General features: G+C 65.6%; 58 protein-coding genes and 7 pseudogenes (2 of these 65 running past the window's edge). 36 read left to right on the forward strand and 29 right to left on the reverse strand.

The genetic code is table 11. The features are described from left to right. The 3 genes from ON34_RS32130 to fabG all read right to left on the reverse strand — a co-directional run. A protein-coding gene (locus ON34_RS32130; RefSeq protein WP_040786987.1) for a carbohydrate ABC transporter permease crosses the window boundary here: on the reverse strand, positions 1-426 show its 5' portion. The gene continues 396 nt to the left of window position 1, outside the view; only the first 426 of its 822 coding nucleotides appear in the window; the start codon lies at positions 424-426; its stop codon lies off the left edge, out of view. Further along, positions 416-1,279: a carbohydrate ABC transporter permease gene (locus ON34_RS32135; protein ID WP_040786989.1), complete on the reverse strand. Its 864-nt coding sequence runs from the start codon at positions 1,277-1,279 to the stop codon at positions 416-418. The genes ON34_RS32130 and ON34_RS32135 overlap by 11 nt, the downstream gene beginning before the upstream one ends. Positions 1,280-1,343: 64 nt before the next feature. Further along, entirely contained in the window at positions 1,344-2,096 is a 753-nt protein-coding gene (fabG, locus tag ON34_RS32140; RefSeq protein WP_040786991.1) for a 3-oxoacyl-ACP reductase FabG, read from the reverse strand. A gap of 190 nt (positions 2,097-2,286) precedes the next feature. Here fabG and ON34_RS32145 point away from each other — a divergent pair, with 190 nt between their 5' ends. Further along, positions 2,287-2,763, forward strand: a complete 477-nt coding sequence (locus ON34_RS32145) for an SRPBCC family protein (RefSeq protein WP_040786993.1) — start codon at positions 2,287-2,289, stop codon at positions 2,761-2,763. A gap of 147 nt (positions 2,764-2,910) precedes the next feature. Here ON34_RS32145 and ON34_RS32150 read toward each other — a convergent pair whose 3' ends face one another. Next, positions 2,911-3,093, reverse strand: coding sequence for a hypothetical protein (locus ON34_RS32150; protein ID WP_040786994.1), 183 nt, complete (start codon positions 3,091-3,093; stop codon positions 2,911-2,913). Positions 3,094-3,346: 253 nt separating this feature from the next. Here ON34_RS32150 and ON34_RS32155 point away from each other — a divergent pair, with 253 nt between their 5' ends. From ON34_RS32155 to ON34_RS32165, 3 genes are all read left to right on the forward strand, one after another. Beyond that, positions 3,347-3,967: a TetR/AcrR family transcriptional regulator gene (locus ON34_RS32155; RefSeq protein WP_083889982.1), complete on the forward strand. Its 621-nt coding sequence runs from the start codon at positions 3,347-3,349 to the stop codon at positions 3,965-3,967. After that, a complete protein-coding gene (locus ON34_RS32160) occupies positions 3,964-4,767 on the forward strand; it encodes an SDR family oxidoreductase (protein ID WP_040786997.1) in 804 nt (267 codons plus the stop codon). The genes ON34_RS32155 and ON34_RS32160 overlap by 4 nt, the downstream gene beginning before the upstream one ends. A gap of 139 nt (positions 4,768-4,906) precedes the next feature. Next, entirely contained in the window at positions 4,907-5,134 is a 228-nt protein-coding gene (locus ON34_RS32165; RefSeq protein WP_040786999.1) for a hypothetical protein, read from the forward strand. Between the two features lie 15 nt (positions 5,135-5,149). Here ON34_RS32165 and ON34_RS32170 read toward each other — a convergent pair whose 3' ends face one another. After that, positions 5,150-5,686 carry a hypothetical protein gene (locus tag ON34_RS32170; protein WP_157172556.1) on the reverse strand — a complete coding sequence of 179 codons (537 nt, stop codon included), beginning with the start codon at positions 5,684-5,686 and terminating at the stop codon, positions 5,150-5,152. A gap of 337 nt (positions 5,687-6,023) precedes the next feature. On the opposite strand from ON34_RS32170, the gene ON34_RS32175 reads away from it, so the two are divergent. The 4 genes from ON34_RS32175 to ON34_RS32190 all read left to right on the forward strand — a co-directional run bounded on the left by ON34_RS32175 (position 6,024) and on the right by ON34_RS32190 (position 8,662). Continuing rightward, positions 6,024-6,857, forward strand: a complete 834-nt coding sequence (locus ON34_RS32175; protein WP_040787001.1) for an NAD(P)H-binding protein — start codon at positions 6,024-6,026, stop codon at positions 6,855-6,857. Further along, entirely contained in the window at positions 6,854-7,351 is a 498-nt protein-coding gene (locus tag ON34_RS32180) for a cupin domain-containing protein (protein WP_157172557.1), read from the forward strand. The genes ON34_RS32175 and ON34_RS32180 overlap by 4 nt, the downstream gene beginning before the upstream one ends. A gap of 59 nt (positions 7,352-7,410) precedes the next feature. Beyond that, entirely contained in the window at positions 7,411-8,106 is a 696-nt protein-coding gene (locus ON34_RS32185; protein WP_040787004.1) for an NAD(P)-dependent oxidoreductase, read from the forward strand. A 70-nt stretch (positions 8,107-8,176) separates the two neighbouring features. Then, positions 8,177-8,662: a MarR family winged helix-turn-helix transcriptional regulator gene (locus ON34_RS32190; protein ID WP_040787383.1), complete on the forward strand. Its 486-nt coding sequence runs from the start codon at positions 8,177-8,179 to the stop codon at positions 8,660-8,662. A 49-nt stretch (positions 8,663-8,711) separates the two neighbouring features. Here ON34_RS32190 and ON34_RS32195 read toward each other — a convergent pair whose 3' ends face one another. Beyond that, the gene (locus ON34_RS32195) at positions 8,712-9,179 is read right to left on the reverse strand and encodes a MarR family winged helix-turn-helix transcriptional regulator (protein WP_063821790.1); all 468 of its coding nucleotides are present in this window, start codon (positions 9,177-9,179) and stop codon (positions 8,712-8,714) included. Between the two features lie 133 nt (positions 9,180-9,312). Between ON34_RS32195 and ON34_RS32200 the strand changes: the two genes are divergently transcribed. Continuing rightward, positions 9,313-9,780, forward strand: a complete 468-nt coding sequence (locus tag ON34_RS32200; RefSeq protein ID WP_040787006.1) for an SPW repeat protein — start codon at positions 9,313-9,315, stop codon at positions 9,778-9,780. 586 nt (positions 9,781-10,366) lie between these two features. After that, positions 10,367-10,621, forward strand: a complete 255-nt coding sequence (locus ON34_RS32205; RefSeq protein ID WP_157172558.1) for a hypothetical protein — start codon at positions 10,367-10,369, stop codon at positions 10,619-10,621. 48 nt (positions 10,622-10,669) lie between these two features. Here the strand turns inward: ON34_RS32205 and ON34_RS37935 are convergent, their stop codons facing one another. Then, positions 10,670-10,924, reverse strand: coding sequence for a hypothetical protein (locus tag ON34_RS37935; protein WP_245548319.1), 255 nt, complete (start codon positions 10,922-10,924; stop codon positions 10,670-10,672). Between ON34_RS37935 and ON34_RS32210 the strand changes: the two genes are divergently transcribed. Then, positions 10,821-12,899: an acyltransferase family protein gene (locus ON34_RS32210; RefSeq protein ID WP_245548314.1), complete on the forward strand. Its 2,079-nt coding sequence runs from the start codon at positions 10,821-10,823 to the stop codon at positions 12,897-12,899. The genes ON34_RS37935 and ON34_RS32210 overlap by 104 nt on opposite strands. Positions 12,900-12,916: 17 nt before the next feature. On the opposite strand, the gene ON34_RS32215 is transcribed toward ON34_RS32210, so the two are convergent. Both ON34_RS32215 and ON34_RS32220 read right to left on the reverse strand, forming a co-directional pair. Next, a complete protein-coding gene (locus ON34_RS32215) occupies positions 12,917-13,462 on the reverse strand; it encodes a hypothetical protein (RefSeq protein ID WP_040787011.1) in 546 nt (181 codons plus the stop codon). Positions 13,463-13,702: 240 nt separating this feature from the next. Next, the gene (locus ON34_RS32220) at positions 13,703-14,686 is read right to left on the reverse strand and encodes an ADP-ribosylglycohydrolase family protein (protein ID WP_245548300.1); all 984 of its coding nucleotides are present in this window, start codon (positions 14,684-14,686) and stop codon (positions 13,703-13,705) included. A 1,313-nt stretch (positions 14,687-15,999) separates the two neighbouring features. On the opposite strand from ON34_RS32220, the gene ON34_RS32225 reads away from it, so the two are divergent. Beyond that, positions 16,000-16,716: a hypothetical protein gene (locus tag ON34_RS32225; protein WP_157172559.1), complete on the forward strand. Its 717-nt coding sequence runs from the start codon at positions 16,000-16,002 to the stop codon at positions 16,714-16,716. A gap of 590 nt (positions 16,717-17,306) precedes the next feature. Continuing rightward, positions 17,307-17,918, forward strand: a complete 612-nt coding sequence (locus ON34_RS32235) for a hypothetical protein (RefSeq protein WP_051023441.1) — start codon at positions 17,307-17,309, stop codon at positions 17,916-17,918. Between the two features lie 250 nt (positions 17,919-18,168). Here ON34_RS32235 and ON34_RS32245 read toward each other — a convergent pair whose 3' ends face one another. The 4 genes from ON34_RS32245 to ON34_RS32260 all read right to left on the reverse strand — a co-directional run bounded on the left by ON34_RS32245 (position 18,169) and on the right by ON34_RS32260 (position 21,444). Beyond that, the gene (locus ON34_RS32245) at positions 18,169-18,426 is read right to left on the reverse strand and encodes a MerR family transcriptional regulator (RefSeq protein ID WP_040787018.1); all 258 of its coding nucleotides are present in this window, start codon (positions 18,424-18,426) and stop codon (positions 18,169-18,171) included. A 121-nt stretch (positions 18,427-18,547) separates the two neighbouring features. Continuing rightward, positions 18,548-18,841: a hypothetical protein gene (locus ON34_RS32250; protein WP_040787020.1), complete on the reverse strand. Its 294-nt coding sequence runs from the start codon at positions 18,839-18,841 to the stop codon at positions 18,548-18,550. A 251-nt stretch (positions 18,842-19,092) separates the two neighbouring features. Continuing rightward, entirely contained in the window at positions 19,093-19,938 is an 846-nt protein-coding gene (locus tag ON34_RS32255; protein WP_051023442.1) for a serine/threonine-protein kinase, read from the reverse strand. A gap of 81 nt (positions 19,939-20,019) precedes the next feature. After that, entirely contained in the window at positions 20,020-21,444 is a 1,425-nt protein-coding gene (locus ON34_RS32260; protein ID WP_051023443.1) for a flavin monoamine oxidase family protein, read from the reverse strand. Positions 21,445-21,578: 134 nt separating this feature from the next. Between ON34_RS32260 and ON34_RS34055 the strand changes: the two genes are divergently transcribed. Beyond that, a complete protein-coding gene (locus tag ON34_RS34055) occupies positions 21,579-22,142 on the forward strand; it encodes a TetR/AcrR family transcriptional regulator (protein ID WP_157172560.1) in 564 nt (187 codons plus the stop codon). A gap of 213 nt (positions 22,143-22,355) precedes the next feature. On the opposite strand, the gene ON34_RS32270 is transcribed toward ON34_RS34055, so the two are convergent. Both ON34_RS32270 and ON34_RS38720 read right to left on the reverse strand, forming a co-directional pair. Then, positions 22,356-22,742: a Tn3 family transposase gene (locus ON34_RS32270; protein WP_051023445.1), complete on the reverse strand. Its 387-nt coding sequence runs from the start codon at positions 22,740-22,742 to the stop codon at positions 22,356-22,358. A 72-nt stretch (positions 22,743-22,814) separates the two neighbouring features. After that, positions 22,815-23,725, reverse strand: a pseudogene (locus ON34_RS38720) (FAD-dependent monooxygenase). A gap of 283 nt (positions 23,726-24,008) precedes the next feature. Here ON34_RS38720 and ON34_RS32280 point away from each other — a divergent pair. Both ON34_RS32280 and ON34_RS35380 read left to right on the forward strand, forming a co-directional pair. Then, positions 24,009-25,445: an amidohydrolase family protein gene (locus ON34_RS32280; RefSeq protein WP_051023448.1), complete on the forward strand. Its 1,437-nt coding sequence runs from the start codon at positions 24,009-24,011 to the stop codon at positions 25,443-25,445. A 280-nt stretch (positions 25,446-25,725) separates the two neighbouring features. Beyond that, a complete protein-coding gene (locus tag ON34_RS35380; RefSeq protein WP_083889958.1) occupies positions 25,726-26,397 on the forward strand; it encodes an MFS transporter in 672 nt (223 codons plus the stop codon). On the opposite strand, the gene ON34_RS32290 is transcribed toward ON34_RS35380, so the two are convergent. The 6 genes from ON34_RS32290 to ON34_RS32315 all read right to left on the reverse strand — a co-directional run bounded on the left by ON34_RS32290 (position 26,358) and on the right by ON34_RS32315 (position 32,382). Then, entirely contained in the window at positions 26,358-27,455 is a 1,098-nt protein-coding gene (locus ON34_RS32290; protein WP_040787023.1) for an MlaD family protein, read from the reverse strand. The two genes, ON34_RS35380 and ON34_RS32290, sit on opposite strands and share 40 nt — an antisense overlap. A gap of 455 nt (positions 27,456-27,910) precedes the next feature. After that, a complete protein-coding gene (locus tag ON34_RS32295) occupies positions 27,911-28,543 on the reverse strand; it encodes an MBL fold metallo-hydrolase (RefSeq protein ID WP_040787025.1) in 633 nt (210 codons plus the stop codon). Then, on the reverse strand, positions 28,540-29,625 hold the full coding sequence (locus ON34_RS32300) for an S-(hydroxymethyl)mycothiol dehydrogenase (RefSeq protein ID WP_040787026.1): 1,086 nt from the start codon (positions 29,623-29,625) through the stop codon (positions 28,540-28,542). Before ON34_RS32300 ends, ON34_RS32295 begins: the two co-directional genes overlap by 4 nt. A 234-nt stretch (positions 29,626-29,859) precedes the next feature. Then, complete coding sequence (locus ON34_RS32305) at positions 29,860-30,990, reverse strand: NAD(P)/FAD-dependent oxidoreductase (protein ID WP_040787028.1); 1,131 nt, start codon at positions 30,988-30,990, stop codon at positions 29,860-29,862. Then, positions 30,987-31,184, reverse strand: coding sequence for a ferredoxin (locus ON34_RS32310; RefSeq protein ID WP_040787029.1), 198 nt, complete (start codon positions 31,182-31,184; stop codon positions 30,987-30,989). Before ON34_RS32310 ends, ON34_RS32305 begins: the two co-directional genes overlap by 4 nt. Before the next feature lie 13 nt (positions 31,185-31,197). Next, positions 31,198-32,382: a cytochrome P450 gene (locus tag ON34_RS32315; protein WP_040787032.1), complete on the reverse strand. Its 1,185-nt coding sequence runs from the start codon at positions 32,380-32,382 to the stop codon at positions 31,198-31,200. A gap of 233 nt (positions 32,383-32,615) precedes the next feature. Here ON34_RS32315 and ON34_RS34070 point away from each other — a divergent pair, with 233 nt between their 5' ends. Beyond that, positions 32,616-33,281 carry a TetR/AcrR family transcriptional regulator gene (locus ON34_RS34070; RefSeq protein ID WP_083889959.1) on the forward strand — a complete coding sequence of 222 codons (666 nt, stop codon included), beginning with the start codon at positions 32,616-32,618 and terminating at the stop codon, positions 33,279-33,281. A 25-nt stretch (positions 33,282-33,306) separates the two neighbouring features. On the opposite strand, the pseudogene ON34_RS37945 reads toward ON34_RS34070, so the two are convergent. The 3 genes and pseudogenes from ON34_RS37945 to ON34_RS37080 form a co-directional block, all read right to left on the reverse strand. After that, a pseudogene (locus tag ON34_RS37945) lies at positions 33,307-33,438 on the reverse strand (fumarylacetoacetate hydrolase family protein); the annotation flags it as partial. An 89-nt stretch (positions 33,439-33,527) separates the two neighbouring features. Then, positions 33,528-33,898: pseudogene (locus ON34_RS32325) on the reverse strand (VOC family protein); the annotation flags it as partial. 51 nt (positions 33,899-33,949) lie between these two features. Beyond that, on the reverse strand, positions 33,950-34,174 hold the full coding sequence (locus ON34_RS37080) for a hypothetical protein (RefSeq protein WP_040787037.1): 225 nt from the start codon (positions 34,172-34,174) through the stop codon (positions 33,950-33,952). On the opposite strand from ON34_RS37080, the pseudogene ON34_RS37950 reads away from it, so the two are divergent. From ON34_RS37950 to ON34_RS38730, 3 genes and pseudogenes are all read left to right on the forward strand, one after another. Continuing rightward, positions 34,128-34,639: pseudogene (locus tag ON34_RS37950) on the forward strand (TetR/AcrR family transcriptional regulator); the annotation flags it as partial. The gene ON34_RS37080 and the pseudogene ON34_RS37950 sit on opposite strands and share 47 nt — an antisense overlap. Positions 34,640-35,002: 363 nt before the next feature. After that, positions 35,003-35,155 (forward strand): annotated as a pseudogene (locus ON34_RS38725) (cytochrome P450); the annotation flags it as partial. Between the two features lie 140 nt (positions 35,156-35,295). Further along, a complete protein-coding gene (locus tag ON34_RS38730) occupies positions 35,296-35,565 on the forward strand; it encodes a hypothetical protein (protein ID WP_040787042.1) in 270 nt (89 codons plus the stop codon). A gap of 39 nt (positions 35,566-35,604) precedes the next feature. On the opposite strand, the gene ON34_RS32345 is transcribed toward ON34_RS38730, so the two are convergent. Then, complete coding sequence (locus ON34_RS32345) at positions 35,605-36,828, reverse strand: PucR family transcriptional regulator (protein ID WP_218003969.1); 1,224 nt, start codon at positions 36,826-36,828, stop codon at positions 35,605-35,607. A gap of 172 nt (positions 36,829-37,000) precedes the next feature. Between ON34_RS32345 and ON34_RS38385 the strand changes: the two genes are divergently transcribed. Beyond that, positions 37,001-37,411, forward strand: a complete 411-nt coding sequence (locus ON34_RS38385; protein ID WP_218003970.1) for a hypothetical protein — start codon at positions 37,001-37,003, stop codon at positions 37,409-37,411. A gap of 56 nt (positions 37,412-37,467) precedes the next feature. Beyond that, positions 37,468-39,573 carry a bifunctional 3-(3-hydroxy-phenyl)propionate/3-hydroxycinnamic acid hydroxylase gene (locus tag ON34_RS36640; protein WP_169333922.1) on the forward strand — a complete coding sequence of 702 codons (2,106 nt, stop codon included), beginning with the start codon at positions 37,468-37,470 and terminating at the stop codon, positions 39,571-39,573. Positions 39,574-39,959: 386 nt separating this feature from the next. Here ON34_RS36640 and ON34_RS35410 read toward each other — a convergent pair. Next, positions 39,960-40,454, reverse strand: a pseudogene (locus tag ON34_RS35410) (acyl-CoA dehydrogenase family protein); the annotation flags it as partial. A 180-nt stretch (positions 40,455-40,634) separates the two neighbouring features. Here ON34_RS35410 and ON34_RS38735 point away from each other — a divergent pair. Further along, positions 40,635-40,733 (forward strand): annotated as a pseudogene (locus ON34_RS38735) (TetR family transcriptional regulator); the annotation flags it as partial. A gap of 160 nt (positions 40,734-40,893) precedes the next feature. Next, positions 40,894-41,133, forward strand: a complete 240-nt coding sequence (locus ON34_RS37960; RefSeq protein WP_040787051.1) for a hypothetical protein — start codon at positions 40,894-40,896, stop codon at positions 41,131-41,133. Between the two features lie 149 nt (positions 41,134-41,282). Here ON34_RS37960 and ON34_RS32370 read toward each other — a convergent pair whose 3' ends face one another. From ON34_RS32370 to ON34_RS32380, 3 genes are all read right to left on the reverse strand, one after another. Continuing rightward, complete coding sequence (locus ON34_RS32370; RefSeq protein ID WP_040787054.1) at positions 41,283-41,978, reverse strand: TetR/AcrR family transcriptional regulator; 696 nt, start codon at positions 41,976-41,978, stop codon at positions 41,283-41,285. 333 nt (positions 41,979-42,311) lie between these two features. Beyond that, positions 42,312-43,472, reverse strand: coding sequence for a DUF3500 domain-containing protein (locus tag ON34_RS32375; protein ID WP_051023452.1), 1,161 nt, complete (start codon positions 43,470-43,472; stop codon positions 42,312-42,314). Then, positions 43,459-44,604: a zinc-dependent alcohol dehydrogenase gene (locus tag ON34_RS32380; protein ID WP_157172562.1), complete on the reverse strand. Its 1,146-nt coding sequence runs from the start codon at positions 44,602-44,604 to the stop codon at positions 43,459-43,461. Before ON34_RS32380 ends, ON34_RS32375 begins: the two co-directional genes overlap by 14 nt. Positions 44,605-44,614: 10 nt before the next feature. On the opposite strand from ON34_RS32380, the gene ON34_RS32385 reads away from it, so the two are divergent. The 12 genes from ON34_RS32385 to ON34_RS32440 all read left to right on the forward strand — a co-directional run. Beyond that, positions 44,615-45,568, forward strand: a complete 954-nt coding sequence (locus ON34_RS32385) for an SDR family oxidoreductase (RefSeq protein ID WP_245548302.1) — start codon at positions 44,615-44,617, stop codon at positions 45,566-45,568. Between the two features lie 27 nt (positions 45,569-45,595). Continuing rightward, a complete protein-coding gene (locus ON34_RS32390) occupies positions 45,596-46,531 on the forward strand; it encodes a dihydrodipicolinate synthase family protein (RefSeq protein ID WP_040787066.1) in 936 nt (311 codons plus the stop codon). Positions 46,532-46,580: 49 nt separating this feature from the next. Further along, the gene (locus ON34_RS32395) at positions 46,581-47,486 is read left to right on the forward strand and encodes a LysR family transcriptional regulator (protein ID WP_040787069.1); all 906 of its coding nucleotides are present in this window, start codon (positions 46,581-46,583) and stop codon (positions 47,484-47,486) included. A 97-nt stretch (positions 47,487-47,583) separates the two neighbouring features. Beyond that, positions 47,584-47,775, forward strand: a complete 192-nt coding sequence (locus tag ON34_RS32400; RefSeq protein ID WP_157171159.1) for a hypothetical protein — start codon at positions 47,584-47,586, stop codon at positions 47,773-47,775. Between the two features lie 494 nt (positions 47,776-48,269). Further along, the gene (locus ON34_RS32405; protein ID WP_051023453.1) at positions 48,270-49,127 is read left to right on the forward strand and encodes an MlaE family ABC transporter permease; all 858 of its coding nucleotides are present in this window, start codon (positions 48,270-48,272) and stop codon (positions 49,125-49,127) included. Further along, positions 49,128-49,991 (forward strand): ABC transporter permease, encoded by an 864-nt coding sequence (locus ON34_RS32410; RefSeq protein ID WP_039804980.1) that lies wholly within the window; start codon positions 49,128-49,130, stop codon positions 49,989-49,991. Positions 49,992-49,995: 4 nt separating this feature from the next. Further along, entirely contained in the window at positions 49,996-51,087 is a 1,092-nt protein-coding gene (locus ON34_RS32415; protein WP_174372098.1) for an MlaD family protein, read from the forward strand. Next, positions 51,084-52,091: an MlaD family protein gene (locus tag ON34_RS32420; protein WP_040787077.1), complete on the forward strand. Its 1,008-nt coding sequence runs from the start codon at positions 51,084-51,086 to the stop codon at positions 52,089-52,091. Before ON34_RS32415 ends, ON34_RS32420 begins: the two co-directional genes overlap by 4 nt. Next, positions 52,079-53,119: an MlaD family protein gene (locus ON34_RS32425; RefSeq protein ID WP_040787079.1), complete on the forward strand. Its 1,041-nt coding sequence runs from the start codon at positions 52,079-52,081 to the stop codon at positions 53,117-53,119. Before ON34_RS32420 ends, ON34_RS32425 begins: the two co-directional genes overlap by 13 nt. Before the next feature lie 29 nt (positions 53,120-53,148). Next, entirely contained in the window at positions 53,149-54,222 is a 1,074-nt protein-coding gene (locus ON34_RS32430) for an MlaD family protein (RefSeq protein WP_245548303.1), read from the forward strand. Continuing rightward, positions 54,219-55,274, forward strand: a complete 1,056-nt coding sequence (locus ON34_RS32435) for an MlaD family protein (protein WP_040787081.1) — start codon at positions 54,219-54,221, stop codon at positions 55,272-55,274. The genes ON34_RS32430 and ON34_RS32435 overlap by 4 nt, the downstream gene beginning before the upstream one ends. Beyond that, positions 55,271-56,214, forward strand: the 5' portion of a protein-coding gene (locus ON34_RS32440) for an MlaD family protein (RefSeq protein ID WP_040787083.1). The gene runs 25 nt beyond the window's last position; only the first 944 of its 969 coding nucleotides appear in the window; the start codon lies at positions 55,271-55,273; its stop codon lies beyond the right edge, outside the window. The genes ON34_RS32435 and ON34_RS32440 overlap by 4 nt, the downstream gene beginning before the upstream one ends.

Here is a 56,214-nt window from a genome sequence, read left to right on the forward strand (position 1 = left end):
CAGCACCAGCGCCCAGAAGGTGTTGAGCCAACCCAGTTTCGCGAACATCAGATACAGCGGGATCAGCGTCACCATGGGCGGCACCATCATCGTGCCCAGATAGACCCAGAACAGCGCGTCCCGGCCGGGAAACTCGGTGCGCGCGAACGCGTAAGCCGCCAGCACCGAGGTGATCAGCTGGCCGCCGGTGATGCACACCGTCATCAGCGCGGTCACCAGCACCGCCCGCCCGAGCCCATGGTCCAGCGCGGTGCGGAAGTTGTCCGCGGTCACCGGATGTGGTAGGGCGAGTGGCGATCCGGTGGCGAACTGGCCGGGCGTCGTCACCGCGGTGAGCGCGCTGAGCACCAGCGGCGCCACGGTCAGCGCCGCTCCGGCCAGCAGTAGCGTGTACGCCGCGGCCGAACGCAGGCGATCAGAACTCATAGGTGGTCCGATTCCGGAAGTAGCGGTGCTGCGCGAAAGTGATCGCGACCATCACCGCGAACACGACGATCGCCATGACCGCGGCCCGGCCCGGCCGCGCGGCGTCGAATGCCTCGGCGAACATCCGCATCGCCACCACATCCGTGCGATCGCCGGGTCCGCCCTTGGTCAACGCGTACACGGTGTCGAAGGTCTGGAAGGCGGTCAGCACGCCGGTGACGAGGACGAAGAACATGGTCGGCCGCAGCAGCGGCAGGACCAGCCAGCGGATCCGACGCCAGCCGGTGGCTCCGTCCAGCGCGCCCGCGTCCAGGATGTCGCGGGGAATCGCCCGGATCCCGGCCACGAAGAACAGCGCCACGTACCCGAAGTTCGCCCACACGCTCACGGCGGCCACCGACGGCAGCGCCAGCGCCGGATCGGACAGCCACTCGACGCGGCGGCCGAGCAGGGCGTTCAACGCGCCGCCCGTCGGCGCGAACATCCACTGCCACACCACGCCCACCGCCACCGGCGCGCACATCCACGGCAGCGCGTACATCACCCGTAGACCGTGCGCACCGCGCCGGGCCAGCAGCGCGGCGACCGCGAATCCCAGCACGGTCTGCACCGGCACGACGATCGCCGTCAACGCCGACGTCACCAGCAAGGCATGGCCGAACGCCGGATCGCCGAGCACCGAGCGCCAGTTCCGCAGTCCCGTGAACTGCATGGGACCCAACAGGTTCCAGCTGTGCACACTGAGCCAGGCCACCACCAGGATCGGCAACACCAGGAACGCCGCGACTCCGATCAGGCTCGGCAGCAGCAGTACATAACTCGTCAGGGCACGACGAGCCCCACGCCGTCTCATGTCCTGCGACGCTACCGTCCCCGTCCGGCGCCGCTCTGGGGCGGGCGCCGAGGGGAGCGCGCGATCAGTTGGTGGGGCCGCCCGCCACGTAGATCACCTGTCCGGAAACGAAACCCGCGCCCTCGCTCACCAGGAACGACGCGGTGTGGGCGATGTCCTCGGGACGGCCGACGCGCTGCACCGGGATCTGCGCGGCGGCGGCCTTCTGGAAATCCTCGAAGGAGACGCCGACGCGCGCGGCGGTGGCCGCGGTCATGTCCGTGACGATGAATCCGGGCGCGATGGCATTGGCGGTGACGCCGAACTTGCCCAGCTCGAACGCCAAGGTCTTGGTGAAGCCCTGCAGCCCGGCCTTCGCCGCCGAGTAGTTGACCTGGCCGCGGTTGCCGAGCGCCGACGTGCTCGACATGTTCACGATGCGACCCCACTTCTGCTCGACCATGTATTTCTGCACCGCGCGGGTGAGCAGGAAGGCGCCGCGCAGGTGCACGTTCAGCACCGCGTCCCAGTCGTCGACGCTCATCTTGAACAGCAGGTTGTCGCGCAGGATACCGGCGTTGTTGACCACGACGGTCGGCGCGCCGAGTTCGCTCTCCAGCTGCTGCACGGCAGCGGCGACCGACTCCTCGTTCGACACGTCGGCGCCGAGGGCGACGGCCTGCCCGCCCGCCTCGGTGATCGCCGCGACGGTGTCGGCGCAGGCGGCCGCATCGAGATCGAGCACGCCGACCCGGAGTCCGTCCGCCGCCAATCGCTTGGCGATCGCCGCGCCGATTCCGCGCGCGGCGCCGGACACTACTGCAACTCGCTCGCCCATGAGCGCATCCCTTCGTCGTTCGGATGTCGGGTTCAGTCATACCGCACCGAGCAGGCAGCGGCGGTGACGAGGAACAGCCACGGCCGCGTCGGCTCCGCTACCTGACGACTCGGCCCCGAGTGATACCCGAATTCCGGCGACCTCGAGCGGAAGGCTTGCTCAGCGGTTGGCTCGATGTTTCGATCGGCACGTGACCGACCAGACCGAAGTTCCTCGCATTGTCAGCGCCAGCCGGGAGATCGCCGCGGGTGCGGAAGAAATCTTCGAGCTCATCGCGGATCCGGCCCAGCAGCCACGCTGGGACGGCAACGACAACCTCTCGGAGGCCGCGCCGGGCCAGCGCGTGCGGGCGGCGGGGGAGGTGTTCAGCACGACCCTGACCACCGGGGCCGTGCGCGACAATCACGTGGTGGAGTTCGCGGAGGGCCGCCGCATCGCGTGGCGTCCGTCCGAACCCGGCAAGGAGCCGCCCGGTCACCTGTGGCGCTGGGAACTGGTACCGGTGGACGACGCTCGCACCTTGGTCACCCACACCTATGACTGGACTTCGCTGACCGACGAGAAGCGTCAGGTCCGCGCCCGGGCGACCACCTCCGACAAACTGCTGGCATCCGTCGTCCGGCTCGCCGAATTGGCCGAGAGCCAGGGGATTTCACCGCGGCGGTAAGTGATCCCGTCGCGGGGTCGTGGCGGACAGGCTCCGCGCACAGCGTCAGCGCCGCTCAGCACACCGCTGAGCGGCCTCGATAATGCCGCCTATCGCGCGATGAGCGGAATGCCCGGCGGTGCGCCACTTTCCGCCGGATCGGCGATGTCAGACGCAGAAGCTGAGGCTGACCGATCCCAGCGGGACGTTGAGGCATACCACCACCGAACCCAACGCGTCGGTGGTCGGTGCGGGTGAGGCCGGAGCGGCCGATGCGGTCGGAGCGAAGAGGGCGCCGACGAACAGTGTGATGGCGGTTGCGGCAATCGCCTGAGCTGCTTTGGTAATCATGATGACGTTCCTTGGCTGAGCGATTTTCCCGACCCGAGCCAGTGGTGACTCTTCTCCGATCATCCGCCGATGCGGTGGCGTAAACAAGGCCGTCGGCGGCATGAATCGCCCCCTTCGCAATCTTATGGCGACAGCCGCCATAGCTGATAGAGGCATGTTGTCCACAAAGTAAGCAGATGTGGCGAATATATAGCAATCACCCGTTCGGATAAATTAATTACCCATTTGTAAAATTATGGGCTACTGTGTGCTGGTGCCCGCTCATCGCACTCCGGATCCCGACAATCGCGTCCGCGACGCCGAACGCACCAAACGCTGCCTGCTCGAGGCCGCCTTGGAGGAGTTCGCCGCACGCGGTTACGCGGGCGCTCGGGTCGGCGACATCGCCGAGCGCGCCGGCGTCAACAAGCAGCTGATCACCTACTACTTCGGCGGCAAAGAAGGCCTCTACCGAGCGATGCAACAGCGCTGGCGGGAGCGAGAGGCCACGATCAGCGACCCGGCGCTGCCGCTGGCGGAGGTGGTCACCAACTATCTGCGCGACGCGCTGCACGACCCGCGCGGTGTTCGATTGCTCATGTGGCGGGCACTATCCGACGCCGATCCATCCCTCGGCCAGCCGCTGACCGCCGACGATATCGACGACACCAGGCGCCGCCGCGAGCGCGGCGAGATCGCCGCCGATCTCGACCCGGCCGCCCTTCGGCTCGCACTGCTCGGAATGGTCGTCGTGCCGGTGCTGCTGTCGGCCCAGGTTCGCGAGTTGTTCGGCATGGACGCGCGGTCGGCGGAGTTCGAGCGGCACTACGGCGAACAGTTGCGCCGCATTCTCGCCCACCTCAGCGATTCCCGTTCCGAAGGAGAAATATCATGACCTACCTGGTCACCGGTGTCCGCGGCATTGTCGGTCGCACCGTCGTCGATCAGCTGCTCGCGGCCGGAAAGCCGGTACGGGCGGCCAGTTCTCGACCTGACCGCGCGAGCGCCCCCGACGGCGCCGACCTGGTCGGACTCGACCTGACCGATCCGCGCTCGGTCGCCGACGCGCTCGACGGGGTGGACAAGGTCTTCTACTACGCCGCGCACGACGGCCTGGACACCTTCATCGACGCCGCGAAGTCGGCCGGTGTCGCGCACGTCGTGCTGCTGTCCTCTATCGCGGCGGTCAGTGACCAGAACCCCATCGGCGCAAGGCATCTCGCCGTGGAGAATTCGCTGCGCGAGTCGGGTCTGCCGGTGACCATCCTGCGGCCGGGCGCCTTCGCGGCCAACGCCCGCACCTGGTTCTCCAGCATCAGGGCCGAGCGCGTCGTCCGTGTCCCGTTCCCGGGCCTGCAGCTGACGCCGATCCACGAAGCCGACATCGCCGCCGCGGCCATCACCGCACTCGACGTCCCCGGCCACGCGGGCCAGATCTATCCGCTCACCGGACCGGAGTCCCTCTCGCACCGGCAACAGGTGGACGCCATCGCCGCCGCCCTCGGCGAACCCGTGGACCTGGTCGAGCTGAGCTATGAGGAGGCGGCCGATCTCTACTACCGCCCGGTGCTCGATCTGTGGGCCGCGTCCGGAGACGAACCGAGCCCGGTCGGCCCCACGTCCGAATCGGTGACCGGCGTCCCCGCCCGCACCTTCGCGCAGTGGGCCATCGACCACTTGGACGACTACCGCTGACGGTGCCACGCCGAGGCGACCGACTGTCGCGCCGGGAGTCTGCCTGACGACGCCGAGGCCGTGCGTGCGATCCGCATCGGCGGGTATCCCTGGAAGCAGTGCCCCTGTGAGCGTGACGGCGGACCGAAGGAGGGCCATCATGTCGGCGCAACACCGCAGATACCTCATCGTTCTGGAGCCAGGATCCACCGGCGGCGACGCCACTCCGACGGCCATTCGGAGGAATTTCTTCGAATGGCTGGAAGCCACCGATGCCCAGGTCGACCAGGACGGCGGCGCCAATCGGCTGGTCGTGTCCGCCGCGCTGGACGTAGCCGAACGAATCAAAGACCTCGACTACGTCCAGCGCGTCGAGCCGTACGCGTAGCGGCGGGAGGCTCGACTACACCCGATCGAAGAATCGGCTCTCGTGCACGGTGACGACCACCGTGATGTCGCCGTAGGGCGCCGCACCCAGTGCCAGCTTGTGCGCCAGGTGGGCCAGGCCCAGTCGCGGTCCGTATTTGGTGCGGATCCCGGCCCGCACTTTGTCGAACAGTGGGCCGGTGCGCACCAATTCGGCCGTGCCGTGATGCTGCCGCGATCCCAGGGCGGGGCTGCCTCGCCAGTCCCCGGCCTGCACGATGACGCGCCGGTCGTGCGCCAGGCGTCGCGCTTCGGCCGACTGCGAGGAGATCTGGAATGCCAGCCGCCCGTTGTCGACGGGTATCACCAGATGCTTGACGGTTTCCCAGCGCCGAGGCGTGGCCGGGTAGGTCACCAGCACGGTGGTCGCATCCCACCACAGCATTCCGGGGTGCCATTCACTCGGTCGCTCCGCGGGCGCGGGGTGCGCGGCCCAGGCCGCGATATCACCGCGGGCGGCATTGCCCTGAACTCCGCTACCGACAAAGGGGCTGCTGTTCGCCGTGTATGTCAATGCACGAACCTCCGGGACAGGGGTGCTCCGAGGACGCATTCCCTGCCCGCGCCGGTGCGACCATCGCGGCGCCGTTCCCGGCTTCGGCGCGGACGTCGGAACGCCTCACTTCTCTGCACCTGGATCCAGAAAATCTGCCTATAAAGCCATAGATTTCGTATACCACTTGCAGGAGATAGAGGCAAGGATCGGTGCTCGATCGCCGCCGAACCGATGGACGGAGACGCCATCGGGGTGCGTTTCACCGCAGTACTCATATATTACGAAACTCGTATCGACAGACTCGGAACGCGGTGTACTATCTAGCTCATATAATATGAATTAGATAGGAGTTGTCATGTATCTGGTCACCGGCGCCACCGGCACTATCGGCCGCCCTCTCGTCGGCGCTTTGCTGTCCACCGGTGCGGCAGTCCGCGCGGTATCCCGACAGCCCGTCACCGACTTTCCCAAGAACGTCGAGGTCGTGCCGTTCGACGAGGTGAGCGGTGCCCTGCGGGGAGTCGAAAGCCTGTTCGTCCACCCGCGGGCGAGCAAGGATCACGTCGGCGAACTTCTCGCGCTCGCGGCGGCATCCGGTGTCGGCCGGGTGGTCGTGATGTCGGCGGTCAACGCCGACGACGAGCCCGCTCAGCAGCCGTCCCGGTACAACGGCGACCGGAACACGGAGGTGGAGCGGGCCGTCGTCGCAAGCGGACTGCCATGGGTGAGCGTGCGACCGAGTTCGTTCGCCATGAACTCATTGACGACGTGGCGCAAGCAGGTAGCCGGTGGTGACATCGTCTTCGGCCCGTATGCGTCGTTCGCCGAGGCGGTCATCCACGAACAGGACGTCGCGGACGTCATCGCACGGGCGATGTGGGACGACGGCCTGCTCGGCCGCCGCATAACGATCACCGGTCCCGAGGCGGTGAGCCTGGAGCGGATGGTCGCCGTCATCGGCAAGGTGATCGGCAGACCGCTTCGCTACCAGCAGATTCCGGCTGAAACAGCCGCGCGGGCGATGATCGAGCACGGTCTCGGCGAGCGGTTCGTGCGCGCGCTCATGGACCGCTACGCCCGTGAACTGGATCGAACGCCCACGGTCACCGGCGAGGTGGAGGCGATTCTCGGGCGTCCGGCGCGCCCGTTCGCGACATGGGTCGCCGATCACCGCGAGGAGTGGTCGTGACGCTGTCCCCGTTCCGATCCGGCGACGACACGCACCGCGCGGTCTGGCATCTCGGCGCGCTGGTCCAATTCGACGCCACCGCAAGCCAGACCGACGGGCGGCTCGCCATCACCAGGCACACCTGCCGATGCGGTACCGCGGCGCCTGTGCACCGGCACGAGCACGAGGACGAGATATTCATCGTCCTGGCGGGTGAGCTCACCGTGCACGTCGCCGAACAGCGGTTTCGGGTCACAGTCGGTTCCACGGTCTTCGCCCCGCGCGGACTGCCGCACGCCTACCGCGTCGATTCGGACGTGTGCCGGTTCCTGACCGTGATCACGCCGGGCGGGTTCGAGCAATGGTTCGCCGAAACCGGCCGTCCGGCCGAATCCCTGTCTCTGCCTCCTGCGCCGACCGGTGCACCCGACACCGTCCAGCTCGCCGCCGCAGCCGCTCGCCACGGCGTCCACATCCTGGGAGCCCTGCCCCCGAGCGCTACACCGGGCTTCTGACCTCGGTTGCCCGAACAGGCCCCGTCTACCGAAAACCGCACGAAACAGAAGGAACATCCATGCGTCTCATCGTCTTCGGAGCGAACGGCCCCACCGGCCGACTGCTGACCGCACAGGCCCTGGCGGCCGGTCATGACGTCGTCGCCGTCACCCGCAATCCGCGGAACTTCCCGCTCGAACACGACCGGCTCACGACGTTCGAGGGCGACGTTCATGTCGCGGAGTCGGTCGAGACCGCGATCGCGGGCGGCGACGCGGTGTTGTCGACACTCGGTGTGCCCTACAGCAAGCAACCGATCACCACGTATTCGGCCGGGATCGCCAATATCGTCGCCGCTATGCGCAGGAACGCGGTACGCCGCGTCGCGGTCGTCTCGTCCAGTGCCGTGGATCCGAAACCGTACGCGGACGCGGGCTTTCTGTTCAATCGCGTCCTGCAGCCCTACCTCACCCGGGTCATGGGCAAGACCCTCTACGACGATATGCGCGCCATGGAATCGCTGCTCACCGCGACCGAACTCGAGTGGACGGTCGTGCGCCCCAGCGGCCTGTACACCTCCTCACTCGTCACCGACTACACGGTCGTGGAAGGCCATGCCGAGGGCCGGTTCACCTCCCGAGCGGATCTGGCCGCCTGCCTGCTCCGGCTCGTCGACGACGACCGATATCTGCGCACGATCGTCAGCGTCGTCACCACCTCGAACAATCCCAGTTTGCTGCGGCTGATCCGGACCGAGGCGCTCGGCAAGCACTGAGCGTCACGACGAGTCCTTAGCGGTTGCGTATGATACGGAATCCATACGACGAGTCATGAAGGTGACGTGCATGGGTTCCGTACTCGATCCGGCCGCATCTCGGCGACACCGGCGGCTGGTCACGTCGGTCAAAGAGGCACTGCGCGATCTGAATACTCAGCTGTCGGTGCTGAACCGGCGCTTCGGAAGCAAGGTGGAACTGAAGGACGTCGACTGGACCTGCCTGGACCTGATCAACCGGCACGGGCCGCTGACCCCGACCGCGTTGGCGGCGCGCGCCGGTCTGCACCCGGCGACGTTGACCGGCATTCTGGACCGACTGCAGCGTGGCGGATGGGTGGTGCGGGAGCGCGATCCCGAGGGCGCCGATCGACGCGCGGTCACCGTGCGCGCGCTGCACGACCGAAACCGAGAGCTCTACCGGATCTTCGCGGGAATGAACGGCCGGATGGACGCCATCTGCGACGGCTACACCGATGCCGAACTCGAACTGATCGCGGAATTCCTCCGGCGTACCGCGGCCGCCGGCCACGAGTCCGCCGCCGAGCTTTCCTGACCGGATTTCGATCCACGGCGCTGGTCTGGCCAAGGAGAACCAGCTCAGCCTATGCCCGAACCGGACAACACTCACCGGCCTGCGGTAGGGCTGGGGGATCGATCAGCGCGCTGATGAGAGGCGCCAGTCGCTGCAGCTCTTGCAGGTGGGTGGCGCTGAGCCGGGCCAGGATCTCCTTGCCCGCCTCGGTCAGGGTGAGACGGACGACCCGACGGTCCTTGCCCTGCCCTCGGTTGCGGGTGACCAGGCCGAGTTGCTCGGTGCGATCGATCAGTTGCACCACGCTGTGGTGGCGGGTGTCCAGATACCCGGCGACCTCTCCGATGCTGGGCCCGTCCGGACCGGGATGCCCTCGGATCGCCAGCAGCAGTTGGTGCTGGGTGTCGGTGAGTCCCACCACGGCTGCCCGCCGCTCACTCCCGCGCAGGAATTGGCGCAGCCCGGCTCGGAACGCGAGCAGCCTCGAATACTCCTGGTTGGAGAGGTGTTCCGGCGATGACATGGACCCCTGTGTCATAGGGTGATAATATCACGGGGTGATATATGTTCGAGGTGGCGATAAGCATCGGCGTCGCGTTCCGCCGTGACCGATCGCAGGCCGCCCCGGCTCGAGAGTCTCGATTCGTGCACTTGTCCGAAGGGTGGAAACCATGACTAGTGAGACCATGAGCATCAGCCGGCATCCCGACATACTGGAGTTGCGAGAGAAGTACGAGCGCGCCTCGGAGGAGCCGGCTGCCCAGGCGGTCACCGGCTGCATGTTCCTGACCGGGCTCTACATCGCGATTTCTCCGTGGGTGGTCGGCTTCAACGGATTCCCGACCTTGACCGGGAACAATCTCATCGTCGGCATCGCCCTCGCGATGCTCGCGCTCGGGTTCGCCTCGGTGTATGGACGGACCCACGGCATCGTCTGGGCTGCCCCGCTGATCGGCGTGTGGACGATCGTCGCTCCCTGGATCGTCAGCGGCGATGTCGACACTGCGTCGACGATCTGGAACAACGTCGTGGCCGGCGCGGTCGCTGTGCTGCTCGGTCTCGGCTCGATGCTCCTCGGGATGAGGCGGACGGCAGGACTTCAGGGCCGATCACCTTCCGCAGGTACGCCTCGGACCTGACAACCGTGCAGCTTCCGCCTGAGGCTCCTGCGAGACATGAACCCCTCGGGAGCGGGAAGCCCTGCAACCAGATGAGGTAGTTCCGCGGTGGCGGCGAACGAGAGTTCGCCGCCACCGCCACCATGACATCCCGGGTTCGGAATCAAATGCCCGGGAGAGTACGACCCCGGGTGGGGCCTCCGGAATCAAATGGCAAACCGAAGTCGCAGGCGATAACGGCAAGTGATCCTGCGGCCGGAGAGCATTGCGGCAAAATCCGGCGAGAAGCAGCAGGCAAATCGCGCCGCCGACGTATTCGGCACTGCGGACTCCGCCCGAATCTTTCCGGGCCGTGCGAGTCCTCGCTGAGGCGTTGCCGGAACGCGCCCGCGGTGTCCGGCGGGCACCCAGTAGCCCAGCTCTCGGCCCAATCGGTCGGGCACATCGGACAGCACAGCCCGAGTATGTCGTCCTTGCCGTCGAAGTACTGGGCATGGGTGGGTAGATACGTAGATGCGTACCCATGTGGTCAGTTTTACCGATGTGTGCCGACTACTCGCGCTCCAAGCTGGAGTGTGCCGGTGTTCAGGCTCACCAGGAGGTACTGATGATCAGCACAGACCTGACCACAACCCAGGCGTGGAAGGGGCGCCTATACCAGGATTTCGCTCGCCTGCAGCAGCTCGTGTCCCAGCTGGCCGCGGCGGCTTCCGACCACGAGCTGTCTGCCGCCGAACTCCATGCCACGCTGGATCGCATCGACACCATCCGCGCCGAATGGGAACACGCACCCGCCGCGGCGCGCCAGGTGTGGACGCAATTGGAGGGAACGCACCGACGGCTGCACGAAGACGCCCGATAACAGGATCCGCCATTGTTTCGAATCTTCCTCTCGCCGGAAACATCGAGGTCAGGAAGCCCGTACGCGGTGAGTTGCCGTGACATAACCAGCGACATCGAGAAAAATGCCGCCCATGACGGTGGCGGCGAGCGGCGGATTGACAAATCGGCAGGCCGATCGGACATACAATGCGATACCGCGCGAGGGATTTCGGCCCGACATCGAGGGATTACGAGCAGTCGCCGTGCTGGCCGTCGTGTTCTTCCATGCGAACACACCCGGCATCCGAGGCGGATTTGTTGGCGTGGACGTCTTTTTCGTCATTTCCGGCTTCCTCGTCACCGGAATCCTCTTCCGCGATGCAGCTGCCACCGGCACTGTCGGGCTGGTCCGGTTCTACGGCGCGCGGGCCCGGCGTCTGCTGCCCGCGGCGGGGGTCGTGCTGGTCGCCACCGCGATCGGCGCGGCCGTACTGCTGCCGCCGCTGCAGGCTCGCCAGGTCCTCGGCGATGGGATCGCCAGCGCCTTGTATACCGGGAACTATCGGCTCGCGCTGCGCGGCATCGACTACCTAGCCGGCGACACGCTTCCGTCGCCATTTCAGCACTTCTGGTCACTCGGTGTGGAGGAGCAGTTCTATCTGTTGTGGCCCGCACTGATCGCCGCCACGGCCTGGTTCGCGCGGCGGCGGCGATCCGGATCGGCCGCTGCGTTCCCGTATCTGATCGTTCTCGCGGTTGTCGCCGCCTTGTCCTTCGCGATCTCGCTGATCTTGACCCGCACGCTGCCACCCTGGGCGTTCTTCTCGCTACCGACGCGGGCCTGGGAACTGGGCATCGGCGGCATGATCGCGCTGTCGACCGGCGCGTGGTCGCGGTTGCCGAAATCGGTCGCCGCCCTTGCCGGATGGATCGGCCTGGTCCTGATCGTCGTGGCGTGTACCCAGTTGAACGGGAAGACACCGTATCCGGGCACCGCGGCTCTGCAGCCCGTTCTCGGTACCGCTCTGGTGATCATATCCGGTTGCGTCACAACACGATTCGGGGTCGGTCGCGGACTGGCGCTGCGTGAACTGCGGGCGATCGGCCGCGTGTCGTACTCCTGGTATCTGTGGCACTGGCCGGTACTGCTGCTGGCGCCGCGCGTGCTCGGTCACCAGCTCGGATGGGGTGGCTCGATGGGCGCGGTCATGATGGCGGGCGGACTCGCCATGCTCACGTTGTGGCTGGTGGAGAATCCGGTCCGCTTCGCCGCCCCGCTGCGAAGGTCGGCCGCACGCAGCCTCGCCTGTGGCGGCGCGATCACCGCGGTCGCCGGTTGTATCGCGCTGATGCTGCTCATGCTCATTCCCGTCCCGGTCGGCCGTGGGGCGGCGGCCCCGGCCCTCACGCTCGCCACGCCCGCCGCACCGGCCACTCCCGGCGCCGACCCGCACGACACGGCGGTCCAGCAGCTGACCGCGCAGACACAGGCCGCAGTCGCCGCGTCTGCCGAAATCTCCGATGTCCCTTCGAATCTCACGCCCTCGCTCGCCGATGCGCCCGGCGACAAGGCAGGCGTGTTCGTCGACGGCTGCGTGCGCTCGTGGCGTGAAGTAGGCCAGCCCGAATGCGCCTCCGGCGATCCGGACTCGGCCACGACAGTGGCCCTGGTCGGCGATTCACATGCGGCGATGTGGCATCCGGCGTTCGAGTCGATCGCCGCGCAGCGGCATTGGCGGCTGGAAATCATGGCCAAGGTCACCTGCCCGTTGCTCGGCCTGCCCATCACCAGCCCATATCTGGGCCGGGAGTACACCGAATGCGAGCAGTGGCGCGGTCAGGTCCTGACCCGGCTGCGGGCCGAACGCCCTCGGCTGATCGTGCTGAGCATGTCCCGCCGCTACGGCGCCGACTTCGGCTTCGTCGCGTACGACCAGGCCTGGGTCGACAGCCTGAACCGCCTGGTCGGCCAGCTGCGAGCGACCGGAGCGGCGGTCCTGGTTCTCGGGTCGATCCCCGATCCGCACACCACCGTCCCGGCCTGCCTGTCCGAACATATCGACAATGCGGTGGCCTGCACGCCGGCGCGGCCGGTCGCCGTCGACGACGCGGGCATCGCGGCCGAGCAGGCCGCAGCCACCGCCGGTGGCGGCCAGTACGCCGATCTGACCTCGCTGTTCTGCACCGCCGCCCGCTGCCCCCTCATCATCGGTGACAACCTGGTGTACCGCGACGACAATCACCTCACCGTCAGTTACGCCAGAACACTCGGACCGGTCATCGCCGCACTCGCTGACCGCGCGCTCGCCAACGGCTGAGCCGGACGGGTCAGCTCTCACCGCGGCGGCCCCAACATCTCGTCCTCCAGATCATCGGTCACGCGGTCCCAGTCCTGCCACTCCCTGCGATGGAAAACGAAGTACTGGCCGAGCAGGACGATGCCGTACCCGATCCCGATCCACGCGAGCAGCATGAGCTTGGGGAGGGCGATCGCGGCTACGCCGAGAGCGACCAGCACGCCCGCGTTGATCGGTATATGCATCGCCCTGACATGCAGGTCGGAACGCAGCATCCAGCGTTGGACAAGGGCGATGAAACCAAGGAAACTCAGCGCCGCACCGAGTTGCCGCACATCGTGCGAGAACACTGCCCAAACTCCGAATCCGACGACACCGAGCCCACCGGTCAGATAGCAGGCGAACAGCAGCAGCCGGTACGGCGCCCTACTCTCGGTGATCTCGGCTATCCGCCGCTTGTACGCCTCCAGCAGCTGATCCCGCTCGGCCCGCCGCCGCTCCCGCGCAACGCCGAATTCGTGCAACACCTTGCGCGCTTCGGAAATCGCCTGCGCCAGCTCCTCATCCCGCTGCTTGTCGTCCATCACCTGTCCCGGGCCCCCTCTCAACGCCAAACACTGTGCGCCGCTTCGCTGTATTGTCACATTCGAATGTGTCTCGGCGCCATCGGAATCGGTGACTACGACATCGCCTCCACTACCTGCTGCACGGTTGCAGCGCACTGTAATGGCGCGTTCCGGGTGCCCGGGCCAGGCCATGATCAATGACCGGCCGGATGGCCGCAAACGTCCCTGACTGCCGATGGCCTGCGATCGACCGGTTGGTTATTGACGCGATGTGCCGGATAACCATCTGCGAACGCGGCCGGATGCAGAATTTTTACGCCGTCGTGTTCGGCGGATCGGGTTGGACCAGCCGGGCAACGGTTCTCGCGCGGCAAGCCAGGTCTGCGGCACGCCGACGATCGGACCGGGGCGGCTGCCGGTGCCGGTGTAGGCCGCGACGATCCCGCCGACGATGGCGCTCGTGGTGTCGATATCTCCGTCCGCCGCAATACATGTGGCGATCGCGGCGGGGTAGTCGCCGAGATGATTTGCCGCGACCCACATGGTGAACGGCACCGTGTTCTGCGCGGTGACCAGAGATCCATTGCCGAGTTCGTCCGCGGCCTCCTTCACGGAGGCTCCGAGCAGGCTGCGAGCACGGCGAATCAGTCGGCTCGTGTCACCGTCGTCTAGGCGGTCGAGGACGGCGGTGAGGAATTCCCCTGGCGTGGGCCGACTCCCGAGCAGACGGGCATGAGCGGCCTGACCGGCCGCGAGTGCCACCGCGACCGCGCCGACGACGCCTTCGGGATGCAGATGCGTTACCTGCGCCGACCGGACCGCTTCGGCGGCTATCCTTTCCGGATCGCCAGCGTAAAACGCACCCAGCGGGGCGACCCGCATGGCCGCACCGTTGCCACAGGAACCCTGGTGATCGAACGCGGCTCCGGCTGCCTCCCGCCAGTGCACGCCGTCCCGAATTCGACGCAATGTGTCGACCGCTAGGAAGCCGTAGTCGCGGCGCGGATCGAACCGTCGCGCGAAGGCGGCGGCAATCCGATCCTGGTCGATCCCACCGTGGCTGGAGAGTTCGGCGACTACGGTGCAGGCCATTTCGGTGTCGTCGGTCCACCCCCACTGTCGGGCCGGGAGATTGCCTGCCCGAAGATCGGAAATCGACCGGCCCATGATGGGGAATTCCGCGCCCAACGCATCCCCCACGGACAGCCCATCGAGTGAATCGAGCATCAAGTCGATATGCATCGCGTCCGATGGTAGCCATGGCGCCAATGATTGCGGCGGTTGGGCTGGACCTCCGCTGGACAGCGTCGACGGTGGCGAATGTCGCGTGACCGCCTTGCGGGTAGCGTCCGGTCAGGCACTACTGGCAAGCGATCGCAGGCTGGACGGTGAGCAGGGATGGACTTCCTGGGTGCCGCTGAGGTTCCGATTGGTGGAAGCCCTACGGACAGGGCCACGGTTGCGGTGTAGGCCGACGAGTTGGCTGCGGCGGTACGGGGCACGGGTCGATCGGCCGGGCCTGCACCGTCGATGGGGGCCTTGGACGATCAGCTCGCGGATGTTGGTGAGATGGATCGAATCGGCTGCTTGAAGTCGGAGCGATCCGGCCGCATCGGAAGCGGCCTGGCTCGTCAGCGTGTCGCCGACAAGACACGCCGACGAATCCTGCACGACAGCTACATTCTGGCAAACATAATTGCGGTCTCTCTACGTTTCGGGATTCGGCGGTCGCGTGTACGGGTTGGGTCGGGCGGACTCCAGGTTTCGATGCCGCGGCTGCGGGACGATCAGCCGCTGGTTTTTGCACGGCAGCGTCTTCTCGTTCGATCCGGGGGAAGATGAGGTGCTGTTGGGCGTATGGTCGGAGCCCGACGGTAACGCGGTGCCGAATGCGTCACCTCGCCACGTCTACGAACTCGTGGCGTACGGCATCGGTGGTGGTGAGGAGCTCGAGATGGAACTGGCTCTGATGTCGCGAGGCGTCATGTGGAGGGTCGGAGTCGATTTCGACCCTCTTCCGGAACTACCAGCGGTGCCCGGCGATTCACGCTGCGAGCTCCCTTCCTGGTGTAGCCATCCAACCAAGCCGACATGGTGGCCTAACTTGGCGTAGTGGTGAATGCCTGTGCGCGACCATATTTCGACACTGGCTGATCTGTCGAAAGAGCTGCCAGTCCACTCCTATCGCTGTAGGGTCGTACCGCCGCCGTTTGGCGGTCTGCCGGCACAAAGATGGATGATCATGGGAATAGCTTGGAAGCGAGCGACAGCAGCCACCATGCTGTCCGCCTTCGCGGTAGGGGTACAGAGCGGCACGGCATGGGCAGACTCTTCCCGAACTCCCGCTGCTGACCCCGCCGCACCGGTGATCGCGAATGCTGTAAGCGCGGTCCAAGACATTCTCGACCAGATCCAGTGCGTGATCGACCCAACCGCGCTACAGCTCGCGAGCATTGGGAGCGCTACGCCATACACGCAGCGGCCGCCGCTGTGGAAGTGCGATCCCGGCTCCCAACCTCCCACAGGTTCGTCGGGGTAGGAATAGAGAAGGCCTCGTGCTGAACCTCTTGCGGCCCAGCTCGAAAACCCTTTCCGCCAGGAAGAAGAGCAGTGTAAAGCGCCATCATGCCGCCGTGTCGAGAGGACTGCCGAAAGAGCACCGCGATAATCGGTCGGAGCCAATCCGGGCGGCGAAGGTCAGCCGTGCTGCAACCATTTGGGCGGCAACGATCAATCGCGCCGCGACAATCCGTGCGGCGAAGATCAACCGTACTGCTGCAATGACGGCGGTCATCATCAGCGCGGTGGTGGCAGTAATAGGCTCAGCGCTGACTGCATATGTCGCTTTGAGTGTGGCGACCAGGCAAATCGAGAGTGCAGATGCCCGTTCGAAATCCGAATTTCTGACCAAGCAGCGGATGGACGCGTACAGCGCGTTCATCGGCAGTGTCGATGCTGTGTTGTACAAGGCGCCGGTGGTGGCCGCCTTGTCCGCTGCCGGGCCGACGGATCTCCAGTCAATCTCGAGAACTCCGGCGTGGGCGGAGCTTGACGCAGCTTTCCAGAAATTGGGGGAAACCAGCGTGAAGGTGAACTTGACCGGATCCGAGGCAGTCAGTGCGATAGCGGACCAGATTGCGCAAGCAACTAATGCGGTGTACTTCGCCGTCACCTCTGGTCAAGCACTCGATCGAGGGCTTGTGAACAGGATCCTCGAGTTGAAGCTGGATTTCAGCCGCGTTGCCCGCACGGATCTCACTGGGCAGCGATAGTCTTGCTTGTTCGCTGCTACAGGCCGAACCCGTGTCCTGTAGTGCGAGAAGAGTGGCCCGAGCGACGGAATACCTCGGTATGGGTCATGCGTGGCTGCACTGCCAAGGATCATGCTCCCGCGCTGATCCTGCGACAGGCGAGGTTTTAGAGCCTTGGCGTGCGGACAATGACACTGGCGGTGCTGGGCGCATTTACGCGATGCGACGATGTTCTCTGCGGAGGCCGCCCTCGCGCTGGCCGAGATGCCCGCCTGGGTGGTGTGGTTGCTGGTTGCGGTCACGGCGGCGCCCACCGTCATCGGCATCATCCACCGCATTCAATGGCACTGCTACACGCGCATGATCTTGACCAGCGCCGCAGACGTGTCGTGCACGTTGTCACCGAATCACGACGTGTCGGTGGCGGTTACATCCATACCGTCGAGGCCAATCATCCGCCCGGCCAGGCCGAGCCTCTGCCTTGTACTCCAGAGGAGCTCTGATCATGGCCCGACGCCCAGTGTCCGGCATCGACGCTGTCTTGAACAAGCGCACCGGCCCACTGCGCGACAGGGCGATGAAAAGCATTGAGCAGCAATACTTCCCGCGCCATGACCGAAGAGGAAGCATGGACAGCGGGCCGGGACGTATGGAAGGCGAACAAGGAACGGCTAGCCCGAGAGAAGTTCGCCCTGATCATCGGTGATGGCCGGGTTTGCGCCGTGGGCGAGATCCACGGGGTGTCCGTGCATGAGGATCGGGTGGCCGTCGACGGTGAGGAGCTGGCCGAGGGGCATCCGGTTCGTGACGCCTGGATCGGCAAGCCGGATCCGGTGGTCAACGCCTCGCAGAATCCGGTCGGCTGCTGCGACCTGCCGGAGAAGGCCGAGTTCCGGGAACGGCCCTGCGGCTGCGGGTGCGGGGAGATCAGTACTCGCGATTTCCTGCCCGATCACGACGTGCGCGCCTTCCAGGACCGGGTACGGCGCATGTTCGCCGGATCGGCACTGGAGTTCATCCGCTGGGTCGACCGCATGGCCGGAGAACACGGCCTACCCGTACTTGACATCCGGTCGCGGCCCGCCGAGACCACCGCGACTGGCACGGCGCTGTCCGACGAGCAACCGCCGCGCGATCCGGGAAGCTCCTACGCCGGGCCCTGCGATTCCGAAAAGCCGTTGCCCGGCAACGAATCCTGCGCGGAGGACGGCACGCACGGCTAGGGTTGCCGCGGTGCGGGTGTCAGTCCTGTTGCGGGGGAATGCCGGTGGTGTAGGTCACCGGCCAGCACGTCACTCCTGGTGATTGCGGTCGGCCGGTGCCGTGTTCGATGCTGGCCGGGCCATTCGCCGGTGCGGGCCAGGGCCGCGGTGACGTTGAGCGGATCACCGCGTGGAGGACGGCGGGGTCCATCGCCTGGGGCAGGAAGACATCCATATGGCCGGTGCGGGTGTCGGGCACGTTCACGTCGTTTCAGGTGGGGTCGCTGCGCTGGTCGAGGGCGTGTTGCAGTTCGGTGTTGAGGCGCTGCGCCTCGGCGAGCTGATCTTCGAGGATAACGATGCGACAGGCCGCGTCCAGGGCGTTGCCCGCGTCGACGAGTTCGCGCACACGGGCGGCGATGCGCAGCTGGTAGCGCGAGTAGCGGCGGTGCCCGCCCGGTGACCGTTGCGGGGTCAGCAGTTGCGCGGCGTCGAGACCGCGCAGGAACGCTGGGGTGACACCGAGGATTTCCGCGGCATAATCCCCCTGCGACGGGGAGCGAAAAGTGGCGGTGGGCTGGTACCTGACTTGCGAACTGGCAAGCGGGTCGGCCAGTTCCGAGGCGCGGAGTCTCGCGGAGGAGGGTTGGTCAGGTGGAGCGGCGGTAGTAGGTGATGGTGACGGTGACCGGGCCGTCGTCGGAGGCGGTGGTGAGCGTGTGGATGAGGGCGATGTCGAGGCCGCCGTGGGAGCGGACGCAGAAGCTGCGCTCGGCGCCCACGGTGGTGAAGGGCAGGGTGGTGGTGGGCTGGGTGTCGATGCCTTCGAGACAGTCGCGGAGGGTGAGGGTGCCGGCGGGTGCGATGTAGGCGTCGCTGTCCTCGGGGATGTAGAACTCCTCGGCCTCGCGGCCCAGGTACCAGCTGGAGGTGTTCTGGGTCACTTTCCCGGCTTTGAGGTCGAATTCGTAGTCGCTGTCGGGGGAGGTGAGTTCGAGGTTGGTGTAGGCGGCGGTGTATTCGGGGACCGCAGCCGGTGGCGGGGACGTGGAGGGGGCGGGCGGGTTGGCACCGGCGGACGGGTTGCCAGCGGAGGGACGGAGGCTGGCGGTGGCGGAGGTTTTCTGGTCGTCGGGGTCGTCGAAGTAGTAGGAATCGAGCAGGACGAAGGTCGTGGCGAGAAGGGCGAGGGTTGTCAGCAGCGCGGTGCGGGCGCGTCGGCGTGGGGCGGGCGCGGTTGTGTGTCCGGTGAGTGCCGGGGGTGGCGGGGTGGGTTGCGGGGCGGGCAGGAGGTGTGCGGAAGGCGGGACAGGTCGGGCTCGTCGTGGATCGCCCGGTAGAGGGAGGCGGGTTCGGGTCCGTCGCCGAAGGGATGTGTGGCCGAGCCGGTGTAGGCGATGAGAGCGCCCAGGGCGAAGACGTCGGTGGCCGGGGTGGCGGGCAGGCCGCTGACCTGTTCGGGGGCGATGAAGCCTGGTGATCCGACCAGCAGGCCGGTGCCGGTGAGGGGGCTGGCGTCGGCGGCGCGGGCGATGCCGAAGTCGATGACGCGGGGGCCGTCGGCGGCGATGAGGACGTTGCCGGGCTTGAGGTCGCGGTGCACGACGCCCGCGGTGTGGATCGCGTGCAGGGCTTCGGCGATGCCGGCGCACAGCAGCAGGACGGTGCGTTCGGGCAGTGGGCCGTAGCGGTGGACGACCTGATGTAGGGAGGGGCCGGGCACGAAGGTGGTGGCCAGCCAGGGGGTGGTGGCGCAGGTGCCGGCGTCGATCACCTGGGCGGTGTAGAGGCCGTGGATACGCCGGGCGCTGGCGACTTCCTGGGCGAAGCGGTGCCGGAACTCGTGATCCTCGGCGAGCTCGGGCCGGACCACCTTGAGCGCGACCGGACGCCCGCCGGGGGTGTAGGCCAGGTAGACCCTGCCCATGCCGCCCGCGCCCAGCCGCGCGCACAGGCGGTAGCCGCCGATCTCGCGGGGATCGTCCGCGGACAGCGCCTGGAAGGCCGCGGGCGCCACGGCGCTGAAGGGCTGTGCGGTCATGCTGGTTGGCTCCCAGTGGGTCGATGAGGACGGGGCGCGGTGGCCGGTGGCCGCGCTCTTCACGCGGATCCCGGCCCCTGGTCAGCCGGTGATTTCCTTGGCTGCGCGCAGCCCGGAGTTGTAGGCGCCGTGCACGGTGCCGAAGGATGTGCGGTCGGTGGCTTCCCCGGCGAAGTGGACACGATCGGCGATGCCGGCGGCGAGGTCCTCGCGCATCTCCGGGGTGGAGCCGAGCTTGTTGAACGAGTACGAGCCGTGGGCGTAAGGGTCGGCCGACCAGCGGGTGATCTGGTGGTCGACGGGTGCGGGGATGCCGGGACCGTAGATGGTGCGCAGGGTCGCCATGGCGCTGGCGACGAGGTCGGTGTCGGTCCAGCTTTCGCTGGCGCGACCGAAATCGGCGGCGTTGAACCCCAACAAAATCGGCTGGTCGGCGGCGCGGGAGTAATTGATCCACTGCCCCCACTGCCCGGCCTTGTCCAGGCTCGGCACGTAGTTCAGCCAGTCGGTGTCGGCCCAGAACTCGGTGGGGAACCGCAAGTAGCACTTGTCGAGCACACCCATACCGAGCTTGCCGATGGCTGTGGTCTTGTCGGCGGGCAGGCCGGGACCGAATTCGACTGCGCCGCTCTGCAACACCCCCAGCGGCAGCGTGACCACAACGTGGTCACCGTCGAAGGTGCCGGTGCCGGTGCCGGTTCCGGTGGCGGTGCCGGTGCCGGTGGCGACGGTGACACCGCTGTCGTTCCAGTCGATACCAGTGACAACCGCGCCGGTGTGGATGGTCAGACCGGTGGCGAGGTAGTCGGTGATCGCGCCGTAGCCACCCGGGAACAGCACGTCCTTGCCTTTGATCGTGGCATCGTCGTCGAAGTACAGGCTCGACAGGTCATCGACGCTGCCGGAGTATTCGTGCTCGTAGTCGTTGAGCACCGAGGCGACCAGCGCCTTGTCACGGCCGGACAGCGCCGGCCAGTTCACCGCCCGCTCCGCCACGGCTCGCAGCGACGCATCCCGAGCCTCGTCGTCGTCGGCCTCGTCCTGGGCGTCGGTGAGTGCTTCGGCGATCCGGGTGCGCCAGTGCTCGATCGCCGCGGTGGTGGCCTTGTCGACCTCTTCGCCGTCGGTGCCGTACTCGGTGCCGCTGTCGAGGCTGGTCGACACCGTGCGCGCACCGGCCTTGCGGGCCAGATCGGTGATGGGGTTGGCATCGACGCCGTGGATCCAGGACGCGCCGAGATCGACCGGGACATCCGACCATCGGCGGCTGGTCCAAATCCGGCCGCCGATCCGGTCGCGCGCCTCGAGCACCACCACGTCCTGACCCCGATCGGCCAAGGCGCGGGCCGCGGCCAGACCGGCGATCCCGGCCCCGACGACGATCACCCGACGCCGCCCGCCCGCCGCGGTGGTGCCGGAATCGTCGTCGGCGCAGGCCGACAGTGTCAGCGCAGCCAGCGCTGACAGGCCGGTCGTCTGCAGGAACCGGCGACGGTGCATCGTCATGGCCACCGAACCAATCTGTCACCGACTTCGCGCCGAGGGGCCGGTCGTGCGACGTCGTAGTATGAAACACTGATACGTCAAAGTAAGTACTGAGACATCCATGTGTCAAATGAGCCTATGGAGTTCGTGTAACGATGCGTACCGTTGCCGCGCAGGTGCTGGATTCGGCGATCCCGGTCCTGGCCAAGGACCGCGGGGCGTCGATGCAGGTCATCGCCACCCGCGCGGGTATCAGCCGCGCCACGCTGACCCGCATGTTCCCCACCCGCCAACTACTCGTGCAGGCCATGGCCGCCAAGATCCTCGACGACTGCGACCAGGCCCTGACCCGCGCCGAAGCCCACACCGGCTTCACCGACCAAGTCCTGGCCACGCTCGTCGCCGAGTACCGGCCTTTCGCGCAACTGTGGAACCTGGTCTACGTCGAACCCGACGTGCTGGGCGCACCGGAGGCGGCCGAGCGCGCCGAAGCGATTTTCGCCCGCACCGTCGCGCTGCTGGCCACTGGGCGGGACGCGGGGGTATTGCGCAGCGACATGCCCGCCACCTGGCTGGCCTCCACCTTCTGCGGGCTGGCCGAGACCGCGTGGGAACTCACCCTCGAAGGGCACATGGGCACCCGCCAAGCCCCCGACTTCCTCACCACCGTCCTACTCCACGGCCTCGGCACCACCACGACGGTGTCACGGGCGCGGTGACCGAACACCGTCCGGCCCCTACCTGTGAGCGACCCCGCACACCCGAAAACCACCCACCACACACCGCCTCGGATTCGGCCGCCGCCCGCGAGGTCGATGACGCGCTGGTCGCGCACGGCCTGGTGTAGGTTCAGTCGTCCTCGTCGGGGGCGTCGGGATTCCGCAGTGGCCGGTGGCTGCCGGCGAGGTCGGGCAGGTGAAAACTGTAGTGGCCTACCAGGCGGTGTGTTTGCGGGCGAACACCGACAGCCGTGTGGCGTCCTCGTCGCGCCCCGGGTAGTCCTGGGCGCGCAGCTCGTCGAGGGCGCGGTCCAGATACACCGAATTCCACAGCACCACACAGTTCAGGATCAGGCCGAGCGCGGAGAGTTGGTCTTCCATGCCGTCGAGGTAGGCGCGCGTGATCTCGCCCTTGCGGCCGTGAAAATTGGTGCGGCCCAGGTCATGACGGCCCTCTTGGAGGTTGGCTTGGGCCTTGGCCTCGCGCCGGTAGGGTTCGTCGTCGGCCAGGCGCAGGATGTGCAGTGTTTTGAAGATCCGCAGGATCGACAACTCGGCCAGGGAGGGCACTGTCCACGGCGGTGGGCGTTCGTGGTTCACTCGCCAACGCGATCTTCGACTACATCGAAACCTTCTACAACCCCAGAAGACGACACTCCAAGATCGGAATGATCAGCCCCGTGCGCCGGCGAGGACCTGGGCGAGTTTCCACCCGAGGTTGTAGGCGTCACCGATGCCGGTGTTGAGTCCTTGCGCGCTGGCGGGTGTGTGCACGTGGGCGGCGTCGCCGGCCAAGAATACCGGTCCCCGTCGGTAGCTTTCGGCGAGACGAATGTTGGGACGAAACTGCGACTGCCACTGAATGTTTCCCAGAGTGATGCGCTTGTCGTGGGTGTGTGAGCGGATCCTGTCGCTGATCTCGTCATGGGATTGCGGCGGTTGTTCGCCGGGGACGAGCCGGATCATCCACTGGAGCAGATCGGAGTGGGGTAGCGGACAGGCGCCGATGAACCGTCCTCGCAGCCCGGGCCACACGTGCCAGTACTTGCGCGACAAGCCGGTCACTGTGGCGTCGATGATGAGCATCCGGTCGGCTTCGTCGGTCGAGCCGCTGAACTCGATATCGAGGTGCTTGCGGACGCGGCTGCTGCCCCCGTCGGCGCCGACCAGGAACCGGCCGTGACGGTCTCGACCCCGTCTGGCGTAGCCAGCTGGGCGGTGACCAGACCGGATTCGACGGCGAAATCGGTCAATTCCGTACCGAGTTCGACGCGCCCACCCAGCGTTTCCAGTCGCGCGTGCAGCGCTCGCGCGGTGCTGTACTGCGGTATCAGCCATGTGTCCGGGTACGGGACCGCGGCGGTGCGCTCGCCCTTGGCCATCATGCGCCACGGTATTGCCACGGCGCCGAGACGGATTCCCATCGGAGGATACGGACTGCCCTGCTCGAGGATGGCGGGTAGGACGCCGAGGTCGTCGAGGATTTCCAGGGTCCGAGGGCGGTGCGCTTGTAGTGCACCTTCATGCCGTCCCACGACGAATCGCGAGTCAGGCTGGAGGTCGCGGTCGAGTTGGCCGCCCATAGTGGTTACAACGTTGCCGATATTCTTGTGGGCGTCAAGGGCGGGCGAGCAGGTTTGCTTGACACCGCGGTGAAATATCGGTCACACTGTATCCGTATTGTTCGCATGATCGCTCGACCTTCGAGCGTGAGGGATGGATTGCCCTTCGCCGGTCGCCGATCTGTGTCGGCCCGTGGCGCGAGCCCCTTGTCGAGCCACGACGGGGGCGTGCCGGCGTCTGCGCCGACCGCATGCCCTTTCGGCCTGTCCGCTGATTTGCCCTCGCGGGTGACGGGAGAAACGAATGAGCCGCACACTGTTGCGCGGTGCGCAGGTGATCACCATGGCGCCGGGTCGTCCCGACGTCGAGGAGGTCGACATCCTCGTCGACGGCGACCGGATCACCGAGATCGGTGATCGGCTCGACCCCCGGGGTGCTGACGTCGTCGAGTTCGCGGGCCGAATCATCATTCCTGGGCTTGTCAACGCTCACCTGCACTCGTGGCAGACGGCGATGCGTTTCGCGGGCGCGGACTGGTCTCTGCCGGAATATCTTGTCCACGCTCACGGAGTTGCTGCGCGACACTTTCGCCCGCAGGACATCCATATCGGGACGTTCGCCGGGGCCCTCAACCAGATCGACGGTGGTGTGACTACCATCGGCGATTGGTCCCACAATTGCGTGACACCGGACCACGCGGACGCGGCGATCGACGCGTTGAAGCAGGCGGGCATCCGGGCGGTGTTGCTGCATGGCACTCCGCACGGTCTGCGCGAGCGGGTGCACGACACCCGGGAGATCGACCGCCTGCTCGGCGGAGCGATCGCCACGAGCGAGTTGCTCTCACTGGGGATGGCCGTGGCGGGTCCGCAATTATCGAAACCCGAAGTGGCGCTCGCGGATCTGCGTGCAGCTGCCGAACGTGGACTGTTGGCGTCGATGCATCAGAGCGTCGGACCGCCCGGTCCGGGCTGGCAGGCCGTCAGCGCCGCCGGCTTGTGGGGGCCCTTGACCAACATCGTGCATGGCACGGGTTTGCCCACTGCTTGGGTGAAACGGTTGGTCGAGGCCGGGGTCAGCTTCACAACGACGCCGGAAAACGAACTGGGCCAGGGTCATTGCGCGCGAGTGACCGATCAGCTGCTGAGCCTGGGCGCGGCACCGTCACTGGGTACCGACACCGAAATCGTCGCGCCGGGGGAAATGCTGGTCGCCGCGCGGCTGGTGTTGGCACGCCAGCGCGGCCTCGCGCATGAGCAGGCGCACGCAAAAACCGGCCTGGGCGCGCCGGTGGTCTCACTCGGTGTGAAACAGGCACTGGCGTGGGCGACCGTGGAGGGTGCGCGCGCGCTGGGCATGGCCGACCGGATCGGTCGCATCGAGGTGGGCATGCAGGCCGATCTCGTTGTGATCGACGCGCGTGCGCTCAACCTGTGGCCGCTCCACGATCCGATTGCCGCGGCGCTGCATGCCCACGTCGGCAACATCGAAGCGGTCATGATCGCAGGACGCTGGCGCAAACGCCACCACCAGCTCGTGGACTGTCCTGTGGACGAAATCATGGAGGCATTGCAACGGTCGGGTGAACGTTTCGTCGCCCAAATCAACGCGACTGGCCGTGTCGCGCGCATTCGACGGCGCGTGGTGGGGCACGTGGTGCGTCGGCAGTTACGGCAGCAAGCGCGTGGATCGGCGCACGATGCGCTGACATCGCATGAAACTCCGTCACAGGACCGTTGAGGGTGCCTCTCGACATGGGCATCGAATCCGCGCGGCCGGTGTTCAACAGCGGGGAACGGCGCTGCGCCGGTTGGCAGTGCCAGCGTGCCCTGGCCGCGTCGTACCGGCGAGTTCAATTTCCCACAGTGGTTCATGCATCCACTTACTGGAGCCCGATGCCGGAATTGAGACAACGATGAACGACGCCCTGCGCGGGCCTGCCGTGACCACACCCGGTTCCTCGCACCGGGAGGGGTTCAGCCTCTCCATGCCCGAACGCATCGGCTAGGGCAGCGGATCCCTGGCCACCGCAACCTATGCGGTCGTTCCCGGGCTCGTCCTTTTGTACTACCTCACCACCATCCTTGGCGTTACCGCGGCAGTGGCGGGAATCGTCGTCTTCCTCCCGAAACTGCTAGACCTCGTCTGCCACCCGATCGTCGGCCGGTTGTCCGACTCGACAGTGTCGCGACCCCGCCGACCGTGGATGATCGCCGGAACCATCATGCTCCCAGTGGGATTCGTGTCGATCTTCTGCTCACCGTTCAGCGGGAATGCCGCCGCCTGGTGGGTTGCAGTTGCGCTCACCCTCACCGGCCTCGGAGCCTCCACGTTCACCATCCCATACAGCGTTCTACCCGCAGAACTCGGTGCCAACGCTGCCGAACGGACATCCTTGACCGCATGGCGCATGGGGTTCCTGGGTCTGGCCATCTTGGCAGCGGGGGCCGTGGCTCCCTTGCTGGCGGCCGGCGAAGGCGGCGGCACCAAGGGATACCGGGTAATGGCAGTGGCCATGGGATGCGTGATCCGACTCGATGTTGGCAACCCGAATGCGCAGTCGCGAAGCGATACCGGTCGGCACGCGCTGTGGACTATCGAGCACTCTTTCGATCGATGTCCGAACGCGGAAGGGCTGAGGTCGCGACGCGTCTATTTCGTCAGTCCGAGCAGTGCGGCGGTGAGTCCGTAGTCGGGACCGAAATCCTGCATGTTTCCGGTACGGCAGCCGTCGGCTTTCATCTGGATTCGCTCGCAGAACAAGCTGACTATTTCACCGTTGAGGGCGGTGAAGAGCATCATTTTTACACGGGCATGTCCGTGCTGTCGGTCGATCACGTTGTCGATGTTCTGAAAAACCATGGGTGCTAGGTCGACAACCTCGGTGAGGCCGTGGGCATTGGCGCGGAGCTGGTCGGTCACCTTCGTCAGTCCGGACAGGGTGTCCGCCAGTTGGTGCTGGTACTGCCCGAATGTGCCTGAGGTGTTGGCAAGGAAGGCGCTGAGCTGGTCCAGCGTAGCCTGTAGACCGGGTGCCTGCTCGGCGAGCAACCCGTTCATTTGCGTTACTTTGTCACTGAAATCCCGCACCGCGCGGTCGTTTTCCGCGAGTATCGAGGTGAGTTCGTTCAGTCTGATGATGATATTCGAGACCGCGTCCTTGTTGTCGGTACCGACCTTCAGCGCGCTCGACAGCGCCTGGAGAGTGTCGCGGATCTTCGCGCCGTTGCCCTCGAGAAGCGGGTGCAGCACTCGGCCCGACAGCGGGCCGGACCCTTCCATCTCGCCTTGCGGCTTCAGCGCGGCGGTGAACTGATCAATGGTTTGGATGAGCGTGTCGAGCTCGACAGGAGTCCTGGTCCGCGACTTCGGCAGGTGGGCACCGTCGGCGAGCGTCTCGCCATAGGTGTAGACGGGGGTGAGCTCGATGTGGCGGTCGGTGACGATGGACGGCGAGATCAACACAGCCATCGCGTCTTTTGGGATCTTTACATCAGACTTGATCGACAGATACACCTCGATGAGGGTGCTCTTCGCTACGATTCTCTCGACCCTGCCGACCTCGAGCCCGAGCACCGTAACGGGATTGCCTACATAGACGCCGGCGATATTGTCGAAGTCGGCGGTGATGCGCGTTGGTTCATTACCCACGTGCGGCAGCAGCGAGCAGCCGCTCACCGTGAGCGCGGCGACGCCGATGGCGAAAGCCTTGACCGCGGTGCCCTTTGTCCGGGCAGCGAATGTCAGCATGGATATCCCCTGTGGTCTCGCATGATGCGCGACCTCTCTGTCAGACGAATAAGTGGTTTACGATCGTGGGCTGGGCGGGGTTTGGTTGCGACTCCCGGAAACTGGTCGTCGATACCTATCGCCATGCCGGCCACCCACGGAAATTCATCGCGTCTCAGCGGGCTGCACGACGCTCGGACGGCGCGGCAATCAGACGCGCGGCAATCGCCGCGCAAACGACGCGCGTAAGACAACGATTTCCATCGGAGACCTTTCTTGCATTGTCGCCACCAGTAGGCAGCCGGAAGCCCGGCTGCGCCTACAAACCGTCGGTCGGCGCGGCATATGGCGAAGACGCCGGCCTTTCTCGGCGCCGTCGGTGCCACTGTACATAATTCCGGCAACGATGTGTCCGAAACTATCGAATTGGCTGGCAATGCTCGCATCCCCGATAGACGCGCCGGTCGCGGCGCAGCTCAGAACCCCCGCTCGATCCAGTGAGGCAGTTGCGGTGCTTCGATGCCTATGGTGGTGCCGTCGCCGTGACCGGTGTACACCTGGGTGTCTTCTGGTAGGGCCAACAGTCGCTGCTGTATCGAACCGATGATGGTGGGGAAATCGGAGAAGGAGCTGCCGGTCGCGCCTGGCCCTCCGGAGAAAAGAGTGTCTCCGGAGAACAGGGCTTTGGCCTCGGGCAGGTGCAGGCAGATGGAGCCGGGGGAGTGTCCGGGAGTGTGGATTACCTCGACGGTTGTCCCAGCGATCGCGATACGTAGCGAGTCGGTGGCAGCCCAATAGCGCTGTCCGGGGTGACTCATGTCCCAGAGGGTTTGGTCTGCGGGATGCAAAAGCACTGGTGCATAGAGTTTTTCGCCGAGCTGGGGCGCGAAGGTGATGTGATCGTTGTGGCCGTGGGTGCAGATCACCGCGACGACGTTGCGATTGCCGACTGTTTGAATGATCGCTTCGGCATCGTGGGCGGCGTCGACGACGATGACCTCTTCGTCGTTACCGATCACCCACACATTATTCTCGACCTCCCACACACCGCCGTCGAGTTCGAAGGTGCCGCTGGTCACCACGCGGTCGATACGGAGCCCCCCGCTCACAGGATGACCACCGAACGGAGCACATCACCGGTGCGCATCCTCTGGAAGGCCGCCTCGAGCTGGTCGATCTTGATGCGCTCGGTGACGAACTTTTCCAGCGGTAGCCTGCCTTGCTGGTAGAGATCTACCAGTGCCGGAAAGTCTCGTTCGGGTAGGCAGTCGCCGTACCAGGACGACTTCAACGCGCCACCGTGGGAGAACAAGTCCAGCAGTGGCATATCGAGCCGCATGTCGGGGCTCGGCACACCGACGAGTACCACGGCGCCGGCCAAGTCGCGGGCATAGAATGCCTGCTTCCACGTCTCGGGGCGACCGACCGCATCGATGACGACATCGGTGCCGAAACCGTCGGTGAGTTCCTGCACGGCGGCGACTACGTCGACGTGGGAAGCATCAATGGTATGTGTGGCACCAAGGTCTCTGGCCCAGGCGAGCTTTCGTCGATCGCGGTCCACGGCGATGATCTTCGATGCACCGACCAGGCGTGACCCCATGATCGCGGCGTCGCCTACGCCTCCGCAGCCGATGACTGTGACGGAATCGCCACGGCCTACGTTGCCGGTGTTCACCGCGGCACCCAATCCCGCCATCACGCCGCAACCGAGCAGTCCGACGACGGCAGGGTCGGCGGTGGGGTCGACTTTCGTACATTGCCCGGCGTGTACCAGCGTCTTCTGCGCGAACGCCCCGATCCCGAGCGCTGGGGTGAGCTTCGTGCCATCCTCGAGCGTCATGGGCTGGCCGGCGTTGAACGTGCTGAAGCAGTACTGGGGACGCCCGCGTTTGCAGGCGCGGCATCGACCGCAGACCGCGCGCCAGTTCAAGATGACGAAGTCGCCGGGTTGCACCGAATCCACACCCGCCCCGACGGTTTCGACGGTGCCGGCGGCTTCGTGCCCGAGCAGGAACGGGAACTCATCGTTGATCCCGCCCTCCCGGTAGCTCAGATCTGTATGGCACACCCCGCACGCGGCGATCGCGACGACGACCTCACCGGCGCCTGGGTCGGGAATGATGATGTCGGTGAGCTCGACGGGAGCTCCTTTCGCACGAGCGATTACGCCGCGCACGTTCTGAGGCATTTGGTTTCCTTTTCTTCACGGAGCCGGCAAGCATGCGCCGGTCGACGAGCGACCGGGATTCATCCGGCACTCATCGGGTGGCGCCGGACAGTGTCATCAGATACGCGAGGACGAGCAGAGCTGTGATGACGGCGGGAAGACGTGGCCGAGGTCCTGCAGCCCAAGTTCGGGACATCCACGAGGCCGGTCGAATCCGCCAGCTCATGTGCCATTCCTCGATGCGCTGCCGCAGGGCTATATAGAGCCAGTCATCTTCCTCAATGCGGCGACGGATTTCCGGATCCCGTAAGCGACGACCGTCGGTCGCATGTCAGCCCGTTTCCAGGTGAGCAGAGCGGCTCCGTCCGCGATGCTGCCCTCTACACTGGTCGGTTCGCCGACGAGTGGCAGCGGCCCAACAATTTTGATAGATACCCCCAGTATTTCGGTCCAGAAGTAGTCGTCGGTGGCGGACGTTGACGATGCGAGCCCGAGGGCCGACGCGGCGGCGACCTTGCCTTGTGCCACAGCGTTGGACCAGAACGGGGCCCGTCGGCCGTCGCGGATCGAGTAGGCGACATCGCCGGCTGCGTAGACCCCCGCAGTCGTTGTCGCACACAAATGATCGATACCGATACCGCGTTCGTCGGCTACGCCGGAACCATCGAGCCACGAGGTATTCGGTACTTCCCCGGCGCAGGTGACCACGAGGTCGGCGGTCGATACCGATCCATCGCCGAGAATGACACCGCAGACCGGATCGTCTGCGAGTGTGACCAACCGGGAAGTGTGCACTATCCGGACGCCGTGTTCTTCGGCCCGTGCGCGTACGGCGTCGGAGAGGAAAGGCCCGAGGATTCGCCGCAACGGAGGGTCGACGTCGATCACGGTGACCGCGACGCCGCGAGCGACGCACGCGCTGGCGACCTCCATTCCCAGGAACCCGGCGCCGACCACGATCGCCGAGGTGGCGGTCGCGAGCCTGGCTCGCAACGTCCGCGCGTCCTCGAGTGTCCGAAGGACCAGTTCACCGGTCTGACCACCGGTGGCCAGCCGCCGTGCGTCGGCGCCGGTTGCGGCGATGAGCGCGTCATATGTGAGGGTGCGGCCGGTTGCGGTGGTGACGGTGCGGGCATCGAAATCGGTGCTGACGGCGGCTTCGCGGAGGAGATCTATCTCTAGGCCGTCGAGCCGATACGGCAGAGAGCCCTCGGCGGCCGGGTCGTGCAGGACCGCCTTGGACAATGGTGGTCGCGAATAGCCGCCGAGTTCGTCGGCGCCGATAATGGTCAGGCGACCGGTGTGTCCCAGGGTGCGTAATTCGCGGGCCGCGGTGATCCCGGCGATGGACTCGCCGACGACGACGATCGAGCGGGGGGAGGTCATGACTGCTCTCGCAGGATCGCTACCGGGCAGGAACTGATGGCTGCGCGCGCGGCGGTGACGTGCTCTTCGGGGACGTCACCGCCCTCGAATCGGTAAGTCAATTCGCCTGCGTCATCGAGCTCGAACACTGCGGGGGCCTGCTCGGCGCACATGCCATGGCCTTCGCAGCGAAGGTAGTCGACGGAGATCTTCATTGCGATTCGTCCTTCAGGCGGGAATGAGTTGCAGGGGAAGGGTTTCGAAGCGGTGGATGATGTTGTTCATCACCCATTGCGGTCGTCCGGTGATCTCGATGCGTTCCACGCGCTGGAGCAGTGCGGCGAGGATGGCCTGGGTTTCCAGCCGGGCCAGGCCCTGGCCTGCGCAGCCGTGGGTGCCGTGTCCGAATCCCAGTTGGCGGGATGCGTCGCGGCGGATATCGAAAGTGTCGGGCGAATCCCACTCGAGTGGATCCCGGTTCGCCGAGGAATACATCACCACCACGCGTGCGCCCACCGGAATGGTGACCCCCGCCAGGGCGAAGTCACGAATTGTCTTGCGCGAAAACGCCCGCAGCGGTGACTCGTAGCGCACCACCTCATTCACCGCATTGGCGATCATCGTGGGGTCGGACCGCAGTAGCTGCCACTGGTGCGGATGGGCGGCGAACAGGTACAGGGCGCTGGAGATCGCGCTGATCGTGGTGTCCAGTGAGGGTGCGAGAAAGTCGATCATCATGGCCGGGCACTCGTTGTGCGCGATCTTGCCTTCATCGGCGGCCTGGAGGATCTCCGCACCCGCGCTGCCGGGCAGCAGCTGCCGGTCGCGAGCGAGGCGGCGGGTAAACCGCATCATCTCGATGCTGGCCGGAGCGGTTCGGATCGATTGGTTGTTGATCGGCCCGAGTGAGTCGAAAGTAGCTCCAGCCCAACGCAATAAGTGCTCACGGCCGTGCTGTGGCCATCCGATCAAATCGGGTACGACCGACATCGGCAGTGTGGTAGCCAATTCGACGCCGTCGATCCGGCCCCGTGCTATAGCAGCTTCGACGGCCGCGACCGCTTGCCGCTCGACCGTCTCACGCATCGAGCGCAGCGCCTTGGGGGTCAACCGTCGGCCTAATAGCGCACGCCGCCGGCTGTGGTCTTCGCCGTCACTGTTGAGGGTGGTACCACGCGAAAGCCGGTTGGCGAGAGGATTCAGTCCGACGCCCTCGCCGGAGATGAAAGTGTCGTCAGCGAGTAGGACAGCCTTGCACTCGGCATAGCGCGGTAACGCGTATGCCCGCTGCCTTGCCAACCACACGACCGGACCCAACTCGCGCATCCGGGCGTAGTGCGGATACGGGTCCATGATCGCCTGCCGCGAGTACAGGTCCGGCTGGTAAACGGGGACACCAGCAGTCTTGCGCATCGAAACTCCTCAACACCAACGTTCGTCCGTCGTTGGCTCTTCACCGGATCGTTGCGGCCGAATCCCGCCTCGAACTGGATTCAGGCGACTGGATCGTCGGGCCTATCTGTGGCCTGCATCTCAGGCTAGCCATTTGATTGACTACATGTCAATGACATGAAATCAACTTGTGTTTCCCGCGGTGGCGGCCGAGTATCGGAGGAGGCGATCGGCAGGCAACAGGAGGGACACCGATGACCGCGACAACCGGGAAGGGGCGCACAACCATGCGTGCTGCGCAGGCCGCCGAGACCCGCCAGCGCCTCATCGACGCCGCAGTCGAGGCGTTCTCCGAACACAGCTACGACGAGGTGGCTGTGGCCGACATCGCAAAAGCCGCCGGGGTGGCCCATGGACTGCTGTTCCATTACTTCGGCAACAAGCGTGGCATCTATCTGGCGGCCTTACGGGATGCCTCCGACCGGATCGTGCAAGCTCAGGGGCTCGATCCCGAGCTTCCTATCGTCCAGCAGATCCGCGCGGGGTTTCGCGCGCACCTCAGTTATCTCGCCGCACACCGGGGGCTCGCGCTGCGGTTGGTTCTCGGCGGACGAAGCGCTGATCCCGAGGCGTTCGAGGCTTTCGAAGCGGGTCGATGGCGGACGATCGAGGGGTGGACCACCCTGTTGGGACTCGATCCCCAAATTCCCGCCTTGCGCATGATGATGCGGTCTGCCGCTGGTGCGATCGATGAGGCGACCCTCTACTGGTTACAGAACGGAGAACCCTTCGACATCGAATCCATGATCGATGCCCTGATCCCGATGGTGGTCGCCGGGCTGCGTGCTGCCGCTCAACTCGACCCCGCCCTCGATGTGGACACCGCTACGCAAGCAATGCTGGATAGTCGCAGGCGGTGAAGTTGCACCAGTGAGGTGCACTCGCCGACGCTCCGGCGATCGCGTCCGGCTCGGCCAGCAGTCCTGTGGTTGTCGTGGCCGATGTGTCCACACGCGAAGCGCCGGTGGGTGTGGACACCCACCAGCCCGCGGCGGTGCGTAGAACGGAAATACTCATGAGGAGGCCACTTTCAGAAGGCCGCGCAGGCGGCGGAGGTCGAATTCGTTGTCATCGCGCGAGGCCTCGAAAACCGCGCGTGCTTCCCGCAGCCCGCCGATTTCTTCCGGCAAGCCGACCACCTCGACCGCCATATCCTCGGCCAGCCGCAGCAGATCCACCGAGCCTGCCGCGTGGAAGGCTGGTCCGAGGAATCTGGACCGCGGCCGTTGCCGGATGATCACGCACGGTGCACCCGCATCCGTACCACGCAGGTGCAGCTCGGTCGATGTCCGCAGCACGGTGGTGAAACCGAAAACGGACGCGAATACTTCGGCCCCGGCGAGGTCGGCTTCTCGAACCCGAGCCACGCCAGATCCACCACCCTGATGATGGGATTTCGCGCCCGGCCGGGGTGTTCGCCCGCGTGGGCGCCTTCCTCGCTGTGCAGACCGGTATGCGCATCACGCTGGTCAGGCATCCACCACTCCTCTGATCTGAATATCACTTACGAGCGTGGCGTCACCAAGGGCTAATTGAAGATTTCGTCACTGCCGAGTAAATGGGTTAGCACCGGGGTGAGACGAGCACAGGGAGCGGGAACCATGACCGAGCGGGTCAGCCGGGAGCCGAACCGGTTGCAGCGCCGCAAGGCGCGTACGCGCGCGGCGCTGGTGAGTGCGGCGCCGAACTTCATCGCACAGGGCAAGATGAACGTCCCGATTTTGGAGATCACCCAGGTCGCCGACGTCGGCATGGGGGTCGTTCTACAATCACTTCCAAACCCGGGAGGAGCTCTTCGCCGCCGCGGCGGAGGACGTCCTCGATCTGCTGGGTGCGACCCTCGATCAGCTCACCGAAGGACTCGAAGACCCGGCGCACATCTTCGCCCAAAGCTTCCGGCTCACCGGACGGTTGCGCCGCAGAAATCCCGTGCTCAGCAAGGTCCTACTCAAGGGCGGAATGAGCCTTGCTGCTTCGGCAAAGGCCTGGCACTCCGCGCCCGTCGCGACATCGAAACCGCCACCGGCCTCGGACGCTTCCAAGTCGGCGACGCGGATCTGGCGATGGCTCTCGTGACCGGGGCGGTCTTGGCACTGGGCCAACTGTTGCACAATCACCCCCCGAACGTGACGACGCCTCAACTGCCGACCAGATCGCTGAAGACCTGCTGCGGAGATTCGGTCTGTCCCCCGAGGAGGCTCGGGAGATCTGCTGCCGCGCAACGACACGGCCGCCTGACATCGCCGACCGCGCACCGACTGCGCCTGCTCGCGGGCCTCGGCGCGGACAATGGCGACGCGCATCCCACAATGAAGGCTCAGGTCCACGAGTAACTCGCCGACGCCACCCCACCGACGGAATGCCTCAACACCGACGGCTTCCCGGCCTTCTGGCCGACGAATACAGCATCGGCCGTTCCACCATCCACCGCATCATCAGCGGCACCGTGCCACGGGTCTAACACCCACGGCGCTCATGTACCTGGTGACACGTTTGTTACCACTACCCCTCATTGGACACGACCATCAGCGCGATCGTCTCCGCACTGTATCTTTTCGCTCGGCACCCCGATCAGTGGCGGATGCTGCGCGACGCCCCGGCGTTGATCCCGAACGCGGTCAACGAGGTCGTGCGCTACGAATCACCGCTACGAGCTTTCTCCCGCAAGGTAACTCGTGCCAACGATATCGCGGGCACCACAATCCCTGCCGATTCCCGCGTCGTGATGATCTACGCTTCGGCCAACCGTGACCGGCTCGAGTGGGACGACCCGGACACCTTCGACATTCGGCGCGATGCCTCTCGTCAACTCGGATTCGGCAGGGCGTACACGGCTGCGCCGGGCAGCGACTGGCGCGGCTGGAGACGCAATCCATGCTCGCCGCGCTCGCGGCACGCGTCGACCGCATCCATCGCCCACTGTGGTTCGCGACCGCGGTGCCGGGCGTGTATGCGGCGGGTGACGCCGCGTATGTGCGCAGCGTCGGCCGTCGCTCACCGTTCTGGTCGAACGCCGTCGCTCAAGGTAAGGTCGCCGCGGCGTCCGCCCTGGGGCTCGAACCGCGGGCGACGCCGATCGACGACTACTTCTGGACCGAGATTCTCGGTGTGCCGATCAAAGTCAGTGGGCCGCTTCCGTTTTAGGGAACCGGACGCGCCGCGAGCGACCATGCCGCGGTAATATCAGGTGGCGCCCCGCCACTGCAACACCTCTAGGGCGGCGGCGATGTGCAGCGTATTGGTGTCCAAGGGGCGAGGGAGAAGTTCGTCTGCTCGCGCCAAGCGTCTGATGACCGTGTTGCGGTGGAGGTGCAGACGGGCTGCGGTGCGTGCCACGCTGCATTGTTCTCTCACGAACGTCAACACCGTCTCTCGCACGTGATCGTTGTCGTTCGCGAGATCACCCAGGGTGTGATGGATGAAGTGATCAGTACGCTCGCGGTCGGCGGCTAGGAGCGATACGAGCCGCACCTCGTCGTAGGTCGCGACGCGTCGGCTGGATTGCAGGCGTGTGAGCATCTGTTGTGTAGACAAGGCATCAAGGTGGGTGCGGCGGAAGCCTTCGATTCCGCGCGCCGTGGAACCAACCGCGATACAGACATCGGGGATGTCGAGAACTCGTTCAGCGAGTGTCTGGGCGTCTACGGTCACCTCGCCCGGCAGCCATACCCAAATGGTGGCGGCGCCGGGAATGATCGTCAGCGGGTTAGGGCTCTGCGCGCATTTCAACAATACCCCAACCGCTTGCTCCAGCCGTCTCAGTTCGGAATCAGGCTGGGTGTTCCATACAATGGCGGCGGTGTGGATTTGGGCTAGGCCGTATCCGAGTCGCATTTCGGCGCGCTCGCGTGTGATCGGTGCGCCCTCGAGCAATAGTGCTACGACTTCACGCCGTTCGGGGGCTGATCCCCTGAGTAGCTCCTCACGTTCAGCATGCATGAGTTCGGTGACCATTGCCAGGGTCGCTTCGACGAACTCGGCGATCGATTGTGCCGAGACGATGAGAAGTGCCTCCAATTCATCGACCTCGGAGGTCAGTGAGAAGGCGAGGCGCACCCATAGTTTCCAGGCCGCGTTTTGGCCGATGCGATAACTGGTCAATGTCAATTCATCGAGACCTCGCCGCACCAGATCCCGTGTGATATCGACTATGTCGGCGTCCAGCACAGGAGCCACGGGCGCGCCAGGGTCGCTTATATTGGACACTGCCCATCTCAGAATGGTCGCTCGCGCCGCACGCTCGGATTCGGCCGCCAGCACCGGCTCGCTGACGCTGGCTTCCATGCCAGGTGAACTCAAGAAAGTATGGGTGAATTCATCGAGCCACCCGGACTTGCGCTGAACGATGAGTTCAGCGCCGATACGCAGCAACTCGCGAATCCGCTCAGGCGGCCGGTCCCGGGACACCCCCTGACTGTAAGGCACATGATGGTGTGAGTCGCACCGTTCTATGAAAAAAACGGTGCATTTCGTACCTTGTTGTCGGCGTGGGCGCGGTCGACACTGATACGCCAGATGTGCACCAACCCACGCCCCGCTGCATCGTGGTTGCGCCACTGCGCGAGTGAAGGAACCCCCCATGACAGTGAATCCGACGCCCGAAGAACTGGGCCGCTGCCCCGTTGCGCACGGGCAGCAACCTGCGTCCTGGTCGACCCGCTACGCGGCGCGGTTGGGGATGGGGCAGCGTCGACGTCCGCCGGGCGTGCCGGTCTACGACGAAGACATCTACTCGGTCGCGGTGATCCGTGATCCCTACACGCATTACCGCGCCATGCGCGCACTTGGTCCCGTGGTGTGGTTACAGAATGGCACCCACGGTTGTGCAGGGCAGGGCCTGTCACGCATGGAAACCGAAGCCATCTTGGGCGCACTGCTGCGCTACGTCGATCGCATCGAGCTGACCGGCACACCAGAGGTGGCGGTCAACAACGTGATCCACCGCTTCGAAACGCTTCCGCTTCGCCTCGTCGGCCGGAGAGATCAGTGAAACCTCCTGCCGATCACATCCAGCACACACCTACATACCCACAAGGAGGAGATGTGGTGCCGCGCTTCGACCATGCATCCGACCTGACCCATGATGTGGCGGTCATCGGGCTGGGCCCGGTCGGCGAGATGGCCGCGATTCTGCTCGCGCGCTCAGGATTAACAGTGTTGGCCATCGAGCGGCAGCCCGCGGCGTATGCGCATCCACGAGTCGGGGTTCTCGACGGTGAGGCCCTCCGTGCATTGCAGAAGGCGGGTTTGTACGAGCGGGCCGCGCAGACCATGCTGCTCAATATGGGCGTGCAATGGCTCTCGCGCCGCGGCGAGGTGCTGGCCACAGCCCTGCCGATCGAGCGCCCGCAGGGTCATCCTTGGCTGAACGCTATCTATCAGCCGCTGCTGGACGGCACGTTGCGGAATGCCCTCGACGAGCTGACCGGCGTCGACGTCCGGCTGGGCAACACGTTGACGTCCGTGGACCAGGACAACGAGGCAGTCGAACTGACATTCGTTGATGCAGAGGGCAATCCGGCACGCGCCCGAGTCCGGTATGTGCTCGGATGCGATGGCGCAAACAGCGCGACGCGCGCCGCGATCGGAGTCGAACTTGTCGGTTCGACGTATCAGGAGCCCTGGCTCATCGTCGACGCGAAGCTGCCGGAGCCTGTCGCGCATCTGCCGTACGTGCAGTTCAGGATGGACCCGGGCGGGCCGCGGATGACGACCCGGTTGGCGGCTGGCAACCATCGGTGGGAGCGGATGGTGATGCCAGACGAAGATCGCGCGGAGTTGCTCGAACCCGCGGCAGCCCGGGCTGTCGTCGCGCAGCACGCAGATCCGGACTCCGCTGAGATCCTGCGCCATGTGATCTACACCTTCTCAGCAAAATGCGCCGACCGATGGCGCGTGGGCCGCGTATTCCTGTGCGGAGACGCCGCCCATCTCATGCCGCCGCTTGCCGGGCAGGGCCTGAACTCCGGTATCCGTGACGTCGTCAACCTGACATGGAAGATCGCCAGCGTGCTTGCCGGCGCACCGGATTCCGTCTTGGAGTCCTACGAACCGGAACGGCGGCCGCACGTAGAAGAGATGACCGAGCTGTCGGTGCGCCTCGGCCGATTCGTGATGATGCGGTCACCCGCCGGAGCCGCCGCGCGTGACGCTGCATTCCGGGCTCTGCTGGCTGTTCCACGAATACGTCGCATAGTCACGGAGGGCACCGGCCGGAGACCCGCCACCTACACACGAGGCTTCCTTGGCGAAACACCTATGCGGCATTCATCAGTGGGTCGGCTCTTCCCCCAGCCACAGGTGCGCACATTCGATGGCTCACAATGTCTTCTCGAGGACATCACCGGATCGGGGTGGCGCATCGTCGGCTGGGGCCAGGACCCCCGCGTCGCGTTGACATGCGAAGGCCGAACGCTGGCCGAAGACGTACTCCGCGCGACCTTTCTCACCTTGTGCTCTCCTGGTGAGCGGCCGCACGAACCAGGCGCCCGTACGGATGTTTTCGAGGACATCAACAACCTCACCAGGCCGCTTCTCCAGCCCCACCCCTTCGCCATCGTGCGGCCGGATCACTACGTCTACGCTAACCCCTCTGCCGCAGCGCTCGACGCTACCGTCAGGACCCTCGCCCGCCGCATGTCGCACCGAAGCCCACAACACCGTGAGCCGGCAGATGACACCGACACACGGACCCTGGCTCCCTCCGATCTACACCTCGGATTCACCGCTCAGGGTATGTGGGGCTTGGCGCCGGTGTCGGGCCGGTTCGAGCAGGCAACCGGTTCGCTTACCTGGCGACCGGACGACACGGCTCGGGTCCGATTGGAAATAGCCAGCGCAAGCATCAACTCCGGCAACTCGTTCCGTGATCGCCACTTGCGTGGGCCCGACTTCCTCGACACAGCGCGGTACCCGTTGATCACGTTCACCGGCGAGGCCACCCGCACTGGGACAGGGATGCGTATCACTGGCGCGCTCACGATTGTGGGCAACGCGTGTGACGAGGTGATCGATGTAAACACCGCTGCGGAAGGAGAAACCCTCACCGGCTGTGCCACCGCGTCGATAAGCCTTTCCGCGTACGGCATCCGGCCCCGCCTCGGGATGGTCCGACCGGAGGTGCAGCTCACCCTGTCTGGTCGACTGTTGTAGCCGAACCGCATGCCCGGTGCCGGCACCGATACCGGAGACCTTCCGGGCCGCATCACCATTGCCGGGCCGGGTTGATCCGGAGAAGGAAATGTTGTGAGGGCACGGCCCATCCGATCACCGGGTTCCGTGTCATCGAGCAGCGATACGGTGTTCTCACGGCGTGGTGTGTTGCCGTACCGGACCTCATATACCACTTCGACTCGATGCGCGGACCGATCCCGATGCTGGGCCGGGGGCGCCGAGACCGAAGTCGGCGATCGGGTCGCGCCAGACCGAATGGGCATGGTGGGCGCGGCGTCGGGTGTTGTCGTATTCGATGAGCACTGGTGGTGGAGGGATGCTTTTTCGGTTGCGCAGGAGTTCACCGTGGCGGGATCTGTCGGAGGTGTTCGAACCGACATTCGGGCATTCTCGATCACCTTGAACATCTGGGCGATGCCGTCATGCACGTCCCCGACCAGCCACCCTTTCGCGGGAATACCATGGCCGCCGAAGGTGAGCTCGCACGTCGCGGAGACCTTCAACCCCATCTTGTGCTCGACATTGGTCACGAACACGCCGTTGCGGTCGGCGAGTTCACCGATCTCCGTATCGAAATGGAACTTCGGTACGAAGAACAAGCTCAGCCCTTTGGTGCCGGGGCCTGCGCCCTCCGGACGCGCAAGAACGAGGTGGAAGATGTTCTCGGCCAGATGATCCGACTCGGCTCCGGTGATGAAGCGCTTAACCCCCTCGATGTGCCATGAGCCGTCTTCCTGCTCGATCGCCTTGGTTCGCCCAGCGCCGACATCGGAGCCCGCGTCGGGTTCGGTGAGCACCATCGTCGCACCCCAGCGGCGATCGATCGCGATCCTCGCCCACCGCTTCTGCTCGTCGTTGCCGACCCGGTACAGGACTTCGGACATCACCGGCCCTAGCAGAAGGAGGCGGCGACGGGCCCCCGTGGGCCAGCCGCATGACGGGAGTGCGCCGCAACTGCCGCAGATCGCCGATCGGCTGAGCGCGCGGGAGCGTAGCGCTCTTCGCACCGTGCGGCACTGGTTCGTTCCGGGCGGCGGGCCTTGGGTAGCGGTATAGCCGGACGGATCGGCATCCCCGGCCTGGCGCGGGAGGCCGGTGTCGCGACCGGATCCTTCTACAGCCACTTCAGCAGTAAAGATGATCTTTTCGACACTGTCCTCGCCGAGGTGATCGGGGAGTTGGTGTGGATACTCGACAGCGCTGCTGCAAGCGTCGACGACTCCGCCGGGATCGTTGTAGCGCACTTACGTGCGATCGGCGAGGTCGGCATCGGCCACCCTGATATCGCCGCGATCATCCTTGCCATGGGGGGACCGGCTCCTCGAAGACCCGGACGTCAGATCGCGGCTGGCCGCTGGCATTCGTGCCGGCATCGCTGCGGAGCGTTTCCACATCCACGACCTGAACGCCGCACTCGACCTGGTCGGTGGAGTTGCCCTGGCGATACTGCGAACGTCGCAGCGCGATCCGGCCGCCTTGACAGCGCCCTGGATGGACATCCTCGCCCAGCAGGCGCTCACCGTGCTGGGGCACCGTTGAGGCGGCGCGGCGAGCGAGCATCACGCGTACGCCTGGTCGCGTCCGTGTGCAATACCGAAGTCTCGACTTCTCCGCAGGGCACGGCATAGCGTCGGCGCGGACTGTTGTCGAGTGCGCCGAATCTCTACGCCGAACAAATCAGGCGAAGCCTATCGACCCGTCTCCGCCGTGTTGAGTGATGCGAGGCCTGCGACGAGGTGTCGAAGTCCGAAGTGGAACTCGCTTTCGAGGGTCTGTGCGGGTAGGCAGTCGGCGACGGCGATGGTGGCGGGGAACTGCGCTGGGTCGAGTTGGCGATAGAGGGCGACGAGGGCGGTGGGGTCGATATTGCTCTCGGTGTCGTGGCCTTGGAGTTGTGCGGCGAAGCCGACGACGTAGCGGGCCAGGGTGGCGTAGATCATGGCGGCGGATGGTGGGGGGAATCCGTTGGCCAGCAGCATGGCCAGCACTTGTTCGCGCAGGCGCAGGGCGTTGGGTCCGGTGGGTACTTGTTCGATGAGCAGGGGAGCGACGCCGCGGTGGCGGTGCAGGGCGGCGAAGATGGCTTCGGCCGCGGTGATGCAGGCGCGTTGCCAGTCGCCGTCGGTGGCGTCGTCATCGATGTCGACCTCGCCCAGAACGCAGTCGATGACGTGGCCGATGAGTTCGGCGCGGTTGGCCACGGCCCGGTAGAGCACCGCGGTACCGGTTTCGAGGCGTTGGGCCAAAGTGCGCATCGACAGTGCGTCGGCGCCTTCCTCGTCGACCAGGCGCAGCGCGGCTGTCACGATCCGATCGAAAGGAACCCGGGGGCGGCCGGGGGAGCGGCGGCCGGTGGTCTCGGCGTCGGAATCGGTGGTGGGCACGCTCGCATTCTCCCGTATCGGCGGGCTGGACATCCGATCAGCATATAACGGTTACGACGTCGCCCTTTTGGTTAACCCATTCCGCAAGCACCCGGCAACACTGCCCTCCGGTAAGCGGGTGGATGCGGTCGTATCAGAACGCTCAGTCCGCTTGATACCGCCCCGGCGACTCGCACCACCGGGGCGGTCCAGCTTAACGGCCTTCACCGCCACCGAATCGCATGGCGTGGATAGCGTCGCTTAGTGCCCGAGGATGGGCTCCCTGCCGATTCCGATTGGGTGATCGTGGACAAAATGGGCCGCCGTTGCTGCCCGCATTCCCCGCAGCACTTCTCAATGCGCGGAGCGCCGGCGGTGTTCGGCCAGACTGTCGAGCCCGAAATCCGAACGCGGATTGCGCCAGACCGAGTGGGCATGGTTGGCCTGGCGCTGGGTGTTGTCGTATTCGATGAGCAGGTCGGGGCCTTGGATCCGGTAGTAGTGCGGTTCTCCGGCCTCGAGGCTGCCTGCCCAGCCGAAGTAGACCTCATCGAGTACGTCGTCGGCCTCATAGTGTGTGGTGTGGATTTCGGCGAGTGCGCTGGGCGCGCGACCGGTGTACAGGCTGATCAGCTGCCGTAATACGTGCCGGTGCTCTGGGTCGAGGTCGCGTGCGGCCAGACCTTTGGGAGGAAAGGAGATCGCCATGGCCGCATGGTCGGCTGCGGTGTATCCGCTACCGCTTTCGGCGCGCATGTCGATGTCGTCGACCAGCTTTCGCAGCGCCGGGTCGGTGAACGTGCCGCGCCAGAGATCCTGCATGTGCATCATCGCGTCGCCGTGGGCAATGGTCGGCCGGTTGCCGGAGACGATGTCGGATATGGCGCTGGTGTGCAGTAATGCCGTGTGGTATCGGTCGGAGTCCAGGGACCGGGCCAGGTGCCGCGCCGCCTCCTCCGGCCCGCCCAGCGGCCGTAGCGTGCCGCCGAGCAAGGCGGCGCTGGCTGGATCGGCTCCGATGAAGCACGGTGTCGTCGAGACGACGCGCCCGCCGATGACGAGGTTGTTCAGCGAGATGTGGTGGCCGCCGAAGCGCCATGCCCAGACCGAGTCGCCCGGTCGGCCGAACAATCTCAGCCAGTACAGGCCGGGGTCTCGGCCCCGTTGCCGTCCCCAGTGGACTTGCCATCCTTCGACCTGATCGAGGACGTTCTCCAGGCCCATTACGGTTGCGACGGTCGCGTATCCGGCCTCGGACAGTCCCGATGCGACCAGCCGCATCGCCAAGCCCTGCTGACGTGCGGTCTGGTCGCGCAGGGCAAGTCCACCGTGGTCGGTCGGAGTGTAGAACCAGCGAAGCCGCTCGGCCTCCGCGTCCGGAGCCAGAGGCGAGTCGAACTGCGCTCGAGTCAGTTGATCCGGGGCGAGCGATTCCAGCCATGCTGCCGCGCAGGCAGCCATGTCGGTGGCAACCAGCTCACGGACCGGAGCAAGCGTGGACTCATCCGGTGACATCGAGCATGACCTTGATCGCGTTGTCTCGCCGTTCGGCGTAGGTATCGAAAGCTTCGGCGATGTTTTCGAGTGGGAAATGGTGGGTCACCAGGGGCCCGGTGTGCAGCCGTCCGCGCGATGCCAGCGACAGGGCCCTAGCCACCGAGTTCGCGCCTTCGCCGCGGACGGTGTCGATCGAGATTCCGTTCATGACAGCGTGATTGAGGTCGGCGGTCACCGGCTGTTCGAAGAAGCCCGCCAAAACGATCCTGCCGCCGCGCTTGACCATGTGGATTGCGTCGTCGACGGCGCTGGGAGCTCCGGAGCACTCCACGACGATGTCGGGGCCGAGTCCGCCGGTGATCTCTCGAACCGCGGCGACGGCGTCCTCCTCGCGGGAGTTGAGTAGATGGTCGGCCCCGAATTGCTTCCCGATCTCCAGTCGGTTGCTGCGCGTGCCCACGAGCATTACCGGGTCGGCTCCGAGTTCGCGGGCGACCTGGACGGCCATCAATCCGATAGGGCCGGGACCGATCACTGCGACGCGGGCGCCGACCAGCAGGGAGTCGAGCACGTCGAACGCGTGCATCACGGTGCCGGCGGTGGTCAGCACGACGGCCGAGTCGAAGTCGATGTGATCGGGAAGCCGGTACAGAGTGGAGACGTGGTTGACGACATACTCGGCAAAACCGCCGTTGACCGTCATCCCCTGTGTCCGATGGCCTTTGGCCTGGTTGCCGTAGTTCAAACAGTCCGTGTAGGAGCCGGACAGGCAGTTGACGCATCGCATGCAGCCCCGATGCGCCTCGGTGACAACGCGATCGCCGACGGCGAATTCGTCGACGGCGCCGCCGACCGCGACCACGACGCCTGCGTACTCGTGGCCGGGGATGAAGGTGTCCGGCGCCGGGCCGGCTCCGTGGAAGAAGCGACGGCTGCGGACCTTGAGGTCGGTGCCGCACAGTGACGCCCGGTGAACTCGTACGAGAACGTCGTCCGGGCCCGGACGGGGCACCGGCATGGTTTTGGTCTTGATAATTCCCGGCTCGCCTATCACTGCCGCGAGCATTGTTTCCGGAAAGGACATCACATTGCCTTTCATGGGCTTTTTATGTCCGCAGGAGGCTATGTGAGCGATTTCTTTTCTGTCCAACGGTCGGCGGGTGGCCGATGGCGGAGAAATCTCGCCAATCGTTCGCTGTACTGCACGTATAAGTTCTCCCTATAGGGCGCGGCGAATATTCGTATTGGGCGCGCTCGTCGGCGTGGTGTTACGGTGCGAAACATATGGAAATTGCCGGAATTATCGGCGTTCGGTCGAGGAGTGGACTTTGGATCTCGAGATTGCCGGTCGAACCGCACTGGTTCTGGGCGCGGGCGGCGGCCTCGGTGGCGCCATCGCGGAAAAATTGGCGGCCGAGGGCGCCGAGGTGGCCGTCGCCGATATCCATCGCGAAGCCGCCGAATCCCGCAGCGACACGATCGTCTCGGCCGGCGGCCGGGCCATACCGGTGGAATGGGACATCGCCGACCTCGACGCCATCGAAGGCAATGTCGCTCTGATCGAGCGAACCCTCGGCCCGGTCGACATTCTGGTCAACAACACCGGCGGGCCGCAGCCCTCGCCGATCCTGGGCCGGCCTTCTGCGGTATGGCTCGATCATTTCCGTTCCATGGTGCTTTCCGTGATCGCCATCAGCGACGAACTCGTCCCGGGTATGCGGGCGCGCGGATGGGGCCGTGTCATCACCAGCACCAGCTCGGGGATCGTCGCTCCGATTCCCAACCTGGGCCTGTCGAACAGTCTTCGCGCGGCATTGCTCGGCTGGTCCAAAACGCTGGCGCGAGAAGTCGCTGCGGACGGCGTCACGTGCAACATTGTCGTGCCAGGCCGGATCGGCACCCGTCGCGTCGAGCGTCTCGACCGGATCAAAGCCGAAGCCGAGGGCCGAGCCGTCGAACAGGTCATGGCCGACAGCGTCGCCACCATCCCCATCGGCCGTTACGGCGACCCGGACGAATACGCGGCGACGGTGGCGTTCCTGGCGAGCGTTCCGGCGTCGTACATCACCGGCACGGTGGTGCGCGTCGACGGTGGTCTCATTCCCAGCCTCTGATACTCACAGCGACAAAGGATCTCAACCATGGCCGTGCTCACCCGAGAGGCGAGCGGCGTCTTCGCCATCGCGCCCACCCCCTTCGACGAGCAAGGAGCGGTGGACTTCGACTCTCTGCACCGTTTGGTCGATTTCTACGAATCGGTCGGCGTCACCGGGATCACCTTGCTCGGCCAGATGGGCGAGGCGCCCAAACTGACTCATGACGAGGCGACCCGAATCGTGCGGCACGTGCTGCGCAGTACCCGGCTTCCGGTCGTCGTGGGAGTCTCCGCTCCCGGCTACGCCGCGATGCGCGCACTCACCGGTGAGGTCATGTCGGCGGGAGCGGCAGGCGTCATGGTCGCACCGCCGAACACCTTGCGCACCGACGACCAGATCGTCGGCTACTACGAGGGCGTCGGGGCCGTGCTCGGCGACTCGGTTCCCCTCGTCGTGCAGGACTACCCCTTGTCGTTCTCGGTGGTCATGAGCGCCGGGGTCATCGCGCGTATCGCCCGCGCCGTGCCCAGCTGCGTCATGCTCAAGCACGAAGACTGGCCGGGACTGGAGAAGATCAGCGCCTTACGGCACCTCGAAGCCGAGGGCGACATGCCACGACTGTCGATCCTGTGCGGCAACGGGGGACTCTTCCTCGACTTCGAGACCGCGCGGGGCGCCGACGGCGCCATGACCGGATACTGCTTCCCCGAGATGCTGGTCGATGTGGTCGGTCATACCGCAGCGGGTCGTTCCGAGGAAAGCCACGACATCTTCGACGCGCATCTGCCGTTGCTGCGATACGAACAGCAGCCGGGTGTGGGCCTGGCCGTGCGCAAGTACGTCATGCAGCGGCGCGGCCTGTTCGCCTCCGACAACCAGCGCACGCCCCGCAGCGTGCTCTCGAGCCGAGCACGGTCGGAAGTCGACCATCTGCTCGCCCGGCTCGCTCGCCGAGACAGCCGAGCGAATCGGGTCGCGTGACTCGCTCGCTGCGTGCCTGCGCCGGCGGGGCCGGCGGTAACTTCATCTGATGCGACTGCGCCAGCTGGAGTACTTTCTCGCCGTCTGGGAAAGCGGGTCGTTCAGTGCCGCCGCGGCGCGGCTGTATGTCTCGCAGCCGTCGCTGTCGCAGCAGATGCGTGCTCTGGAGAAAGAACTCGGCGCGCAACTGCTTGAACGCGGCCGCCATGGCCTGGCCCTCACGCCCGCGGGACGGGTCTTCCTGCCCCACGCCGAGCGGGTATTGCGGGCTGTCGGGGAAGCCGCGGACGCAGTGCACCAAGTGGTCGAGGGGCGAAGCGGCGACGTGCATGTACTGACCGTCCGGTCGATCGCCTCCGGCATTCTGCCTCCGAGCGCCGTCCGGTGGCACTCCCTGTTCCCGACGGCTGTCCTGCGGGTGCACGACTTCTCGCACCGTCGTGCGCTCGAGGAGGCGGTTCGCGGCGGACAAGGCGACATCGCGGTCGGTCCGCGGCCCGAACTGTGGGAGGGGCCCGTCGTGTCGCTCGGTTACGAGGAGATGGTGCTGGTCGGCCCGGCGAGCCGGGACACGGGTTCCACGGTGGAACTCGACGAACTGGCCGCAGCCGACTGGATCCTCTACGAGCCCGAGCAAGGCATGAGCGAGATCGTGGGCCGGACGGCGACCGCCCTCGGATTCACTCCACGCGCGGTCGCGCGTACCGGACAGGTGGCCGCCGCACTGCTGTTCGCCATGGAGGGCATGGGAGTCGCGCTGGTGCCCAACAACGCCGTACCAGGCGGCTGGATACGGCACGCCAGAAGGATCGGGCCGGGGGTTTACCGTGAGATCGTCGCCTACAGCCGCAGCACGCCGACGCAACTCGCGCAGCGGTACCAAGACCTGCTCACGTCTCTCGAGTTGCCCCTCACCTCTGCCGCGGAGCTTCCGGCAGGGGCTTTGCGCTGCTAGGCGTCCCTCGCCACGATCAACCGAGGCCATCGAGGCCTGGATTTCGCTGCTGGGGCTCGATCCGCAGAACCGGGCCCTTCGCATGATGATCCGAGCGGTGGCCGGCGCCATCGACGAGGCCGCCGTCTATTGGCTGCAGAACGGTGAACCGTTCGACGTCGACGCTGTGGTCGAGTGCCTGATGCAGCTGACCGTGGCGGCGCTGCGTTCGGCCGCCGCGCTGGACAGCACAGTCGATGTGGACGCGGCGCTTCGGCCGATGCCTCGACGCTCGCTCCGGTTCTTCTGAAGTGCAGCAAGGATTTTCGCCTATTCGTCGTCGAGCGGGTGGGTTCCGCCATATTGCGGGGAGCGTGCTTCACATTGCCCTCGCTCCGCCGTGACCGGGCGGCTCCGAAAAATAACGGCAACTATGTTGTTGAAACATATTGACGACTGGCGTGATATCGGCCACACTGTAGCCATTATGCCTGGACGAGCAGCTGTCGATAACCGGATCGACCCCGATCCGATCTTCGGGACCGAGTGGCAACGGAAGAGCTCACGCGGGAGCCGCAGGTAGTTGATGCGGCGAACGCGGGGGCGCGAAGCGTGCTGTCCACGCGTCGAAAGCGTCCACTGAATTGATGTTCATCCCTTCCGCTCCGAGCGGAGGGGCCAACTGAGCGACTACATGATCATTATGAGCGTGTAGTCGAAATGCGTAGTGATCGTGGACCGATCATGCGCGGACGCCGAAAAGCTGATCGGCGTATATCGGTCCCAAGCGAAAGTTCGATCGTTTTGACTCTGACACCCGACGTGTTACCGCCGCAGCGGCGCGACACCTCCGCACTGCGGATCGTGCGAGCGAATTTCTCCGATACCGTCGTATCGGGCGTGCGCACCGGCGGACGGACCGTGGATATCGCGTTGGAGACCGTCGGCGGGGCGCTGTCGGATCTGGTTCGTCGCCGCTTCCAGTGGCGCGAGATGCTGCAACAGGCGTGGTACCTGATCACGGTCACAGCTCTCCCCGCGATACTCATGGCGGTGCCCTTCGGGGTGATCGTCTCGTTGCAGATCGGCAATATGATCCGGGAACTGGGCGGCGACTCCCTGCTGGGGGCGGCGAGCGGGCTCGGGGTCATCAAGCAGGGCGCTCCCATCGCCACCGGGCTACTGCTCGGCGGCGCCGGTGCGGCGGCGATCGCCGCGGACCTCGGCGCACGCACGATCCGTGAAGAAGTGGACGCGCTGCGGGTGATGGGCGTCAGTCCGATCCATCGGCTGGTCATTCCCCGCACCGTCGCCATGGTGCTGGTCGCACCGCTGCTGAATGTGCTGATCATCTTTGCCGGCGTGGTCGCGGGATACATGGTCGCGATCGGCGCACAGGGTGTGACCTCGGGAAGTTACTGGGCTACTTTCGGTTCCTTCACGACGGTCACCGATGTGGGCATTTCGCTGCTGAAGGCCATGGTGTTCGGATTGATCGTCGCGATCATCAGCTGTCAGCGCGGGCTCGAGGCCAAGGGCGGCCCGCGCGGAGTGGCAGACGGAGTGAATGCCTCGGTCGTGCTCTCGGTGGTGTGCATCATGATCGTCAATCTCACTGCCACCCAATTGGTTCAGATGTTCGCTCCGACGAGGTTGGCCTGAATGACCGCGACCAGGTATGCCCCGAAGGGACTGCGCTGGGCCTATCGATTGGTCCGCGACCAGAACGTGCTGCTGCCGGTGGACTCCCTCGGATTCGCCCTGTCGTTCAGCTGGCAGGTGCTCTCGGCCATCCCCATGACGCTGAAGCATTATCGGATGCAAACCCTGCGCGCCATCGGTGACACAACCTGGGGGAGGGGTTCGCTGATCGTCGGCGGCGGTACCGTGCCGATGCTCGTCCTGCTGGGTATGGTGCTCGGCGCCAGTGTCGGCATCGAGTCCTACGGCACCTTGAATATGATCGGGCTCGGCCCACTGACCGGTGTGGTCTCTTCGTTCGCGAATACCCGGGAGCTGGCGCCGATCATCGCCGCCGTCGGATTCGCGGCGCAGGCCGGGTGCCGGATGACCGCCGAGATCGGATCGATGCGCATCTCCGAAGAGATCGATGCGATGGAATGCCTGGGGTTGCGGTCGATTCCGTTCGTGGTAACCACCCGGGTTATCGCCGGTGTCGTGGCGATCGTACCCACCTTCCTGGTGACGCTGATCCTCAGTTATCTGGCCTGTGCCGCGATCGTTGTCGGCGTCCACGGTCAGGCATCGGGGGTGTACCAGCACTATTTCGACCAATTCGTCAGCGGTCCGGATATCGCCGCCGCGGTGCTGAAAGTGCTGGTGTTCGGCGTCGCGGTGATCCTGATCCACTGCTATCAAGGATTTTTCGCCGTCGGCGGGCCGGAAGGTGTGGGAATCGCCTCCGGCCGGGCGGTGCGTGCCAGTTTCGTCGCGATCATCACTTTGGACATGCTGCTGAGCCTGGTCATCTGGGGATTCAGCTCGCCGGTCACGTTCACGGGGTAATGGAATGCCAACGTATGGGTTGCCAGGAGCAGCTACCACCGCGAAGTCCGCGCGCCGGACAGGTGCGATCGCCCTCGCCGTCGCCGCGGTCGTCGCCGCGGTGTGGGGTGAGTATCACGCGGTGCGCGTAGACGATCGAATGGCGGTCACGCTGCGCACCGAGCATATCGGCGACGGCGTGGTCGCCGGAGCTCGGGTGCGGCTGGACGGGGTCGGTGTTGGCGAGGTCACCGGTATAAGCAGTGTCGGAGCCGGGCAGCAGCAGATCACCTTGCGCCTGGACGGCTCTCAGCTCACCGGACTCACCGACACTCTCGGTGTCGACTACGCGCCGTCGAACCTCTTCGGCATCAGCGAGATCGAATTGCGTCGGGGCGAGGGTGGCGCCCCGTTGCGGGAGGGAGCTACCGTCGACCTCACCGGTGCGGCGGCGTCGCGAGTCTCCGATGTCACGATGGGCACACTGATCCGGTCACTGGGGCAGACCACCAACCAGGTACTGACGCCGGAACTGACCGGCGTGCTGACCGAACTCGCCACCGATGCCAAGGCATTCACGCCGATTCTGGAGGCCATCGTGATGCTGGGGCGAGCGGTGGCCGATACCCAGCGATACGATCCGTCCTTTCTGATCGGCCAGTATGCTTCGACGCTGTACGGGACGGCCGAATTCGCGGGCGCCACTGTCGACCTGCTCGACCACATCAACAACATCGAAGTTCTGCGCACCGACCAGCCGCTCTTCGATGCCGGTGTCACCCTGCTCACCGACGACCTGTTCCCCGCGCTCACGAACTTGGGCAACGTCGGGCAGCGGCACTACACCGGCTACAGCGACATGCTGGCGCCATTGCTGAGCATCACCGCCCAGATGGTGCCCACCCCGCACAAGTCGAGTGCGGAGCTGCGAGCCATTCTGGAACGAATCGACAATTCGTTCGTCGACACTCCTGAGGGGCCTGTTCTGCAGCTCGAGCTCACCCTGCGCGGATTTCCCGTCCTAGCCTCCCCGCTGCTCGGCTTCCCTGGGGCCGGAACGGCGCTCGCGCCACCTGCACCGACCGAGCCGGCAGCGATTCCGGGAGGTATCCGATGAAATCGACCGTCTACGTAATCCTGCGTCTAGTGACCTTCGCGGTGGTGATGGCGGCCCTCTTGGCCCTCGTCGTGGCGGCAATCCAGCGGCCGGTAGCCGGGAGTACCGACACGTTCCGGGTGATCTTCACCGATGCCAACGGCTTGAAACCCGGTGACGACGTCCGCATGTACGGCGTGCAGGTGGGCAAGGTCGAGGCGATCACCTTGGATCAGGGGCGGGCCTCGGTACGAGTGACCGTTCAACGCGACCACGCGGTGTACGAGACGAGCACATTCGCGATCCGGTATCAAACGCTGACCGGCCAGCGGTATGTCGACGTGCGTCAGCCGGCCACGCCGGGCCCGAAACTGGCGGCCGGCGTGACCGTTCCGCCCGAGCGCACGATCCCCTCTTTCGACATCACTACGTTGTTCAACGGACTGCAACCGGTGCTGCGGGAGTTCTCGCCCAGCGCGCTCAATCAGTTCGCCGAGAGCGTCCTCGCCGTGATCGAGGGCAACGGCACCGGGTTGGGGCCCGCGCTGGACGCGGTGGAGCAGCTCAGCCGCTACGCCGTCGACAGGCAGACCTTGATCTCCACGCTGGTCCGTAACCTGCACGTCATCGACGACCGTATCGGCGGCAAGTCGCCCTACCTGGAAGACCTGATTCAGGGCCTGACCGACCTGTTCTCGGTGCTGGAGGACAAGCTGAACGGTCTGGTCGACTACGCACTCGCCGCGCCACCGGTGCTCGGCCCCATCGACGATTTGCTCGCGACCCTCGGGTTTACCCCCGATGCCAACCCGGATCTCGACGATGCCCTGCGCGCGGCGTTTCCCGACCCGCAGTCGGCGGTGGAGGTGCTGGGCAAACTTCCCGGCCTCCTGCAGTCGCTGGAAGCGCTACTGCCGAAAACCGGGCCCGAAATGAACACCAGTTGCTCGAAAGGAGACGCCGCGGTGCCACCGCAACTGCGGGTATTCATCGGCGGCCAAAGGATCGCCCTATGCAACCGCTGAACAAATCGCCGCGCGGACGACTTCGATTCCATGGCGATAGACCCGTTCCCGACGACCGAACGGCGCGCCGACGGGAGCTGCGGCTCGGCTTGATCGGCGCGGCCACGGTGGTGTCGGTCCTGGCGGCCTGTGGCATCTTGTACGCGCTGCCACTGGGGAAGGTGGAATACCGAGCCGACCTGAGCGAGTCTGGAGCCATCCGTCCCGGTGAGGACGTACGCGTGGCGGGGATCAACGTGGGCACCGTCGAATCGCTGGAATTGCACGACGATCGAGTGCACATGGTCTTCACGGTGGACGCCGATGTGTTCGTCGGTGATCAGTCGACCCTGGACATTCGCATGTTGACCATAGCTGGCGGCCACTTCGTCGCACTGACGCCCGCGGGGTCGAAGCCGCTGGGCAAGAAGGTGATCGCCAAAGACCGCGTGCGGCTGCCGTACACGCTCGGTCAGGCGTTCCAAGACGCGATAACCCCGGTGCGGGAGGTCGATGGCGAGGTTCTCCGGAACAATCTCGGCCAACTGCAGGCAGCACTGGCCGAGAGCCCGGATGGCCTGCGGCAGCTGGGACGAGCGGTGGATTCCATCGTCGACATCCTCGACCAACAGAATATGGATGTCTCTCGCGCACTGGCGGTTTCCCAGGAATACCTGAGCAGGATCAGCGGAAACACCGCGTTGTACGGTCGGCTCAACAGCAAGCTCAACTTGACCACCGACATCCTCGTCGACAAGCGTGCCGAGCTACGGGTGTCGTTGGCCCTGCTGGCGCGGTTGCTGTCGCGCATCGCGGCAGCCGAACCCGCCTACGACCACACGCTGAAGCCGATGCTGGACGAACTCGCGGAGGCCATCCCGGAGCTCGAGCGGCTCACCGGCCGCCTCGATCAGGTCGTCAACTCCGTCCAGAGCATCGGACAGCAGCTACAGCAGATCGCCGGACCAGACGGGTACGCCCTCGATCAATCGCAGACGACCGTCTCCGCGCCCGCACTGTGCATCCCCGTGCCCGGGAGGTCGTGCTGATGCGACGACTTCTCGCGTCCCGTGGATTCATGTCGGTCACGACCGTCCTGGTCCTGGTCGGGGTCTGCGCCGCCGCCTACCTCGTGCTGACCGGAGCCGGTAAGTCGATGCGCTCGTACTGCGCGATGATGCCGGACGCGGTGGGGCTCTACCAGGGCAGCCACGTCACGATGCTCGGGATCCCGGTCGGCTCAGTGACACGGATCGAGCCGTCCGGTGATGGCGTTCGTGTCGATTTCACTGTCGAAGCCGATCACCCCCTGCGCGGCGACGTATCAGCGGTGACGCTGTCCGACACACTCGTCGCCGATCGCAACCTCGCCATTCTGTCCGCGCCGAGACCGGCGGCCAAGTGGGACGCCGGCCGGTGCATCACCCGGTCTCTCACTCCCAAGAGTATGACCGAGACGTTGAACGCCTTGTCGAAGCTTGCCACCGAGCTGAGCGCCCCGGACGACACGGGCAAACGGGACACGGTGAGCGCAGGACTGTCGGCTCTGGACACCGCCGTGGCGGGCACCGGCCCCGCGCTCAACGAGCTGATCTTCAAACTAGGCGATGCGTTGAAATCGCCGGATGCGGCCATCGGACGCATCGGTGAACTGATCGACGCGATCAGCAAACTCGGCGCGGTACTGAAGAACAACTGGGGCGACCTGGAACACATGCTGACGCGACTCGGCGGAATGCTGGATCAGGCCAATAGCGAGGTGATCGCGCCCTTCATCGAAATCGTCGATGGACTGCGAGTGATCCTGCCCTGGTTCAACGACATCACCACCACATTCGGAAAGCCGCTGCTGAACCTCGTGCGCGCGACCGTCCCGTTGGTTCGCTGGGCGGGCGCCAATGTCGGCACCCTTGAACAACTCGTGAACATGATCCCTGCGCTGACCACCGCCTTCCAGCGGTCCGTCGATCCGAGCACCGGCCAGGCCGCACTCTCCTACGCTCCACCCAAAGTCGCTCTGGGTCGAGCCGATGCCGCACAGGTGTGCTCGGCGATCAACGCGACACTCCCTGGCCGCTGCCGCGGAGCTGAAAACGGTTTGGCGACGATCGATCTGGTTCCGCTGGTGCTGGCTATGGCAGGTGCACGATGAGGGGTCGGGGCGGAAAGAAGGGCACGACGAGACTGTTCGCGCTCGTTGTCGCTGGTACCACGCTCGGCGGTTGTGCCTTCGATCCGTCGGCCATCACGATCCCCGGCACCGGCCGCGGCGAGGCATACCGCGTGCATGTCGAATTCGCTACTGCCCTCAACCTGCCCGCACGGGCGAAGGTGATGGCCAACGGCGTACAGGTGGGTGATCTGGCGGCAGTGACCGTGGTCGACCCCACGGCAACGGTTCCAGGCCATGTGATCGCGGATCTCGACATCGATCGAGCGGTAGAGCTGCCCGCGCGCACGACCGCGCAATTACGGCAGAACACCCTCTTGGGGGACGTCTTCATCGAGCTGACCACACCGTCGAACGGATTCGACAACACTCTGGCCGACGGCGGCAGCATCCCGATCGCGCAGACGAAACCAGCTGTGCAGGTGGAAGACGTGATGGCCGGCCTCGCGACATTTGTCCAGGGCGGTGCGGTCCACCAATTCCAGGACCTGGTGAACCGCATGAACGCGGTGCTGCCGCAACAACCTCCCGATACAGCTCGCATCACGCAGGTCATCGGTGCCGACTTCGAAGACATCGCCCGGCATCTCGATGAGGTGGACCGCTTCCTCGACGGAATGGAGGCCGACACGGCGATGGTGCTGGACCGCGATCGAGCGTTGCGTGGACTGCTGAGCGAGGAAGGTACGACCCACGTCACCTCGGCACTGAAGTCCTTGATCCTCGTCCTGGGGGTAGCGGGCGTCATGGGCGATCTCGTCCACTCCTTCTCCTGGATGACCTCCCTGGTGACAGCGGGCGATGCCGCCGCAAAAGCCTTGATGCCGCTGCTGTTCACCAACCGGCCGTTGGACCTGAACGCGCCGTCGAATCTCAACCGAATCGTGTCGCTCATCCGAGATCAGATCATTCCGTTCGCCGAGCACGGGGCGAAGGTGAACATCACCCGCATAGACGCCGGGACCGGCATCCCCGCCGACGAGCAGACCAGCCGGATCATCGACACCCTGCGCATGATCGGAGCCGTGCGATGACATCACGAGTTCTGGGCCCGGCGGTCTCGCTGGGCAGCCTCGCGGCCGTGTTACTCCTCGGCCTCACCTACCTCACCTTCGATGTGGTCGGTGTCGACTGGTTCACCAGATACTCCACACTGACCATGACACTGACCAACTCGGGCAGCCTCGGCCCGCGCTCGCCGGTCCTTCTGTCCGGCGTCCGGGTCGGCGAGATCGTTTCCGTGCGCAACGAGAACGGTGGTGTCCAGGTCGGCATGCGCGTGCGGGACGACCACCGCATCCCGGTCGCCAGCACGGTGATCATCGAAAACCTCTCCGCGCTGGGCGAACCGCAGGTCCGATTCACTCCCGTCCAAGGCGGCGACGGACCGTACCTGCGCGACGGACAGCACATCGACACCGCGGCGATCCGTACGCCGACGTCGATACCGGAGGTCGCGCGCCAAGTGACTCATCTGATGGAACAACTGGACCCGCAGGCACTGGAAGCCATCATCGAGACCTTCGGCCAGGGGCTGGCCGGCACCGACGTCGTCGTCCCGCAACTCGCCCGGTCGACCTCCCTGCTGGCCGCGACCCTGCTGGCCCGAACCGATGCGATCCGAGCCATGCTGGTCGACCTTCAGGCATTGGGCGCGGACATGGACTGGACCGGTCCGGCGATGAGCGCAGCCGCGCCGGGCTGGACACAGATCGGCGCTTCCATGAACGACCTCGCGCGAGCCATCGAGAAGTACGTCCGGATCGGCACCGTGCCGGACATGTACGTAGAGGGCAACGGCGTCATACCGTTCGCCGGTCAACTCACCCGCTATCTGGATGAGATGGGCCCGGACCTCGCCCGGTTGGTGCCCGTGCTCACCCCAGCAGCCGCGCAGGCCACTGGGCAGCTGAGCCGCGTCGACCTCAGCGCGCTGATTTCGCAAGCGCTCGCCGAAACCGGGGACGGCGTCGT

It is taken from the genome of Nocardia pneumoniae NBRC 100136, assembly GCF_000308755.1.
In the GTDB taxonomy this organism is placed as follows: Bacteria; Actinomycetota; Actinomycetes; order Mycobacteriales; family Mycobacteriaceae; genus Nocardia; species Nocardia pneumoniae.

Bases quoted from the DNA above. Each gene is read 5' to 3' on its own strand.
- ON34_RS34070 (WP_083889959.1), top strand. From the start codon at position 32,616: ATGACCGCGACAACCGGGAAGGGGCGCACAACCATGCGTGCTGCGCAG.
- ON34_RS32300 (WP_040787026.1), bottom strand. From the start codon at position 29,625: ATGCCTCAGAACGTGCGCGGCGTAATCGCTCGTGCGAAAGGAGCTCCC.
- ON34_RS34055 (WP_157172560.1), top strand. From the start codon at position 21,579: ATGCGTACCGTTGCCGCGCAGGTGCTGGATTCGGCGATCCCGGTCCTG.
- ON34_RS37935 (WP_245548319.1), bottom strand. From the start codon at position 10,924: ATGACGAAAAAGACGTCCACGCCAACAAATCCGCCTCGGATGCCGGGT.
- ON34_RS32190 (WP_040787383.1), top strand. From the start codon at position 8,177: ATGGGTTCCGTACTCGATCCGGCCGCATCTCGGCGACACCGGCGGCTG.
- ON34_RS32185 (WP_040787004.1), top strand. From the start codon at position 7,411: ATGCGTCTCATCGTCTTCGGAGCGAACGGCCCCACCGGCCGACTGCTG.
- ON34_RS32160 (WP_040786997.1), top strand. From the start codon at position 3,964: ATGACCTACCTGGTCACCGGTGTCCGCGGCATTGTCGGTCGCACCGTC.
- ON34_RS32175 (WP_040787001.1), top strand. From the start codon at position 6,024: ATGTATCTGGTCACCGGCGCCACCGGCACTATCGGCCGCCCTCTCGTC.
- ON34_RS32375 (WP_051023452.1), bottom strand. From the start codon at position 43,472: ATGTCACCGGATGAGTCCACGCTTGCTCCGGTCCGTGAGCTGGTTGCC.
- ON34_RS37080 (WP_040787037.1), bottom strand. From the start codon at position 34,174: ATGCCGACGTCGGCGACCTGGGTGATCTCCAAAATCGGGACGTTCATC.
- ON34_RS32235 (WP_051023441.1), top strand. From the start codon at position 17,307: ATGACCGAAGAGGAAGCATGGACAGCGGGCCGGGACGTATGGAAGGCG.
- ON34_RS32310 (WP_040787029.1), bottom strand. From the start codon at position 31,184: ATGAAGATCTCCGTCGACTACCTTCGCTGCGAAGGCCATGGCATGTGC.
- ON34_RS32260 (WP_051023443.1), bottom strand. From the start codon at position 21,444: ATGACGATGCACCGTCGCCGGTTCCTGCAGACGACCGGCCTGTCAGCG.
- ON34_RS32255 (WP_051023442.1), bottom strand. From the start codon at position 19,938: ATGACCGCACAGCCCTTCAGCGCCGTGGCGCCCGCGGCCTTCCAGGCG.
- ON34_RS32290 (WP_040787023.1), bottom strand. From the start codon at position 27,455: ATGCTGACATTCGCTGCCCGGACAAAGGGCACCGCGGTCAAGGCTTTC.
- ON34_RS32420 (WP_040787077.1), top strand. From the start codon at position 51,084: ATGAAATCGACCGTCTACGTAATCCTGCGTCTAGTGACCTTCGCGGTG.
- ON34_RS32390 (WP_040787066.1), top strand. From the start codon at position 45,596: ATGGCCGTGCTCACCCGAGAGGCGAGCGGCGTCTTCGCCATCGCGCCC.
- ON34_RS32395 (WP_040787069.1), top strand. From the start codon at position 46,581: ATGCGACTGCGCCAGCTGGAGTACTTTCTCGCCGTCTGGGAAAGCGGG.
- ON34_RS32165 (WP_040786999.1), top strand. From the start codon at position 4,907: ATGTCGGCGCAACACCGCAGATACCTCATCGTTCTGGAGCCAGGATCC.
- ON34_RS32280 (WP_051023448.1), top strand. From the start codon at position 24,009: ATGAGCCGCACACTGTTGCGCGGTGCGCAGGTGATCACCATGGCGCCG.
- ON34_RS32150 (WP_040786994.1), bottom strand. From the start codon at position 3,093: ATGATTACCAAAGCAGCTCAGGCGATTGCCGCAACCGCCATCACACTG.
- ON34_RS32305 (WP_040787028.1), bottom strand. From the start codon at position 30,990: ATGACCTCCCCCCGCTCGATCGTCGTCGTCGGCGAGTCCATCGCCGGG.
- ON34_RS32415 (WP_174372098.1), top strand. From the start codon at position 49,996: ATGCCAACGTATGGGTTGCCAGGAGCAGCTACCACCGCGAAGTCCGCG.
- ON34_RS32410 (WP_039804980.1), top strand. From the start codon at position 49,128: ATGACCGCGACCAGGTATGCCCCGAAGGGACTGCGCTGGGCCTATCGA.
- ON34_RS32135 (WP_040786989.1), bottom strand. From the start codon at position 1,279: ATGAGACGGCGTGGGGCTCGTCGTGCCCTGACGAGTTATGTACTGCTG.
- ON34_RS32425 (WP_040787079.1), top strand. From the start codon at position 52,079: ATGCAACCGCTGAACAAATCGCCGCGCGGACGACTTCGATTCCATGGC.
- ON34_RS32215 (WP_040787011.1), bottom strand. From the start codon at position 13,462: ATGGACGACAAGCAGCGGGATGAGGAGCTGGCGCAGGCGATTTCCGAA.
- ON34_RS38385 (WP_218003970.1), top strand. From the start codon at position 37,001: ATGACAGTGAATCCGACGCCCGAAGAACTGGGCCGCTGCCCCGTTGCG.
- ON34_RS32205 (WP_157172558.1), top strand. From the start codon at position 10,367: ATGATCAGCACAGACCTGACCACAACCCAGGCGTGGAAGGGGCGCCTA.
- ON34_RS32435 (WP_040787081.1), top strand. From the start codon at position 54,219: ATGAGGGGTCGGGGCGGAAAGAAGGGCACGACGAGACTGTTCGCGCTC.
- ON34_RS32200 (WP_040787006.1), top strand. From the start codon at position 9,313: ATGACTAGTGAGACCATGAGCATCAGCCGGCATCCCGACATACTGGAG.
- ON34_RS32220 (WP_245548300.1), bottom strand. From the start codon at position 14,686: ATGCATATCGACTTGATGCTCGATTCACTCGATGGGCTGTCCGTGGGG.
- ON34_RS32430 (WP_245548303.1), top strand. From the start codon at position 53,149: ATGTCGGTCACGACCGTCCTGGTCCTGGTCGGGGTCTGCGCCGCCGCC.
- ON34_RS38730 (WP_040787042.1), top strand. From the start codon at position 35,296: ATGCTCGCCGCGCTCGCGGCACGCGTCGACCGCATCCATCGCCCACTG.
- ON34_RS32315 (WP_040787032.1), bottom strand. From the start codon at position 32,382: ATGCGCAAGACTGCTGGTGTCCCCGTTTACCAGCCGGACCTGTACTCG.
- ON34_RS32195 (WP_063821790.1), bottom strand. From the start codon at position 9,179: ATGACACAGGGGTCCATGTCATCGCCGGAACACCTCTCCAACCAGGAG.
- fabG (WP_040786991.1), bottom strand. From the start codon at position 2,096: ATGGGCGAGCGAGTTGCAGTAGTGTCCGGCGCCGCGCGCGGAATCGGC.